General features: G+C 37.7%; 44 protein-coding genes (1 of these 44 only partly in view). 17 read left to right on the forward strand and 27 right to left on the reverse strand.

Annotated elements, in window-relative coordinates; translation table 11 throughout:
- Window positions 1-1,462, forward strand: the 3' portion of a protein-coding gene (locus tag DPX34_RS09080) for a SpoIIE family protein phosphatase (RefSeq protein ID WP_111978096.1). Its footprint begins 92 nt before the window's first position; 1,462 of the gene's 1,554 nt are visible here — the last part of the coding sequence; the start codon falls outside the window, past its left edge; it ends in the stop codon at window positions 1,460-1,462.
- A gap of 89 nt (window positions 1,463-1,551) precedes the next feature.
- Window positions 1,552-2,991, forward strand: coding sequence for a sigma-54-dependent transcriptional regulator (locus DPX34_RS09085; RefSeq protein WP_111978097.1), 1,440 nt, complete (start codon window positions 1,552-1,554; stop codon window positions 2,989-2,991).
- Window positions 2,992-3,055: 64 nt separating this feature from the next.
- Here the strand turns inward: DPX34_RS09085 and DPX34_RS09090 are convergent, their stop codons facing one another.
- The gene (locus DPX34_RS09090) at window positions 3,056-4,015 is read right to left on the reverse strand and encodes an NAD-dependent epimerase/dehydratase family protein (protein ID WP_111978098.1); all 960 of its coding nucleotides are present in this window, start codon (window positions 4,013-4,015) and stop codon (window positions 3,056-3,058) included.
- 300 nt (window positions 4,016-4,315) lie between these two features.
- On the opposite strand from DPX34_RS09090, the gene DPX34_RS09095 reads away from it, so the two are divergent.
- The 5 genes from DPX34_RS09095 to DPX34_RS09115 all read left to right on the forward strand — a co-directional run bounded on the left by DPX34_RS09095 (window position 4,316) and on the right by DPX34_RS09115 (window position 10,711).
- Window positions 4,316-5,338, forward strand: coding sequence for a glycosyltransferase family 4 protein (locus tag DPX34_RS09095; RefSeq protein WP_111978099.1), 1,023 nt, complete (start codon window positions 4,316-4,318; stop codon window positions 5,336-5,338).
- A gap of 141 nt (window positions 5,339-5,479) precedes the next feature.
- On the forward strand, window positions 5,480-6,733 hold the full coding sequence (locus DPX34_RS09100; RefSeq protein WP_157964674.1) for a glycosyltransferase family 4 protein: 1,254 nt from the start codon (window positions 5,480-5,482) through the stop codon (window positions 6,731-6,733).
- A 4-nt stretch (window positions 6,734-6,737) separates the two neighbouring features.
- Window positions 6,738-7,913, forward strand: coding sequence for a glycosyltransferase (locus tag DPX34_RS09105; RefSeq protein WP_111978102.1), 1,176 nt, complete (start codon window positions 6,738-6,740; stop codon window positions 7,911-7,913).
- Window positions 7,900-9,333: a lipopolysaccharide biosynthesis protein gene (locus DPX34_RS09110; protein ID WP_111978104.1), complete on the forward strand. Its 1,434-nt coding sequence runs from the start codon at window positions 7,900-7,902 to the stop codon at window positions 9,331-9,333. The genes DPX34_RS09105 and DPX34_RS09110 overlap by 14 nt, the downstream gene beginning before the upstream one ends.
- Entirely contained in the window at window positions 9,323-10,711 is a 1,389-nt protein-coding gene (locus DPX34_RS09115; RefSeq protein ID WP_111978106.1) for an O-antigen ligase family protein, read from the forward strand. The genes DPX34_RS09110 and DPX34_RS09115 overlap by 11 nt, the downstream gene beginning before the upstream one ends.
- 152 nt (window positions 10,712-10,863) lie before the next feature.
- On the opposite strand, the gene purB is transcribed toward DPX34_RS09115, so the two are convergent.
- The 4 genes from purB to DPX34_RS09135 form a co-directional block, all read right to left on the reverse strand.
- Window positions 10,864-12,237 (reverse strand): adenylosuccinate lyase, encoded by a 1,374-nt coding sequence (gene purB, locus DPX34_RS09120; protein ID WP_111978108.1) that lies wholly within the window; start codon window positions 12,235-12,237, stop codon window positions 10,864-10,866.
- Window positions 12,238-12,263: 26 nt separating this feature from the next.
- Window positions 12,264-12,896, reverse strand: coding sequence for a high frequency lysogenization protein HflD (gene hflD, locus DPX34_RS09125; RefSeq protein WP_111978110.1), 633 nt, complete (start codon window positions 12,894-12,896; stop codon window positions 12,264-12,266).
- A gap of 12 nt (window positions 12,897-12,908) precedes the next feature.
- A complete protein-coding gene (gene mnmA / locus DPX34_RS09130; protein ID WP_111978111.1) occupies window positions 12,909-14,009 on the reverse strand; it encodes a tRNA 2-thiouridine(34) synthase MnmA in 1,101 nt (366 codons plus the stop codon).
- A gap of 161 nt (window positions 14,010-14,170) precedes the next feature.
- Entirely contained in the window at window positions 14,171-15,046 is an 876-nt protein-coding gene (locus DPX34_RS09135; protein WP_111978113.1) for a flagellar protein MotY, read from the reverse strand.
- Window positions 15,047-15,204: 158 nt separating this feature from the next.
- On the opposite strand from DPX34_RS09135, the gene rnt reads away from it, so the two are divergent.
- The gene (rnt, locus tag DPX34_RS09140) at window positions 15,205-15,846 is read left to right on the forward strand and encodes a ribonuclease T (RefSeq protein ID WP_111978115.1); all 642 of its coding nucleotides are present in this window, start codon (window positions 15,205-15,207) and stop codon (window positions 15,844-15,846) included.
- A gap of 82 nt (window positions 15,847-15,928) precedes the next feature.
- Here the strand turns inward: rnt and DPX34_RS09145 are convergent, their stop codons facing one another.
- From DPX34_RS09145 to DPX34_RS09185, 9 genes are all read right to left on the reverse strand, one after another.
- Window positions 15,929-16,534 carry a peroxiredoxin gene (locus DPX34_RS09145; RefSeq protein ID WP_111978117.1) on the reverse strand — a complete coding sequence of 202 codons (606 nt, stop codon included), beginning with the start codon at window positions 16,532-16,534 and terminating at the stop codon, window positions 15,929-15,931.
- Between the two features lie 235 nt (window positions 16,535-16,769).
- Window positions 16,770-17,243, reverse strand: a complete 474-nt coding sequence (locus DPX34_RS09150) for an FKBP-type peptidyl-prolyl cis-trans isomerase (RefSeq protein ID WP_111978119.1) — start codon at window positions 17,241-17,243, stop codon at window positions 16,770-16,772.
- A gap of 12 nt (window positions 17,244-17,255) precedes the next feature.
- Entirely contained in the window at window positions 17,256-18,119 is an 864-nt protein-coding gene (locus DPX34_RS09155; protein ID WP_111978193.1) for a chemotaxis protein, read from the reverse strand.
- Window positions 18,120-18,257: 138 nt separating this feature from the next.
- The gene (gene chrA / locus DPX34_RS09160) at window positions 18,258-19,433 is read right to left on the reverse strand and encodes a chromate efflux transporter (RefSeq protein ID WP_198673665.1); all 1,176 of its coding nucleotides are present in this window, start codon (window positions 19,431-19,433) and stop codon (window positions 18,258-18,260) included.
- A 642-nt stretch (window positions 19,434-20,075) separates the two neighbouring features.
- Window positions 20,076-20,285, reverse strand: a complete 210-nt coding sequence (locus tag DPX34_RS09165) for a cold-shock protein (protein ID WP_111978121.1) — start codon at window positions 20,283-20,285, stop codon at window positions 20,076-20,078.
- A 362-nt stretch (window positions 20,286-20,647) separates the two neighbouring features.
- The gene (locus DPX34_RS09170; RefSeq protein WP_111978123.1) at window positions 20,648-21,025 is read right to left on the reverse strand and encodes a YacL family protein; all 378 of its coding nucleotides are present in this window, start codon (window positions 21,023-21,025) and stop codon (window positions 20,648-20,650) included.
- A gap of 359 nt (window positions 21,026-21,384) precedes the next feature.
- Window positions 21,385-24,255 carry an alpha-L-rhamnosidase-related protein gene (locus DPX34_RS09175; protein ID WP_157964675.1) on the reverse strand — a complete coding sequence of 957 codons (2,871 nt, stop codon included), beginning with the start codon at window positions 24,253-24,255 and terminating at the stop codon, window positions 21,385-21,387.
- A gap of 142 nt (window positions 24,256-24,397) precedes the next feature.
- Window positions 24,398-25,894 carry a tryptophan halogenase family protein gene (locus DPX34_RS09180; RefSeq protein ID WP_111978126.1) on the reverse strand — a complete coding sequence of 499 codons (1,497 nt, stop codon included), beginning with the start codon at window positions 25,892-25,894 and terminating at the stop codon, window positions 24,398-24,400.
- Between the two features lie 264 nt (window positions 25,895-26,158).
- Complete coding sequence (locus tag DPX34_RS09185; RefSeq protein WP_111978128.1) at window positions 26,159-29,197, reverse strand: TonB-dependent receptor; 3,039 nt, start codon at window positions 29,195-29,197, stop codon at window positions 26,159-26,161.
- Window positions 29,198-29,736: 539 nt separating this feature from the next.
- Here DPX34_RS09185 and DPX34_RS09190 point away from each other — a divergent pair.
- Both DPX34_RS09190 and DPX34_RS09195 read left to right on the forward strand, forming a co-directional pair.
- Complete coding sequence (locus DPX34_RS09190; protein WP_111978129.1) at window positions 29,737-32,376, forward strand: pullulanase-associated domain-containing protein; 2,640 nt, start codon at window positions 29,737-29,739, stop codon at window positions 32,374-32,376.
- Window positions 32,377-32,489: 113 nt separating this feature from the next.
- Complete coding sequence (locus tag DPX34_RS09195) at window positions 32,490-34,610, forward strand: hypothetical protein (protein WP_111978131.1); 2,121 nt, start codon at window positions 32,490-32,492, stop codon at window positions 34,608-34,610.
- Window positions 34,611-34,799: 189 nt separating this feature from the next.
- Here DPX34_RS09195 and pyrF read toward each other — a convergent pair whose 3' ends face one another.
- The 8 genes from pyrF to gyrA form a co-directional block, all read right to left on the reverse strand.
- Window positions 34,800-35,510 carry an orotidine-5'-phosphate decarboxylase gene (gene pyrF, locus DPX34_RS09200; protein ID WP_111978133.1) on the reverse strand — a complete coding sequence of 237 codons (711 nt, stop codon included), beginning with the start codon at window positions 35,508-35,510 and terminating at the stop codon, window positions 34,800-34,802.
- Window positions 35,511-35,516: 6 nt separating this feature from the next.
- Entirely contained in the window at window positions 35,517-36,665 is a 1,149-nt protein-coding gene (locus DPX34_RS09205) for a hypothetical protein (RefSeq protein WP_111978135.1), read from the reverse strand.
- 4 nt (window positions 36,666-36,669) lie between these two features.
- Entirely contained in the window at window positions 36,670-36,966 is a 297-nt protein-coding gene (locus DPX34_RS09210; RefSeq protein WP_157964676.1) for a lipopolysaccharide assembly protein LapA domain-containing protein, read from the reverse strand.
- 20 nt (window positions 36,967-36,986) lie between these two features.
- The gene (ihfB, locus tag DPX34_RS09215; protein WP_111978138.1) at window positions 36,987-37,268 is read right to left on the reverse strand and encodes an integration host factor subunit beta; all 282 of its coding nucleotides are present in this window, start codon (window positions 37,266-37,268) and stop codon (window positions 36,987-36,989) included.
- Window positions 37,269-37,353: 85 nt separating this feature from the next.
- The gene (rpsA, locus tag DPX34_RS09220) at window positions 37,354-39,030 is read right to left on the reverse strand and encodes a 30S ribosomal protein S1 (protein WP_111978140.1); all 1,677 of its coding nucleotides are present in this window, start codon (window positions 39,028-39,030) and stop codon (window positions 37,354-37,356) included.
- A gap of 109 nt (window positions 39,031-39,139) precedes the next feature.
- Window positions 39,140-39,841, reverse strand: a complete 702-nt coding sequence (cmk, locus tag DPX34_RS09225; RefSeq protein WP_111978141.1) for a (d)CMP kinase — start codon at window positions 39,839-39,841, stop codon at window positions 39,140-39,142.
- A 37-nt stretch (window positions 39,842-39,878) separates the two neighbouring features.
- Window positions 39,879-40,964, reverse strand: a complete 1,086-nt coding sequence (gene serC, locus DPX34_RS09230; RefSeq protein WP_111978143.1) for a 3-phosphoserine/phosphohydroxythreonine transaminase — start codon at window positions 40,962-40,964, stop codon at window positions 39,879-39,881.
- Window positions 40,954-43,593 carry a DNA topoisomerase (ATP-hydrolyzing) subunit A gene (gyrA, locus tag DPX34_RS09235; protein WP_111978144.1) on the reverse strand — a complete coding sequence of 880 codons (2,640 nt, stop codon included), beginning with the start codon at window positions 43,591-43,593 and terminating at the stop codon, window positions 40,954-40,956. The genes serC and gyrA overlap by 11 nt, the downstream gene beginning before the upstream one ends.
- Window positions 43,594-43,865: 272 nt before the next feature.
- Between gyrA and ubiG the strand changes: the two genes are divergently transcribed.
- From ubiG to yfaE, 5 genes are all read left to right on the forward strand, one after another.
- Window positions 43,866-44,582, forward strand: coding sequence for a bifunctional 2-polyprenyl-6-hydroxyphenol methylase/3-demethylubiquinol 3-O-methyltransferase UbiG (ubiG, locus tag DPX34_RS09240; RefSeq protein WP_111978145.1), 717 nt, complete (start codon window positions 43,866-43,868; stop codon window positions 44,580-44,582).
- The gene (locus DPX34_RS09245; protein ID WP_111978146.1) at window positions 44,566-45,264 is read left to right on the forward strand and encodes an HAD-IA family hydrolase; all 699 of its coding nucleotides are present in this window, start codon (window positions 44,566-44,568) and stop codon (window positions 45,262-45,264) included. The genes ubiG and DPX34_RS09245 overlap by 17 nt, the downstream gene beginning before the upstream one ends.
- A 347-nt stretch (window positions 45,265-45,611) precedes the next feature.
- Window positions 45,612-47,885: a class 1a ribonucleoside-diphosphate reductase subunit alpha gene (nrdA, locus tag DPX34_RS09250; protein ID WP_111978147.1), complete on the forward strand. Its 2,274-nt coding sequence runs from the start codon at window positions 45,612-45,614 to the stop codon at window positions 47,883-47,885.
- Window positions 47,886-47,965: 80 nt separating this feature from the next.
- Window positions 47,966-49,096, forward strand: a complete 1,131-nt coding sequence (nrdB, locus tag DPX34_RS09255; protein ID WP_111978148.1) for a class Ia ribonucleoside-diphosphate reductase subunit beta — start codon at window positions 47,966-47,968, stop codon at window positions 49,094-49,096.
- A gap of 17 nt (window positions 49,097-49,113) precedes the next feature.
- Window positions 49,114-49,383: a class I ribonucleotide reductase maintenance protein YfaE gene (gene yfaE, locus DPX34_RS09260; RefSeq protein ID WP_111978149.1), complete on the forward strand. Its 270-nt coding sequence runs from the start codon at window positions 49,114-49,116 to the stop codon at window positions 49,381-49,383.
- Window positions 49,384-49,839: 456 nt separating this feature from the next.
- On the opposite strand, the gene DPX34_RS09270 is transcribed toward yfaE, so the two are convergent.
- Window positions 49,840-50,631 (reverse strand): DUF2189 domain-containing protein, encoded by a 792-nt coding sequence (locus DPX34_RS09270; protein ID WP_111978150.1) that lies wholly within the window; start codon window positions 50,629-50,631, stop codon window positions 49,840-49,842.
- Window positions 50,632-51,139: 508 nt separating this feature from the next.
- On the opposite strand from DPX34_RS09270, the gene DPX34_RS09275 reads away from it, so the two are divergent.
- Together DPX34_RS09275 and yfbR are read left to right on the forward strand one after the other, a co-directional pair.
- A complete protein-coding gene (locus DPX34_RS09275) occupies window positions 51,140-52,354 on the forward strand; it encodes a pyridoxal phosphate-dependent aminotransferase (RefSeq protein ID WP_111978151.1) in 1,215 nt (404 codons plus the stop codon).
- A gap of 4 nt (window positions 52,355-52,358) precedes the next feature.
- On the forward strand, window positions 52,359-52,961 hold the full coding sequence (yfbR, locus tag DPX34_RS09280; RefSeq protein ID WP_111978153.1) for a 5'-deoxynucleotidase: 603 nt from the start codon (window positions 52,359-52,361) through the stop codon (window positions 52,959-52,961).
- A 10-nt stretch (window positions 52,962-52,971) separates the two neighbouring features.
- On the opposite strand, the gene DPX34_RS09285 is transcribed toward yfbR, so the two are convergent.
- The 4 genes from DPX34_RS09285 to pomA form a co-directional block, all read right to left on the reverse strand.
- Window positions 52,972-53,544 (reverse strand): phosphoribosyltransferase, encoded by a 573-nt coding sequence (locus DPX34_RS09285; protein WP_111978154.1) that lies wholly within the window; start codon window positions 53,542-53,544, stop codon window positions 52,972-52,974.
- Between the two features lie 165 nt (window positions 53,545-53,709).
- Window positions 53,710-55,653, reverse strand: a complete 1,944-nt coding sequence (gene acs, locus DPX34_RS09290; protein ID WP_111978155.1) for an acetate--CoA ligase — start codon at window positions 55,651-55,653, stop codon at window positions 53,710-53,712.
- A 276-nt stretch (window positions 55,654-55,929) separates the two neighbouring features.
- Window positions 55,930-56,850, reverse strand: a complete 921-nt coding sequence (locus DPX34_RS09295) for a flagellar motor protein MotB (RefSeq protein WP_111978156.1) — start codon at window positions 56,848-56,850, stop codon at window positions 55,930-55,932.
- An 8-nt stretch (window positions 56,851-56,858) separates the two neighbouring features.
- Window positions 56,859-57,620, reverse strand: coding sequence for a flagellar motor protein PomA (gene pomA / locus DPX34_RS09300; RefSeq protein WP_111978157.1), 762 nt, complete (start codon window positions 57,618-57,620; stop codon window positions 56,859-56,861).
- Window positions 57,621-57,671 lie beyond the last annotated feature (51 nt).

The following is a 57,671-nucleotide window of genomic DNA, read 5'->3' on the forward strand; positions in this document are numbered from 1 at the left end:
GATGCTAAAAATTGATAATCGTTTGAAAAATAAAATGCTCTTAGCTTTCACAGAAGCCGCAAATAATGTAGTTGAGCATGGTAAACCCGCCGCAACCTATATTCAATTACAGCTATTTCGTTTACCCGAGTATTGGCAATTATCGATAAATGATGACAGTGACTTTTTTGACAATAAAAAACAGACCAAAGACATGACACACATAGAAGCGAACGCGGAAGGTGGTCGAGGTTTGGCACTTATTCAATCGCTTTGTTATGAGCAACAATATGATAAAAAACTTAATCATAACCAACTTAATTTATTTTGGTTAAAACAAAATATTTCAAAACCTTGCGTACTCATCGTTGAAGACGAGATTATTCAACGTAAATTAATTTTAGCTTTTTTAGGTGATGAATATACGATCTTAGAAGCCAACAACGGCCAAGAAGCATTAAAAATAATACAACAACAAAAAATAGATTTAGTGATTGCAGACATACAAATGCCGGTGATGAATGGCGTCTCGTTATTAGAACATTTAAATGAAGATGAAGAACAATCATTAGTCCCTTTTATTTTTTTAACCGGTTCCGAAGATCAGGATATATTGGACCGAATAAATTATTTAGGCATCGACTCTCTTTTACATAAACCGATTAGCAAACTGCAATTACAACGTTGTGTTAAACAAGTACAAGCCAGACACCAACAATTAACAATGAAATTAAATGCTCAAGTTGATAAAAACTTAGCCGCATTATTAAAACCCAATGTACCTTCAACAATAAATCAATACCAACTTGTTCATAAGCAATTTAACGCTAAAGGCGGTGGAGGTGATTTTTTACTTTGTCAGCTTTTACCTAATAACCAGGGGGCGATAATTGTGATAGGTGATTTAATGGGACATGACAGTACCTCTAAATTTTTTGCACATACTTATGTTAGTTATATTAGAGGCCTATTAATCAGTAGCCTAGAAGGATTATCAAACCATAACCAATACGATATAAGTGAGTTAATGACGCGTATAAATCGGTTTTCTATTATTGATAACCTCGCGTCTCAAACGTTAATGACTTGCCAAATCATCAAATTATCAGCCGACACCTCCGCAGATAATATAGAAATAGTCAGTGCGGGGCACCCTGCCCCTTTCATCGTAAACGCGCAGAATTCATTGGTACAAATAAACAGTCAAGGTATGGCTTTAGGCATTGTAGATGACGTGACTTATCCTAAAGAGACCATTAATTTACAGGAAGGAGAAAGGCTAATTCTATATACCGATGGATTATTTGAATCAGTCAATGATATAAAAAACATACCTACGTTGGTAACTAATGTGCAAAAAGCCATGATCAAAAGCTATAAAAAACCACTTACAACAGCAATTGATCAAATAATTCAATCATTTAGTTCAATTGCGGGCTTGCCAGTAAAGGATGACACGCTATTATTAATAATAGGTCGATAAAACCAAGCGGTGATAATTTATATTATCTAAGCTAAATCGCATTCTTAACACACCCTATTTTATCTAACGCATATAGAGCAATAAACGTAATGCAAAAAAGACCTTTTGTTCTGCTAGTTGAAGATACAACAACATTAGCAGCCATCTATAAAGAATATTTAAAAAAAGAACCCATCGAGCTTAAGCATGTAGCAACCGGTCAAGCCGCAATTGATGCGATAAAAGCGCATACGCCACAAGTCGTTTTACTCGACCTGAAGCTGCCCGATATGACCGGGCAAGCAGTACTTAATTGGATAAAAACTGAAGGTTACCCTTGTTCTGTCATTGTCATTACAGCCCATAGTACCTTAGATATTGCAATTAATGTGATGCGTGATGGGGCCATTGATTTTATAGAAAAACCATTTGATGCAAGCCGGTTAATAACAACATTACGGAATACAATAGAACGTTATAGATTAGAAAATATTGTCGAAGAATTTAAATCTAATTTTTCAAGAGATAAGTACCATGGTTTTATCGGTAGTAGCCTGCCAATGATAGCAGTTTACCGTATTATAGATGCAGCTGCGCCAAGTAAAGCATCAATATTTATCACGGGTGAAAGTGGGACAGGTAAAGAAGTTTGCGCAGAAGCCATCCATAAACAAGGTCCTCGTAAAGCCGCGGCTTTTATCCCGTTAAACTGTGCTGCGATCCCCAAAGATTTAATGGAAAGTGAAATTTTTGGTCATGTAAAAGGCGCATTTACCGGTGCAGCGGCCGAAAGAAAAGGCGCTGCCGAATTAGCCGATGGCGGCACATTATTTTTAGATGAAATAGGCGAAATGGATTTAGACTTACAATCAAAGTTATTGCGCTTTATTCAAACCGGTACATTTCAAAAGGTCGGCTCAAGCAAATTACAAAAAGTAGACGTTAGGTTTGTAAGTGCGACAAATCGCGACCCTTTAATTGAAGTCACAGAAGGTAGATTTAGAGAAGATCTTTATTATCGCTTACATGTCGTACCGATTCATTTACCACCATTACGAGAACGAGATAAAGATATTATCAAAATCGCGTCTCAATTTTTAAAGCTGTATTCAAAAGAAGAAAATAAACCGTTCAAACAGTTCTCTCCCGAGGTAGAAGTTATTTTAAATAGCTTTGATTGGCCGGGCAATATACGTCAATTACAAAATGTAATACGCAATATCGTGGTACTGCACAATGACACTAAAGTTCAAACTCAGCATTTACCGCCACCACTCGATAATAACTTAGCTAAAATTCAGGTAAAACAAAATCCACCAACACCATCAAATGAAATAGTGGCGGAGCATCTCAACCCTGTTATACCTGAAATAACATCTCAAACTGTTCAGCATGAAGGTATTAGGCCCTTAGCAATTGTCGAAAAAGAAATAATCGAAAATGCTATTGAATATTGCTCGGGTAATATACCTAAAGCAGCCGCATTGCTTGAAGTTAGCCCGTCAACGATATACAGAAAAAAACAATCTTGGGAAGATGCAGGTCTTTAATAAACCACTCTTTACAGGCCGCCTTGGAAAACCTATTGTTCAAAGGCGGCAATACACTATGCCCTTAAGATGATTGAATATAACTCAATTTTTTCAAATTATTATTCATTGGTGATAGTGTTGAAAAAATCGTAAATAGCCCTTCAAGTAGCGTAATAGAGGGTTTAAAATTTAACAGTTGTCGGCTCAAACCATTGTCTCCCACACTCAGGTATTGCGCTTTATTTTCAATATTGTGCAAATCAACCCCGTTTTTAATACTCAGTACATTAAAAATACTTTTAACTAATTGAGACGTTGTGATCGGTTGACCTGAACACAAATTAATCACGTAAGGAAAGACCCCCCTATTTTTCATCGCTGAAACAAAACCTAATACAACATCATTAATATGAACAAAATCATGAACTGAATCAGCACAACTTTTAATTAATATTTTATCATTTTCATAAATAGGTTTATTTAACTGACTCACGATTTGAGAAATCAGTGCATTTTGCATGGTTTGCTGACCATATACTTCGAATAACCTTAAACCCACAATAGACGTTTTGTGCCGTAAAGTCGCAATGCGTGCAAAATTCTCGATTGATAACATAGTCGCGCCTAACTCAGATATAGGTTGTGTTATAGATTTTTCAGTAAAAGGGTAATCAGCATTATGTCCGTAAACTTCTGATGATGATGCATAAACAACAGGAACATTTTGCTCGCTTGCTGCATTAAAAACAGTCATTGCCGCCGATAAGTTATGTAAATTAATTTGTGTTATATGATGTTTATTGTGGGTAGATAGCGGCTTTGCGGCTAAATGAAAACAGCCATCTATACCGAGCATGGCATCTGAAACTGATTTTAGTTCGGCTGCATCTGCAAGAATAAATTTACAACTCGCAGGCAGATGTTTATGTCTACCTGATGATAAGTCATCCAATACGCTCACTTCATGACCTAATATCAATAAATGTTTAACTAAATTAAGTCCGATGTACCCACACCCCCCAGTAACCAAATATTTTGCCATTTTAAAATCCTCATTTGAATATATTTTGGTTATTGCAACCCATACGCCAATAATTAAAAAAACATATAAAACAATAAGTTAAAACAAGAAAGACAATTTAAAATGCAAAAAAGGAATTATAACTATTATTTCAATCTCAAATTTGCAATTAACATTGCATTTCGCAATTACTGAAACAGATAAATAATAGTCAACAAAGAATATAAAATAAAAAACTTATAAAACAATAAGATACATTTAAATTAAATATCGGCCTTTATTTTGCAACTTAGCATTTATGATCAAATAGAGGTTTTTAACATGCATAATGATAATGAAATTTGGCAAGTCGTTGATAGTCGTAACTTTGGTGGTATAGAAAGTCATATTTTACAGTTAAGTGATGGTTTACTTAAACAAGGTTATAAAACACGCGTGGTCTTTTTAAAAGATTATGGCTCTCATCCCATTTTACCGTCGTTAGATAAATGCAATATCCCTTATTTATTTTGTCGCGATGGCCAATCAACATTAAGACAACTCGTTGCAACTCATGCCCCTGCTTTGCTGCACACTCATGGATACAAGGCTGGAATTATTAGCCGTTTGATTGGGAAGATGACAAAAACCCCAGTTGTCAGCACATATCATGCAGGTGAATCGCCTAAAGGAAAAGTGAGAATTTATGATTGGTTTGATCGATATACGGCTTTTATTGCTGACCAACGTTTAGTAGTCAGTGAGCAAATTCAACACAAACTCCCCGTTAAAAGCGAAATAGTTAAGAACTTTATTGATGTGAATGGTTTAACGCAAAGTAAGGGTAATGAAATCGCTTTTGTAGGGCGTTTAAGCCATGAAAAAGGCATTCACCATTTACTCAACTTATGTGAATGTTTACCGCATATAACGATTCATTGTTACGGCGATGGCCCTGAAATGCCTAAATTGCAGGCTGATTCACCAAGTAATCTAAAAATTCATGGACAACAAAATGATATGGCAACGGTATGGCCGAAGATAGGTTTACTGCTGATACCATCTTTATATGAAGGTATGCCAATGGTTGCACTTGAAGCAATGGGAAGAGGGATCCCCGTTGTAGCGAGTAAAGTTGGCGGTTTGCCCAGTTTAATTAATCATGGCATTAACGGTTGGTTAAAAGAGGCTGGAGATATAGAAGGCTTTGCAAATTGCATAAAAGTTTGGTTATCAATATCAGATGAAATAAAAAATGAGCTAAGTGCCGATGCTAAGGAAACAATCCATTGTCATTACTCTATTGAAGCATCCATACCACACCTTATTAATCGATATTCACAAATAGTCAAAGGAGCGTCATAAAAATTATTGATTCCCATAATCATTCGCAATTTGCTAAAAGTAGAAACACTCATAAATAAAACATTAAAAATCAACAAGATAAAGTTAGGCACACTTGTTGCTCTATTAGTAATTAATACATTTATAAAGGGTAACGAAATTATGAAACAGACAAAAAAAATTAATATTTTGTTCGTACACTACGGTGATGAGGCCATAAGAGGAAGTGAATTGTGTTTGATTAATCTGCTTTCAAAACTTGACCGAGATCGGTTTAACCCAATTGTATGGTGTAACAGCGAGGAATTAACCTCAACGATCAACTCACTTTTGATACCGGTTGTGTATTCTAGTTTTTCTATATTATTTGGTTGGAATACACCCAAACTGAATATGACTCAATTTTTTAAACAAATAAAAAAAGCGAAAGAATTGATTAACGAACATCAAATTGATGTAGTTCATTGCAATAGTGCTGCGCCAAATCAGTGGATCTCATACGCTTGTAAATCAACAAAAGTAAAAGTACTAGCACATTTACATGCCCCCTACCCTTTAAGAGACAGGTTAACACTTAGACTACATAATTTAGATAAAGTCATTTGTGTTAACACCGAGATCAAACAACAGTTACTCAATGATGGCATGTTTAACAAACACGTAGAGGTTATTCACAACGGAATTGATTTTGAGAAAATGGAACGGATTTTCCCTGTCGATACAAAAGCTCAACTCAAATTAAAACGTGACGATATTTTATTAGCGACTGTCGGCTACTTAAGTTATGAAAAAGGCATCGATAATTGCATAAAAGCAATTCGTTTTTTAGAGACAAAATATGCGCTCAACGTCCATCTAATGGTGATAGGTGACGGTAAAGAAAGATATAAATTAGAAAGATTAGCGATTGAACTCAACATTAGCAATAGAATTCATTTTGTCGGTGAAAGTGATGTCGCGCAAAGTTTGCTTGCCGATAATGTTGATCTTTATATATCAGGTTCAAGAGCCGAATCATTCGGTTTAGCGATTGCTGAAGCCGCAATCGCTAAATTACCCATTGTTGCGCCAAACGTCGGTGGGATCCCCTTAATAATAAAACATGAAAGTACCGGTCTTTTATATGAAAAAGAGAATATCGCTGATTTTACAGACTGTATTTTTAAGCTTTTATCTGCACCAGATAAAGCACAAAAACTAGCGTTAACGGCTTATACACATGTAAAAAATTCATTTCCGATAGAAAAAAATGTGTATGCTTTTGAAGCCCTTTACACCACATTATACCATTCGACTTCAACCCCCCCTGCTTTATGCCTTAAAGCTTATAAAAATTTACTCAAACGTGTAATAAACCTGTTGATCAAAAAAACACACGACAAATGGCTAAACTTTTCAATGACCAAGTGGGGTTAATCTCATGAACAAAAAAACAAAACAACCACATGTATTAGTTTTAGATCCAATCGCATTCAGTGGTGGGTCTAAAAAAGCAACAAGCTGTATTCTTAACTTATTGGCCAGTAACACACATATAACCGTGGTATCTTCGAATATAAACGACTGGAAAAAATTACAGCATGAACACGTTACCTTGATTAAGTTATTTGAGCCCAAAATATTGGCTCATGCTGAAATAGGTTATTTGTATTTCATTCGACATCTATTTATCTTTTTTCAGTTACTGGGTGTTAAATTAAGATCTAAACCCTTTAAAGGTATTTTAGGTACGTCTGGGCCTGGCGTTGATTTAGCGTTATATTTTTTAAAATATTTTACCCATATTCCCTTAATACAATTAATTCAAGGTCCCGTAGCGGTGTCTAACACGATAGCAAAATGTCTGCATACTGCTGATCTAGTTTATTATTTACCTTCTTGCACAAATACAATCCAACAATGCTTAAAGCATTACGCTGAACGCGCTCATAAACCCTATTTTTTTATTCATGAAGCTGAAAATTTTAAACCGATGAACAATGGATTACCCAAACAAGAGTGGCCAGAACCTAAAGTGGTTTATAACCAGGCTCCTAAATTATTATGGGCAGCGTCTTTATTAAAATGGAAAGGTTTAAATACGCTCACCGAATCACTGTATTTGTTTGATGATGCAACACGCCCAACGACTTCAATTTGTTATATAAAACCAGTTGATACGATAGAGTCCATCTCTAACTATAACCAAAATATACAGCATGTGACTTGGCATTCAGAACTTACTGATTTAGCCAGTTTTAGAATTAAACACGATATTTACATTTCAACGAGTCATCAAGAGCCTTTTGGTCTTGCCATTTTAGAAGCCATGGCAAGCGGTTTATGTGTTGTCATCCCGAGTGATGGTGCCTATTGGGATCAAAAATTAACGGATGGGATATCTTGTATAAAATACGAACCACATAATGCTGAACAATTAAAAGAAAAATTAAAATCCCTTTGTACGACACCTCATTTAGTTAAAAGAATAGGTGAAGAATCTCTATTAATTGCTACAAATTATCAAGCAGAAAAAACATATAAACCGATTGTCGACTCGTTAAATAGCGTTATCCAACTCGAAATAGCAAACGAGAAAAATTATGAAAATGCTTAATTTTTATCCGCTCTCTCCCCAACTAACCTACGCTTTGTGTTATGGCTTAAGTATTGTATTTATGAAAGGCTTATCGCTTATTTTATTGCCTTTTTTAACACATAATTTAAGCCAAAACGATTATGGTCAATTAGAAATAATCACGACTATCGCGACTGTTGGCAGTATTGTCGCAGGTTTAGGCTTAGCGGATACCTTATTTCGATTTTGCGGGTTGGCACAAAATAATGAAGAGCGGCTATCTCATGCAAGCCAGCTTCTAAAATTTAGTTTAATTCTGGGGTTGATATTAGCTTGTTTAAGCTTATTTTTTGCAGGTAATTTAGCCAATATCATTCAATATGGTATTACTGAAAATATGATGCGCTTAATTCTAATCATGGTGGCCTTTGAAGCGATGAATGCCGTACCTTTAGGCTGGTTACGCATGCAAAATAAAGTCGCGATATTTTGCTTCCTTCTTTGTAGCCGAGCACTCATTCAATTAATTTTTACGATTTCCTTTATCAAATTAAACTATGGCGTAACCGGCATATTACTCGCGGGTGTGATCGCAGCTTTATTTCAAATTCTACTACTCATTTATTTTGTAAAAGATGAAATATTTATTCAAAAGTCACGCCCAAACTTTAAACCCTATTTACGCTATAGTGCGCCTATAATGTATAGCGGACTAGTTGCTTTTTGTTTATTTGGTGCAGATAAATGGATTTTATCTTTATTTGCCAGTTTAGATTCAATCGCATTATTAGGAGTCGCGTCTAAAATTGCTTTAACGTGTGTAATTTTATTACAACCGTTTACGATGTGGTGGTCGCCTAAACGTTTTGAGATCTATAAGAAAGGCGGAATAGAAAAGCTAACTTATTATACAACGATAGGTATAGCATTTGCATTTATAGCGGGCTGTACTATTTCAATGCTAAGCCCTTTAATTTTTAAATTTTTACTGCCTAATAACTATCTAGAGGCTAAAACACTAATACCCCCGTTGATTTTAGCGATGATTTGTAAAGAATTAACCGAGCTATTAAATATTGGCTGCTTTGTGGGGAAATCAAGTCATACACAAGCAATATTAAACACTATATCCGCAGTTTTGACATTGATCATACTTTATGTGGCGACTTGGCTCTATCAGGTTAATGGGTTAGTTTGGGGGTTATTCTTTGGTCAATTCACTCGGTTAATTATGTTTTATATTGCAAGTAATAGAGTTGTTAAATTACCTTACAAGATCAAGAATATTTTAATAATTGCCATATTCAGCTTATGTGAAATCGTGTTGTTGCCTTTAACCCTTTCACCTATTAACCAAGTGATTGTTTCCACTATTATGGTGTGTATTATTACCATTTACACGTTTTATTACTTAGTTAGAAAAAATCAGCAACTTTTGAAACACGCCTATGCCTGTTAAATGGATTAAAGAAAAATTTAATGCACTTTCATTACCGAGTGTATCGATTTTAATTACGCTTATTTTAATTGGCATTATCACGCTAGGTTGGCGATTTATGCCAAATCCAGCGGTTGCGGTAGCAATCGGATTATTACCATTAGGTATATTATTTGTACTTCGTTATCCTTTTCAAATGGTGATGTTATTTGTCGTTTTTTCATTTTTCAGATTACATGAAGTGTTTCAACCGCTCTACTCACTTAAAATACCCTTGTTATTATCACTTGCTAGTTTAGGTGCATTGGTGTGGCATATCGGTTTAACAAAGAAGATAAAACCTTATTGGGAAAAAGAGCTAACCTGGTTATTAGTTTTTTTTGCTTTAGTTGTTTTAGGTGTGATCATGGCGAGTAATCGTGCTATTGCAATCGCTTATTTCAAAGGTATTTATTGGAAAATAGCGGTCATGACTTTCGCGATTGCTTGGTTAACACGTGAAGAAAATCATTTTGCTTTTTCTGCAAAATTGATCACGTTTAGCGGTATTTGTACAGGTTTAACCGCATTGTATAATCAAGCAAACGGACTCGAAATGGTGGAAGAAACCCGAGTGACAATAGGCCGTTCTATAGGTTCAGTATTAGGCGACCCAAATGATTTAGCACTCGTTTTAATGTTCCCCGCTGCATTTGCTATTGCGTTAGCACTCAATAAAAGTATAGGAAAAACAGCTCAATTTTTAGGTTTAATCGGGATCCCAATATTATTTATGGCCATTTTAGCTACGCAAAGTCGTGGGGGGTTACTGGGTATATTAACGGTTTTTGGTATTTTTGGTTATCGGCGCATCAAATCAAAAGCTCTATTTATGTTAATTGGTATAGTCGCTGCTGCTATTTTATATGTGGTTGCAGGCATATCCGATCGATCTTCTGGAGGCGCTGCTGAGGAAGGGATAGATGCTTCAGCGATGGGCAGGCTTTACGCTTGGGAAGCAGCGTTTAAAATGGCCCTACACAACCCGTTGACAGGCGTCGGTATCGACAATTTTTATTCTAATTATTATTATTATAGCCCACATTGGGATGGCTTAAATCATGCAGTTCATAGTACTTGGTTTGGCGTTTTAGCTGAGACAGGCTTTTTAGGATTAATTATCTTTATTATTTTAATTTCATTAATGATCAAGACCGCTTATACCGCATTAATCAAAATAGAATCAGCTAAAGAAGCAGTACCTGTTGCCGTAAAAGCAGTCGCTCAGGCTGTATTTGCCGGTATGCTAGGTACTATAGTATCAGCAACATTTTTAACCCAAGGATTTACTTGGCCTATTTATATTCTTGCCGCACTTGTAGTGGCTTTATCTCATTGGGTTAGAACTCATATCAAATAAACGATAAAAATATTTACGTCGTGCGATGCCCCACAGCCTATCATTTAAAGAATAAATAAGTAGGAAGCGGATCGAAGGGTATAAAGTGTTGGTGATATGAAAAGAGCAAGTACTAGTACTAGCACTTGCTCTTTAGCGCTTCAGTTTAAAAATTAAACTAAACGATTAACAAACTCGACTGCTTCACCAATGTAGCTTGCTGGCGTAAGCTGTTTTAAGCGAACTTTCTCAGCATCTGGTAATGCTAAACCATCAATGAAATCAGCCATGATTTCTTGATTAACACGTTTACCACGTGTTAACTCTTTTAATTTTTCATACGGCTTCTCAATCGCATAACGACGCATTACTGTTTGGATTGGTTCCGCTAATAACTCCCAGTTAGCGTCTAATTCATCAAGTAAGCTTTGCTCGTTAACTTGTAACTTGCTGATACCTTTAAGCGTTGCTTGATATGCAATGATTGAATAACCTGCACCCACACCTAAATTACGTAAAACAGTTGAGTCGGTTAAATCACGCTGCCAACGTGAAATAGGTAATTTTTGCGCTAAGTGACCAAAAATAGCATTAGCAATACCTAAGTTACCTTCTGAATTTTCAAAATCAATTGGGTTAACTTTATGCGGCATGGTTGATGAACCAATTTCACCCGCAATGGTTTTTTGCTTAAAGTGACCGAGTGCAATGTAACCCCATAAGTCACGATCGAAATCGATTAAGATAGTATTTGCACGCGCAATCGCGTCAAATAGTTCAGCGATATAATCATGTGGTTCAATTTGCGTTGTGTAAGCATTCCACGTTAAACCTAAGCTTTGTGTAATGAACTCTTCAGCAAATTCGTGCCAATTAAATTCAGGATAGGCAGAAAGGTGTGCATTATAGTTACCGACTGCACCGTTTACTTTGGCTAAAATTTCAACGTTAGCGATTTGGTCACGTTGCCTTTTTAAACGCATATAAACATTAGCCATCTCTTTACCCATTGTAGTAGGAGATGCAGGTTGCCCATGTGTACGCGCCATCATCGGAATGTCACGATACTCAACGGCTAAACGTTTAAGTTCACTTAATATTTTGTCAATATAAGGTAAAATAACGGTTTCACGCGCTTCCGTAAGCATTAAGCCATGAGAGGTATTATTGATATCTTCTGAAGTACAAGCAAAATGAATAAACTCATTTACCGCGTGTAATTCTGCATTATCAGCTACTTTTTCTTTTAGAAAATACTCAACCGCTTTAACATCGTGATTAGTCGTACTTTCGATATCTTTAACTCGTTGTGCGTCCGCTTCTGAGAAATCAGATACAATTGCATCTAAAATAGCATTCGCTTCAGTTGAAAAAGCAGGTACTTCATCAATACCCTGTGCTTGTGCTAATTTTTGTAACCAACGCACTTCTACAGTTACACGAGATTTAATTAAACCGAACTCACTAAAAATAGTGCGTAACTCAGTTGTTTTACTACCATATCGACCGTCTACCGGTGAAATAGCGGATAAAGCTGATAATTCCATTAGGAACTCCTATCGAGGATATCGAATTAAATTTGAGAAAATTTGCTTAACGCTTGAGCTGAAAAACCAACCCATTTCGTACGACGAAAAATTATATTTCTACGTCTACCGCCTAATTGTCGCCATAAAACCGACATTCTCATGCCAGCGAGTAAAATAGCGCGGATTTTATTTTGTACTGATTTTTGTTGTAGTAATGTCGAATTACCAAATATCTGAATTTTAGGCCCTAAAGGGCTAACAACATCACTGTAAATACCGGCAAAATTAGCCACGACTTGCTCATCGGTTAATTCAAAATGATCAAGCTGCCTCTCGATATCATTAATACCTTTACCTAAACGCTGCAAAGCGAGTTTGTTACCAGAGAGCTTTCGTTCTAAAGATAAAAGACTTAAAACATATCGCGTTAATTCTGCATCTTTTTTATGACTTTTATGACCTAATTGGTCATGAATAATTTTAAAACCTTGTTCAACTGACTGTTCCGAACCAAATACATCTAAGGTATTTTGGGGAGACGTGTTCGTCACCCATTTTAATGGCTGAGCTAAATCATCAGCATCAAGTCGGCCGGTGCGTGCAAGTTGCTGTATAAGATAAGCAGCTTGGCATACACCCGCAAGGGCTAAAGTTTGTTCATAAGTAACATCTGACATAGTTTAAAAAGCTTACTTAATTAATTGATCTATAATGCCGCCACCTAAACAAACTTCATCTAGGTAAAAGACAGCTGATTGTCCGGGTGTAACAGACGAGACAGGTTCGTTAAATATGACTTTAATTTGATCATCAGAAATACGCTTCAATTCACATTGAATATCCGGTTGTCGATAGCGTGTTTTAACAGCGCAGGTGATCGTTCCTTTGGGCCCTTTTCCGTCTACCCAATTTAATTGAGTTGCCATTAAGCCTTTAGAAAATAAACGTGGGTGCTTGCTACCTTGTGCCACAATCAAAACATTACGTTCAAGGTCTTTGTCTACCGTATACCAAGGTTCTTCCCCTTTATCCGATAAACCACCAATACGTAAACCTTTGCGTTGGCCTAAAGTGTGATACATCAAACCTTGGTGATCACCAACAATTTCACCATCAACCGTTTCTATTTTACCTGGCTGAGCAGGCAAATATTGTTGAAGAAAGTCAGTAAATTTGCGCTCGCCAATAAAACAGATCCCCGTAGAATCTTTTTTATTAGCCGTCACTAAATCTTGCTCTTCCGCTATTCGGCGAACTTCAGGTTTCTCTAACTCACCAACAGGAAATAAAGTTTGACCGATTTGCTTAGCGCCGACAGCATAAAGAAAATAACTTTGATCTTTATTTGTATCTAATCCACGCAGAAGTTGGAAGCCATTATCAGACTCTCTTCGCCTTACATAATGACCAGTGGCAATGTAATCCGCATTTAAAGCTTCTGCCGCAAATTCTAAAAAGGCTTTAAATTTGATTTCTTTATTGCACATGATATCGGGATTTGGCGTCCGCCCAGCTTTATATTCGGCTAAAAAGTATTCGAATACATTATCCCAATATTCTGCGGCGAAATTGATCGTATGTAGATGGATACCTAATTTATCTGAAACAGCTTGCGCATCAGCAAGATCTTGAGCAGCAGAACAATACTCATCAGTATCGTCTTCTTCCCAGTTTTTCATAAATAAGCCTTCAACTTGATAACCTTGTTGAAGTAATAAATACGCTGATACAGAGGAGTCTACACCACCAGACATACCTACAATGACTTTCTTACTACTATTGTCAGACATCGAACCACCCGAGGAAAAATTAGGGCGCGAATTTTAACAGATTTTGGCCTCTAGCAAAATACATCCGTGCGCTAATTAACGCGCAAATTATATTTTTTGGCTATACACCATAGCCAAGTAAGCGCATTAGGCAAAACGAAGCGCCCCGATGACTCTTTTAATTACAGAGTTCGTTCTAACTGAATAACAACTCGGCGGTTTTTAGCTCGGCCTAATACGTTTTGATTCGTGTCTATGTGACGTTTTTCGCCATAACCTTGCGTACTCACGCGATCAGCTTCTACACCTTGTTCGGTGAAAAATGTTTTAATACGCTCTGCACGTTTAATCGAGAGTTGTTCATTATGGTAACGACCACCATAACTATCGGTAAATGCAGTGATTAAAACTAAATCCAATTCAGGTTCCGCTTTTAAATATTCGCCTATCATAGCCAAACGTTTACTTGATTCTTTAGTCAAACGTGATGAGTTTTTCTTATAATTCAAAATCGTAAATGCAATATCATCAAAACTATAGGGTAATAAGTCATCCACGCAGCGCAAAAAGCTTTCGTATTGCTTATGAAAATTAATTGAATTTAAACTCACTGACACTTTGTCGTTAGGATTACTCCAGTCGGTATAATATAAAGTCGGTTGCATCCCCTTTTCGAGTTCCGTTAACATTTCCCATGCGGTCTCTTGTGGTAATTCACCATGAAACTGTTTCAAAATTTTCATGTTGCTCAACATGCGTGATTTAACGCCCGCTCGCCAAGGCGGAGCTACAGAGAAAACTTCAGCGACATCGTAATGAGAAGGTAAACGCAGCATATCAAGTTCGAATTCAAGGTTTAATTCTCGACTTGCATAAGTAGTAAATAAAGCGTCACCATAGCGAGGAATGGCATGAGACAAGGTGCATTGTAATTTTGACGCAGTAGGTATAGACCAAGCGGAATTCTCTAGCCGGGCATTATATTGCCGTAAATCAGCCATCGCATTTTGCCAAAATAAAATAAACATTAGTGTAAATAAGGAAATAAGGCGCGTCATCGATTGTAACCTGTCAAAAAGCTGGCTTAAAATAGCTTAAACCAGACAAATACGTATTAAATTTATACTGTTTAAAAATATTTAGCAAAATACGCGCCGACTTTACCGTGTTTTCTGACATAATAGGGACAGATGATAAATAAATATTTATATATACTATGAAGAATCAACTTTTTAAACAAAGATTTAGAGGTTATTACCCTGTTGTTATCGATGTTGAAACAGCCGGTTTTAATGCAAAAACAGATGCCTTGCTCGAGATAGCCGCCACACTCACTGAAATGGATGACGACGGCGTTATTAGCACCGGTGAAACACTGCAGTTTAATGTTAATCCGTTCGAAGGCGCTAATTTAGAAAAATCTGCGCTGGAATTCAATGGTATTGACCCATTTAACCCTTTGCGTGCAGCTGTTGACGAAGCTGAAGCATTAAAAGAAATATTCAAAGCGGTTAGAAAAAAACAAAAAGAGTATGATTGCCAACGTGCGATCATGGTTGCGCATAACGCTGCTTTTGATATGTCTTTTTTCAATGCGGCACTTGCAAGAAGCAGCGTTAAGCGCTCCCCATTTCATCCATTTGTTTCATTTGATACAACCAGCTTAGCCGGTTTGGTTTTAGGCCAAACAGTGCTAATTAAAGCCTGTCAAGCAGCGGGAATAGAGTTCGATAATAAAGAAGCCCATGCAGCACAATATGATACGCAAAAAACAGCTGAGTTATTCTGCTATATGGTTAATAAGTGGAAAGCATTAGGTGGTTGGCCCGCAGACGACTTACACCCTGTAGAAGAGTAACGAGTATTAGTTTCCATTTTTTATTGCGCTAGATAACAAAAAGCCCGATATAAATCGGGCTTTTTTTAGTTATAAATAAATCTTATAACTTGTCAGCATTTTCTGCTAAGTAAGAAGCAACGCCATCAGCGTCTGGCTTCATACCTTTATCACCGTCTTGCCAACCAGCAGGACAAACTTCACCGTGCTCTTGTGTGAATGATAAAGCATCAACCATACGTAACATTTCGTCTACGTTACGGCCTAATGGTAAATCATTAACAACTTGGTGACGTACTAAACCATCTTCATCAATTAAGAAAGAACCACGGAAAGCAACACCGGCTTCTGGATGCTCAACATCATATGCTTGACAGATTTCATGCTTAACATCAGCAACTAAAGCATATTTAACTGCACCAATTCCGCCTTCATTTACAGGCGTATTGCGCCATGCTGCGTGAGTGAACTGTGAGTCAATTGAAACACCGATAACTTCAACACCACGTTTTGCAAATTCTTCAAAACGCTTATCAAAAGCGATTAACTCTGAAGGACATACAAAAGTGAAATCTAATGGGTAAAAGAAGATAACGGCTTTTTTACCTTTAGTCACTTCACTTAAAGTAAAGCTATCAACAATCTCGCCACTGCCTAAAACAGCTGCTGCAGTAAAGTCTGGGGCTTGACGGCCAACTAATACAGACATGGTTGTACTCCATTTATTTGTCATTATGAATGAGGAATATTCTTACACTTTTGTATAAGAACAAGTATTACTAGAAAAAGAGTATATAGGCAGTATGTGAAAAACCAAGTGCTGTACTCAAGTATTTTTATCTATAAATAATAACGTTTTATTGTGACTAAGTTGATTAATTGAGCAACTGAAAATATATAGGCGGGGTTGCTCAATTAAAGTAACAAAGATATTAAAGTTAAGGTTAGTAAACTTTTATCAGGTCAATAATAAAAACAAGCGTTTCATCTTCTCCGATATTTGGCGGAGCACCTTGACGGCCATAAGCAAGATTTGACGGTATAAAAAGTTGAATACGTCCACCTTCACTGATCTTGGTGAGCCCTTCTGTCCAGCCTTTAATAACCTCACGTAAACCAAATGTGATTGGCTTTTGGTTAAAATTAGTATCGAATATTTGATTTTTCAGGTTTTTACCCTGATAAAAGACTTTAACACGATTGTGACGACTCGGGAAAACGCCTTTGCCTTCTTTTAAAATTTTGTACTGTAATCCACTCGATGTTGTGATAACACCTTCGGCTTTTGCATTATCACGCAAAAATAGTTGACCTATTTCGTAATTGGTGACGATGCGCATTGGATCATTCGCCGGCAAATAATTTGCTTGCGCCGAAGTCCAATACATCATAAAAATAATAAAAATAATTTTTTTCACTGTTCTAATTACCTATCGATTTTGACAATATTCTGCGCCACGTAATATAGCGTCTGTGAGTTCAAAAACATCAAATTTGGTTAATGCTTCGTTTGCGCCTACTTGCTTAGCTTGACCGACACTAATTTCACTCGAAATAGAGGTGTGTAATATAATATAGCAATCATTAAGCTGAGACCGGTCTTTTACTTCAAATGTAAGTTCGTATCCATCTAATCCTGGCATTTCAATATCACTCACTAAAATATCAATGGGTGATTTATTTTCATAACAGGTTTGCATTAAATTTAATGCATCGAGTCCATTAGAACACACTTGATAAGGTATATTTAAGCCATCAAGTGCGTCAGACAACTGTTTACGAGCAACGGTTGAATCATCAACTAATAAAATACTTAATGGTTTCACTAACTCTCGCTGAACATCCGTTAAAATAGCTCTTTTCGGCAGTTTGTTTTCTGGATAAATAAGTGATAATAATAATTCAACATCCAACAGTTGAATCAACTCTCCATTAACCTCAGTGACTCCGGTTACAAATATTTTATCACCTAAGTGACTAGGTGGACTTAAAATATCACGCCAATTACATTCTACAATCCGTTGAATACTGTGCACCAAAAAGCCGATTTTCATACGTTGGCAATCGGTTATAATAACAAAGCAATTTTTATATTCCTCGGGGGGGATTGGCTGACAGCGTATCGCTTTAGCCATATCAATAACAGGAATGGTCAGGCCTCTAAAATTGGCAGCACCTAAAACACAAGGGTGAGATCGCGGTATAGCAGACAAACTCGAGAGTGGAACCAGTTCTTGTACTTTTAATGTACCTAGCGCAAATGTCTGTCTACTATTAACGTTAAATAACAACATTCCTTGTGCATGACTGGCTTTGTTATTTTTATTACTCACTCAATTAACTCCAAAGAAGGGTAATTTAACCATAAATGATTTATTAAATGATCTCAATAAAGGAACCCGCCGAGTTCGATTAAAACCTGACAACGCTTTTTAAAGTAAAATAGCGCCTCCAACAATGCTCAGTAATGCAAAAATGTAAATGGGTAACGAGCTATATCTAAATATAAATAAACTTAAGATTACAATCAAGAATTGGCTTATAGAGTGAACAGCGTTAATCCCAATTGGATTATATAACGCCACGATTAAGATACCGACAACAGCCGCATTGATATACTTAACCGCTTGCATTAATTTTGGCTTTGCCATTAACATCTGCCAATTTTTTACCATAGCATACATTAATAACAACCCCGGTAAAAAAACAGCCATCGTAGCAAAGATAGCACCTATTACAGGAGAAGATACATACCATTCAGCACCTAAGTAAGTAGCAAGCGTAAACATCGGTCCTGGAATTATTTGTGCTGCAGCATAACCCGTTAAAAATGTATCTTGACTGACAACGTCCCCCATCGATTGCTGCAATAAAGGTAAAACGACATGTCCGCCACCAAAAACCATAGCTCCAGCTTGATAAAAACTATCAAATAATTCGATGATTGGATGCAGGCTCTTTATCAAAGGTAGCCCAATCAATAAGATAAAAAAACCAACAAGCGGAATAAATCTAACCTTATTTATATTTCTACCAGTGTCGCTATGGCTGCTACTTTCATGTTTTAACGCTGCTTTATCTTGTTTAATAGCTCCAACGGTATAGCCTACTAAACCAACCAACAAAATAAGTAACGGAGTCAGCCAAGCATAAGGAAAATAAAAAAGTATAGCACTGGCTATCAAACACACAGCTAATGTCTCTTTTGAGGAACAAAAGCTTTTTCCCATCGTCCAGATGGCATCAATAACAACCATAACCGCAAAGAGTTTTAACCCAGCGTAAATCCCCTCTATTCCCCAATCAACAAATAGAAATTGAAAATACGAAAGCAACAGAAGCAAAATAAATGAGGGTAAAGTAAAGCCAACAAAAGCTAATACACCACCAATTAATCCGTATTTATGCAAACCGATTGCAAAACCTACTTGACTAGAACCCGGCCCAGGCAAAACTTGGCTTAACGCAACAAGCTGCTGATACTCGGCAGCCGTTAACCAATTGAGTTGCTCTACAAATAATTTTTGAAAATACCCAATGTGCGCAGCAGGGCCGCCAAAACTTGTGCAACCGAGTATGAAAAAGTAGCCAAACAACTTAAATATCACTGTAAAATCTCTATAAATAGTCAACGGGGGTCATTATACCTAATAAATTAAATGAGAGTGAAGATGGATGAACTAACAAAATAACTAACGTTAACTTTAAATTAGCGAGTCGCTATCCGAGTAGCAATGCGAGTAGTGATACCATTATCGTTTATGGGGAGACCACCTTAGCGAAGTGAAAAACTTGATAAGGGTGTTTAGAACTTACCTTGTAAAATAACAACTTATACCAATTCATATAAATAAGTGATCTCTCAGAATGCATCCAGCGGTTTTTGAACAAGACGTCTGTGTACAGGAATGGTCACCCTTTCAAATACCGATAACGCAGGTCAAAAGCCGCTAGGGCATTCCTTTCAGGCGAGTTTTAAATGCGCTTACTCTGTGTTACTCGAACTCAAAAGAGCACCACTATTCTTTCATTTAAGTGCATTTAAACGCTCGGTGAGTGGAGTGGGCACTTATTATTACGGATTGGTATTAGATGCGTTTTTTAGCTTTTTTACTGAATCGAACGGGCTAGTAAGCAGGTTTTATTTAGACGTGATAATAAAAATAATATATTTCAGGCAATAAAAAGCCAGCTAATAAGCTGGCTAATGCGGCTTTATTTATATCATGCGAATAAACGCACGTTATAAATTATAAAGCTTGAATATTTTCTGCTTGAGGGCCTTTTTGACCTTGAGTAACAGTAAATGTTACTTTTTGGCCTTCAGCTAAAGTTTTGAAGCCGTCACCAGAGATTGCACTGAAGTGAGCGAAAACGTCAGGACCATTTTCTTGAGAAATAAAACCGAAACCTTTAGATTCGTCAAACCATTTTACTGTGCCAGTGATAGTATCAGACATATATATGTGTATCCAAGTGTAAATAATGTAATAAAGTTGCCATAGGGCGCGTTGCTAAAAGTGGTACGAGTATTTATCAATATAGGGCGATTTATTGCCTGTCACATTGAGACCTTGATAAATCAAGGGTAGAATCAACTTACTATCAATTGCGAAAGGTTTCATGTCTTTAATAAACCTTTCAATCTATTAAGAGACTACTAAAACGACGCTATGGACTGTATAAATATAAGACTGACTTTCAAGCTGTGTTCAGTATATACCCCTTAACCCCACAGTCAAACATTTTATACAAATAAATACTAAATATTATAAAAAAACACTTTCAAACAATTAATTGTAATATAAATCAATAAGTTGAATCACTTACATTCGATTAAAAAAGACTTCCAACTTGCAAAAAACACCACAAAGTCATCAAATCCACAGCCTGCACATTCTAAGTGATCATCAATACTTAATGACTCTTCCAGTAGACGCTCCTCTTCTTCCGCATCTTCAAAAACATTGACCTGAACAATGGCTTCATCATGGTTAAGTGACAACGTAACTTCACTCCCCACACTAACCTGTACATTCATTAAGTTTTGACTGGCTTGTGTAATTAATGCATCAACCTCAGCCATTTTTTGCTTATCATCACCAATCTCATCAATAAGCCAACGGCCAAATATACTATGCTCTGAATTTAATTCGGCTTTAAAACCAGTGTTCGGGTCGCGGTAAAAGATATATTCCAATTTTTTTGCTCAGTTAAGTGTATATAAAGCTAGCTAACAAACAAAAATAATTTGCCATCTGTTTGTTAAAGATTAAGGCATTATATCGTTAAGTCACAAACGGCGCTATTTAAACCACAAGTTTAAAAATATAGTCAAAGCGATCGGGGTTTAGGGGCAGCCGTCAAAGCTACCGCGTCCTGCTATCGCCCCTTACCTGCATCCATGCAAGCAAGCTTCGAGACGCCATGAGCATAGGCTCTACTATGTGATTGGGGCCGCCTAAATAGATTTAGGTGTTAGAACGACGCAGGAGCCAAAGTAGAGAGTAAGCGCTGACAATGAACCATTAAACCTGAGCGAGAAGACTATAACGGCACCTAAAAAGCATGAGATATCTGTAAACCATATAGATCAACTTGGTTAACAGCGCCCGATAAACCTCCGCTGGCAGAGTAAGTTTCATTACTTTGCAGATAACTCATATTAAAGAAATCGGTTAGTTCAACTTGATAAACGCCTTTTACTAATTCAACCTGCAAAGCGGTAGAAAAAGTTAAACGTTCAATAGCATTTGTCGGACTAACATGAGGGAACTGAATAACGCCTTGTGCGACAACATGCCCTACTTCGTTTATTATTTCTAACCATTTTACACCTGCGGTGATCCCTTGGCCGATAACATGCTGTTTATTATCGTAAGCAAATCTAAAGCTGAATTTATTCTGTTGTTCAATGTTGATTTGACTAATCTTTAATTGATCACCTTCTTTACCCCAATCTTTAATCACAGACATCCCATTTGATAATTTATCAAGGCGAACGTTACTTTTAACCTGCTGGCTTTCAACAGAAATAAATTGATTAGACCCAACACAACGGTTTCGGCTCGGATGTGAATAGAGTGAGCTTTGGTTAATAGCTTCAGCAATATAACAATTAGCTTCGTTTGCTTGATAAACAACATCATGCTCACCTGCCTTCACATGTTGTTGCAGCAATTTTCCATTTCGGTATAGATTAAAAGCAATAGACTGCTTGAAAGTTTGTTTGGGATGAGGCTTTAAAACTAACCTAACCACCTGCTTTTTCACTGTTTGATTATTCTGTGATTTAGATAATTTCAGTTCAGGCTCTAAAGGTGCAAATAGATGAGTGGTTAATTCGCCAGGTTTAGCTTTAACAAGGTTAATCGTATTATTAGGAACCTTAATAGTTTTAAGTTGCACCACAATGTGATTATTTGCTGCTAAAGCAGCTAACGGAATCCCTTTTCCTTCTTCAATCATAACGCCATTAAGTTTGATATGATCAGTTGTTAAATAGCTATATTGAGATAATTTACCTAGCGGACGGTTTAACGTAATATTTACTTTTTTGCCTAACAGCGATAAATTTTTTAATGATAATTCAGTTCGATTCTGTAAATGATCATTCAATAAATCAGGTGAAATAAATGGATTAATCGACAAAACACCATCATCTGTCTTGATACCAAAAACATTCTCAACCACCATATTAAGATATGCGGCAACTGACCAAAGTTGATATTTAGAATTAATCACAGGTCCTGACATGCTCGGGGCATCCATTTGTAACCACATTGGCTGCCCAGATAACCACTCTAAATTTTCCATATTAGATAAATTAAGTGCAGCACCTCTAATTAGCGTTTTATAAGCAGCATCAGCCGCTGAGGTATGTTGGCTGGACGTTGCAGCTTTTAAACCATAGGCGGTTACAAACGGCCAAATAGCTCGATTATGGTAAACCGCTATTTCAGGTTGCTGTGGAAATATAACCGGAGCGCCCATCGGCCCGTGCGGATAATGGCTTAAAATAGAAGCCGCTTGTTCATTACTCGCAATGCCAGTAATAATAGCTAATGATTGTCCTAACCAATCATATTTTTTTAACGGTCGGCTGTCGTATTCACCGGCAGTCAAACTACTGTATAAGCCCGTTTCTTCAATCCACAATCGATTATTGATTGCCTTTTTTAACTGGCTGGCCCAATCAGAATATTTAATTTCGACTTCAGTTCGATTTAATTCTTTTGCTATTTTGGCGGCGAGTGTTAGTGCTTTATAATGCGCCGCATTAGTTGATAACGCTTTCGAAGTTGCCATCTGAGATAAATCATTAACAATCCAAGTAGCATACGTTTGCTCTCGCCAATCAAGGAAAGATTGCTCACCTCTATATAAACCATCATGTTTGTCAAAAGCAACGATTCGATCATTCTCAATCGTATTAACCAACGCATCAAAAGCGGTTATTAAAAATGCTTGTCGTTTATGTTGGGGTAAATTATCTAATACTTTGTCTGCACCGAATGCCCACGTGACTCGATCTGTACTGACCGGCCAACTGCCACCACTGCCCGTGTCCTGTATTATTTGTCGCCCTTTTAAGTCACCTGCAATATGTTGTGATAAGTTGAGGTTATCTCTAAAAAAAGACGTTTTAAAAAGCAATGAATTTAGGACTCGTTCAGGATCTAATAACGCCAAGCTTAAATCAGCGGCATAAGCTAAATCACGAGTCCAGACATACGCCCATTTTTCACCTGTTTTAAAACATTGGCAGGCTATATCTTGCCCTTTTTTATAATTACCATCATTTATACTATCAACACTCAAGTAACCCATTTCATTAATGGCTAACGCAAACAAAGCATCAAATTCAACACTTCCCGTTCTAATATAAGGTAAATCGGGTTTTTCAGTGTATTTTGTATATTTTGGACCTGCATCTCTTAATTCAGCAGTTGAAGATTGCGTATAAGCTCGCAAAGGTGACTTAGAATCTGCTATCGAGTACGTAACCGTTTCAAACTTATGATCGTAGGTTTCATATTTTCGTTCAGTTATTTCATCTTGGTTTTCATGCGGATTAATCACAATTTTAGTCGGTTCTATTGCTTGATTGACCATTAAAATGGGCTTGTCAGGTTGCGTTAAATCCAAAGTAAATACAAAACGCCCGGTTTTATTAACAAACAGAGCGTCTTCTGGCGCTTTGGTTTTATGTAAAAAATATCGTGTGCCCAGGGTGATAATTTCTTGTGATTGCACATTAACAACCCATTCAGAAGACCAATCTTCAGTTGCGACTTTAAAACCAAAGTTACCTGGAGTCACTTCAATGGTCGCAGTATAAATGCTTTTTTCTTTCTTCTTAAACGGATGATCAACCCCCCAGCCATTAAAAGCCCCTCTCAAATACAATGACGATACAGAAGAAGGCATGTTGACACTAACTTGATTAACCTCTCTATGAGTTTGGCACGATAATAAAGAGCAAAAAACGATCAACAAAACCAGTCGACAACGACTTAAAAGGTCAACAAAAAACATGGGGGTACTCTATTTAAAATAATTAAAGATAAAATTATGACTTACAGTATTTAGCGATAAAATCGTTATGCCTAGGAGCAGATTGTGATGATTCAATCATTATTTTGCGAAGGCCATTTAACGTGCGGGTATAATCGATATTTTGTTTATGGGTTACCATACCCGGTAACTGATCAGGCTTTAGTCCTTGCCCTGCCATCACAGCAAGCCAATTAGTATGCTTAAATAAATTATCGGCTTCAGGTGTTAAATGGCCAGCATGTTTATATAGAGCAATTTTGTCAGCTAGCGCTTCAGGTATCTGCATATTTTTGCAATAGTGCCAAAACTCACTATCCTCTCGTGCAGTCGCCTTATAATGCAGAATTAAAAAATCTCTCAGTTGCTCATATTCAGAGGCTGTTTCTCGGTTATATTGCTCAGCAAGAAGTGAATAACAATCCGTACTCGGTAAATAAGTAGTAAAACGTAAAATAGCACTTTGAATCAAATGTAAACTCGTTGATTCTAAGGGCTCTAAAAAGCCTGCCGACAAACCTACCGCCAAACAGTTTTTATGCCAAAATTCATTTCGGCGGCCTGTTGTAAATGATAAATGCTTAGGTTCGCTAATCGCTTTTGTCGGTATGTTTTGTAATAACGTTTCTGTCGCCTCATTAGTCTCCATATATTGGCTACTATAAACTAAGCCGTTACCTAAACGGCTTTGCAAAGGAATTTGCCACTGCCACCCCGCTTGGTGAGCGATAGATCGGGTATAAGGTAATATTTGGTTTGGTAATTGACTTGGTACTGCGACAGCTTTGTCACATGGCAACCATTTTTGCCAATTTTGGTAGCCAACCCCCATTGTTTTACCCAACAATAAGCTATTAAACCCAGTACAGTCGATAAAAAAATCGCCCGCAACTTCATCACCATTACTGAGCTTCACATTTGTAATAAAGCCACTTTCAGGGTGAGTAAATACCTCATCTACTTTACCTTCTTGATGTTTAACCCCCAGCTTCAAACTATAATTTTTTAAATAATTAGCATACAAATTAGCGTCAAAATGATAAGCATAATCAAAAGTTGACTGTACAGAACGAGCGTCACGAGAAGGGTGAGCAAATTTGTTATTTTTTGCCATATGCCACGCCATTGAATATTCTTCTACGGGTTTATTCACTCCGTCTGCTTGATTGCGTAACCAAAAAAAATGAAAAGGGGCATAATCAATTTCTAAACCAAAACGACCAAAGGGATGGAAATAGCGATCTCCTTTTTTATGCCAGTTCTCAAAATCAATACCTAGCTTAAAAGTACCTTGTGTACTCTTTAAGAAATCACTTTCTTTAATCCCAAGCAAATTATTAAACTGCTTTATCGGGGGTATTGTGGCTTCACCTACCCCAACCGTTCCAATTTCAGAAGATTCAATGAGTTTTATTTCGCAATCTTTATCCAATTGACGAGCTAAAAATGCCGCTGACATCCAACCTGCTGCGCCCCCCCCTACGATCACTATTTTTTTTAATTTTTGCGTCATTGTCTGTCCAAACTATATATTCAAATAAAAAATAAATTGCTATCTGTATTTGTCTATCACATAGAAAATGAAATAAAACAATTTAGATGAAAGATAGTTATAAGTATTTGTCATAATTGATATTTTTCAACCGCACTTTATAAATACGGTTGAAAAATATAAAAATGAAGCCATAAAAAAGCCCCGCCACATAATATGAGACAGGGCTTGATACTCTAATATTTTATGTACCTTTAATTATTAGAGTATATATACAACTAAGCGTTACATTTTAACATTAACACCAAAGTAGAATTGACGACCAAAATACTGGATCGTACCGGTGTTATATTGCTCACCAAAGTAAGATACATTGGGCTCATCTGTTAAGTTGTTAATTGATAAAACACCTTGAACTTCATCCGTAATTTGATATGAAGCTTGGTAATCTAAAATTAACTCTTCTTTAAAGAATGCCGTTTGTGAATTCCCCACAGCGATTTGGTCACCTAAATAAGAATCACGGTAACGCGCATTAATACGAGTCGAGAAAGTATCTTCGTAATCATAAAATAATGCGCCCGTCCAAACACGCTTAGAAAGCCCCGGAAGTGGCGTAGTTCTTTCAACACCACCAATTGAGAGCGAGTTCTCTAATTCACTTTGTGTGTAAGAGAAGTTACCACTAAAACCTAAGCCAGATAACGCACCCGGTAAAAAGCTAAAGGTTTGTGTATAGGCAAATTCTAAACCGCGGATATAACCGCCCTGTCCATTATTGAATTTAGCTTTATAGTCACCAGGTACTAAGTTCTGTAAATCGCCATCTGGATCAATGTACGTTTCAGGCATATCAATGCCCGCAGCAACAAAGTCATAATTCTCAGCAGTGAACTCTTGAACAATTGATTCAATATCTTTATAGAAAACAGCGGCTACAAATGCACCTTCAGTTTCGGTGAAGTAATGTTCATAAGATACATCTATCTGGTTTGCATAAAACGGTTGGAGTAATGGGCTAGACGTCGAGGTTAAATCGGCTTGGTGAAGCTCATCTCCGTTTGCATCGAACTCATCATTTATTTTTTTGTATGTCCAGCTACCCGATACAGCCATCTCATTCATGTCTGGACGGGCTAATACTTTAGCCGCGGCAAAACGAATTTGATCATTCTCTGCTACTTGGAAATTCAAGTTAAGTGAAGGAAGCACGTCAGTATAAGTATCACCTTGAGTAACCTGAGCAAACGTACAAGCAATTTCAGGCATCGTTGTTGGATCATTTTCATCAAATCGACCATCACGAATACAAACCGCATCTTCTTCCGAAGCTGCTAACTGTAAACCGTTGGCTTTTTGTTCTGAACGAACAACTCGCACACCAAAGTTACCGGTTACCGGCATATCCATAAATTCAGCGTTAATATTTGCTTGAACATAGGCGGCGAAGGTTTCTTCTTGTACCGAGTTAGACTCTTGTACAAGCGTCCAGCTATGGCGCCAATCAAAAATAGCCGTTGTGTCTTCACCTTGTAACCAAGTTTTCTCGATATAAGCGTTATCAATGGCTAAGAAAGATGGGTATCGAGAAAATTCGCCACCTAAATTAACCACCTCATATTCGCCGTCAGACAGTTTATAAGGCTTATACATTTCAACTGGAACAGGGTTTTCAGGATCAGTTAAGTCCCATTCAGCGACATAGCGACCATTACGCTGCAGTTTTTCATCTTGTTGACCATAACGATAAACATTTTTGTATTTGTCGTAACTGCGCTCAGCCCAACGAACACCGGTTTCAATCGCTGAAATGTATTCATTGTCTATATCAAATTTAACATCAACTTTGACGTTATTCGCTTCATTTGATTCATACGTTGGGTATTTTTCTAAGTTCCCCACCATTGAACGATTTGGATCTGACAATGCTTTAGCCATATTAGGGTTTAGGCTAATTGAAGGCAGCTCTAAACCATTTAGCTCATAGTTAATAACAAAATCATCGGTGGCAATCGGTAAATCAGCATTTGCATCATCAAATACAACCAAGCGAACAACTTCATCTTTTAATAATGATTCACCAGATGAATGTGACGCATCAAATTTAACCACATAACTGTCTTGCGTCCATTCAGCATTAAAACCAAGTGATAAAATTTCACTGTCTAATGTTGCATCATCTGACTGAGTTTGTATGGTTAATGGCGTTCTTGAGCCTTCATACGGCGCATTAATGGCGGTTCCTGATTGGTCGCGGTAGTAACTACCACCCACAATAGCGTTATTTACAATAACAGGGTTTTCAAAGGCAATATTACCATTAAGCATCGCATTTAAACCATTAACGCGGAAACCACGGTCATATGACTCTGAATCAAATTTTGAATAAAAAGCATCCGCTTTTAATTTTAGATTATCTGATGGTAACCAGGTAACCGTACCTAAGTAACCGTTACGGACTTCTTCACCGCCACGCGCCATCAGCTCAAAGCCCGTTGGCACGTATAAATAATCACAATGTTCAACAGTTTCATCAATTTCGTCAGGTCTACATTCACCCGCAACCCCATCATAAGGAACACGTTCAAAATCAGGGTTGTAGTTTACAAACTGAGTCGAAATTTTAGGTTGGACTAAGCGTGCATAACCAAGCCCAACACCTAGCGTTTCATCTAGAAATTTACCTTGGTAAGAGATACTAAAACGATTACCAAATGCATTTGCATCAGGATGGTCTTCCGCTGAATCGTTAAAACTTAAACGCCCCTGGAAATTAACAGAATGATCTTTTTCACTATTAAGAGGATTTATCGTATCAAGGTTAATACTACCCGCAACCCCACCTTCAACAAGTGACGCTTTTTGTGATTTGTATACCTGGGCAGAACTAATTAATTCGGCAGGATACTGGTCAAATTGGACTGAACGACCGCCTTGGTCCGTTACAATTTCACGACCATTTAAGGTAGCAAATACGAAATCACCTGATAAACCACGAATATTTAATTCACTTGATTGACCGCCTTGACGTACAGACGTCACACCCGGTAAGCGCGATAATGCATCAGCTATAGAGACATCAGGTAAACCACCAATGTCATCAGCAGATACAGCTTCAACAACCGTATCAGAGAAACGCTTTGTATTGATAGACTCAATCAAACTACGACGGAAACCGCGCACTTCAATTACTTCTGTACTTTCGTCAGCAGTTGCAGTGTTTTCTTCTGCATCAGCAGCGTGAGCTAATAGTGGTAATGCTGAAACCTGCACTCCACCTAGCAATAGCGCTATCGAAAGCGCACTTGGCTTGAACTGTTTCATGTATCTTCCTCAAACAATTTAGTTTGTTTTAGTTTTTTGAACGTACAACAACATAAATGTTCGAAATACAAAATTATGGGTAGTTAATGTTTGGCAACGAGCTAAATATTAGTGCAAGACAAAAATTAAACAAGTCAACGCATACGTATTCATAACAATTCATTTACATTCCATCTAAGCACCTGATTTTACTATTGAGTCTCATCAAAACGATGCATACAGGTATGCATACAGGTATGCATAAAGTTATGAATACGTATTCATGGTAATTTAAGCGTATTAAATGTAGCAAAATTGCAAACATGTTGTTTAAATTAGAGGTGTTAGATAGTGTACACACAGCATTATCAAAATTCGAAATCTAAAATTTGGTAGGTAGTTAGCCTGTTTCTTCATTTGGCAATGGCGCTTCACTCTTAGAGAGTAAGCAAAGAAATAGGGAGTAAATCAAAGGGGAGCATTCACACATACTCTATATAGTAGGTAGTGTTAGTAATGCGACTTATACCAGTCACTAGATTTAATGGAGTTACGAACCCATGAATTTTAAATTAAAGCCGCTTTCGCTTGTTGCGTTAGCTACCACTGCAACCTTAGCGGGCTGTGGTTCTGAAACTTTACCGCCAAAACAAACTAGCGATGAACTAGGTTTGTGGTGTCCTAACCCACAAACAGTTGAAATCGTTAATCAAGATTTTTATGCATTAACTGCGACCGAGAATAATGCCTTACAAACAGCTTATGCTACTTATCAATCAGGTGGCGGCAATAACGACTTTGAAACATGGTTAGAATCAACTGACATGTTCCCCATTCTTGGTTTAACCTTAGCCGAGAAAGCAATTCAGGCAGATAAGAAAAGAGAAGCAAAAGCAGATCTAATAAGCCGCGGCCAAGACGCAATTTTTGGTGAAAATTTCTCAAGCTGGTTTGATAGCTGGTTTGATAACTTAACGATTGCTAGCTATATGGGGACCTCAGAACGCTTGAATAAAGCAGGCCTAGCAACGCCAGCAATGGACAATCAAGAAATTTGTTACACACCACCCACAACCTGTTCAAATTATCAAATCGAAGATGAGACAGGTAATTTTGCGTGTGTGATCCCTGAAATAAATCCATTAGCAGAAGAGCAACCTGATCCCGTATATATTGGTAATGATTCAGAAGCGGTTATTTATTACCGTAATAAAGATCATGTTACCGGCGGCGATAATGTCGACCTTTATAAAGATTGGACTATCCATGCTTGGAATGAGGGTAACTGTAAGCCTTCTTATCAAAGCGAAACAGCATGGGGCACAGGCCAAGTAGCTGCGGGTATAGATGATAATTATGGTGCTTACTGGGTCATGCCTTTAATACCAGACCATGATAAATGCGGAAACTTAATTGTTTATAACAAAACAATTGGCGATCCGTCTAAATTTACAGGCAGTGTTGATGGGGCTATCCCACTTGGCGATTCTGGCAACTTGGTTTATCACAATGTAAATAAAACGGCTTTCTGGCAAGATGGTTTCGCATCAAACAACTTTGATGGCGAACTTTTAGCTAACCAACATCCATACTTGGGTGCGGCCGCAGGCGGTTCTATATTATGTGCTTGGGGCACCGAACCTAACGAGGCGGGCGATGCATGTATAGGCGTTGATTTACAAGACTCTTGCCCTGCTGGCACAATAGCGGTTGGTGAAGGTACAATTGATGTGAGCTCAAAATGTGTAACTCTATACACACCTTCTGCTGATACTCCACTGCATTTACGTGGTGGATATAATGATGTATTCAATTTAGACAATTCTACGACCGCCTTTGAATATAAACAAATGGGTGATACATCAATCTATCGCTTAAATTTTGCTTATGGTGCTCACCCAGCCGGTGCTGAAATTGACACAGCAACGAATACAGTAAATCATGAATTCCAAATTGCTGATACAGAAATGACTGAAGCAACTACATTTGGTGGTATAGCCGATCAAGACCCACTTGCATTAGTGACACCATTCTCACTTACTGTAGGTGCAGATGTTGCTACTCACATGGCGCTTGCCATGACCGAAAATACCATTTACCAATTTGTGATGGACGCATCAGATCCAGCAGCTAATTCACTTGTGGTAAACACAGTACCTGTTGCGGCGTTCCCTGTGTTAACTGTTGGTGATGCAGATGTTGAGTTTGAATATATCGGTAATGACCGTTATAAAGCACAATTAACATTAACGACCAGTACGGTTAATGTTGCGATTGCAGATGTTAAGGCACAATATACTTTAGCTACTGCAACCGACACTGATTTAGTAGCAGGCGTAGCTGTTGATACGGTTGTTGGTGGTTCAGGTAATATATCATTCACACCAGCTGTTGAAGGTGTTTATGACTTTATTATTGATTATTCAGAACCAGCAACTGAAGTAAGTTCAGCCGCTGTAACTAACCCAACATTAAAAGTTGTACAGGCTGCACCGCTAGGCGTTGATCCTGTATTCATCCGAGGCACGATGACTGGTTGGGGTGATCCAGCTCCTGACGAAGACGAAATTGTTTGGGATGCAGAAACGCGTACTTATTCTGTTATATATGGTTTAGAAGCGAACGGCACTCATAACTTTAAGTTTGCAAATCAAGCTTGGGGTGGCCCAGTAGATAAAGGTGGCGACGCGTTTACGGCTGGTGCAGAATCAATTCCATTAACTAATGTTGGTCCAGATGCAGCCGGTAACATCAGCGTTACACCTACAACATCAACTGCATATCAATTCTCAATTGATTATAACGGCAGTGAGGGCGTGTTATCAGTTAAAGAAGTGCCTATCTATATTCGTGGTGGTATTTACGGTACAGGCGATTGGGCAGCGGATGAAACAATGCGCTTGAACTTTGTGGCGACTGATGACCAAAATCCAACTGAAGCGGGTCATACATTCACAAGTACGCTTACAACAACAGGGCCAGGCTTCTTCAAGATAGCTGATGCTGATTGGGGTGGTGCATTTGGAGTGAACTATGGTATTGCAGCTGATTCAGATAATAACTTGATTACATTAGGCGAGCCTAAACAGTTATCAGGTGGCAGTGACAGTACTGATATTAGCTTCCAAGAACCAGCTGGTGATTACATATTCTCGTTTAATGATGTAACGAAAGTATTAACGGTTACTACAGCCCAGTAAGTAAAATAATAGCTTAATTGAGATAAGAACTATAAACCTCGCATTAATTATGCGAGGTTTTTTTGTAAAAAAATAAACCCCTTATTATAAAGGAAAAATAAAAAGGAATAATCATGAAATTAACAATACTGCTCTATTTTACAATACTCTCTATACTTACAACATTTAGCTTATCAGCTAAAGAATTAAATACATCTCATAAGAAGCTCGCAATATCTAATTTACAGCATCAAGAAATTTTTAAGGATGATGATGACCCTTACATAAATCATGGGACTTATAGTTCAAATAATGCAAATATTGCAAGCTCAAATAATAAAGTTGTCGTTATATTAGACTCTTTGCAGGGTGTATTAGACGCTAACTTACCATTCGAACTCGAAAGTGAAATTTTAGAGCAGCAAGGTTATAGTAATTGGAACCTTACTGATGAACAGTTAGAAGAAAAATTTGATAGGATGGTCATTGACATAGAAGCGATGAATAGTGCATTTGGCCTATCAGGGGAAGTAAGAGCTGCGAGTTTTTGTTCAAAAAAAGTAGTTAACAGAACAAAAACTACAAATACAAATATCAACATCACTAAAAATAAAAGTAAAGATTTAAACTCTAATAATACTTCAGGAACTTTATCCACATCAATTAAGGTTGAGGGTGGCTTAAATATAACCGTTAATTACCGACGAAGGAGTCGTTGCGGCTTTGTATACAATGTAAGTGTCAAAAGCTTAAAAGCGGAACTTTCAGCAGAGTTACAAGCTAAGCTAAGTGCTTTTGGCGAAGCAAACTATACTGTATCGTCAAAGTTATTCAATGATACTATTAATATTTTTGATACTGACGTGGTTAGTGGATGGATATATTTTGTTTACTACGACATCGATGCAAAATTCGATATTGAATATGGCGTAAACTTGGATTTTACAGCAGCAGCAAGCTTTAACTCAAATTATACAGCAGAGGGAAATATAAATATAGAATGGACATGTGACAGGAAATCTTGTCAAAAAAATTCAAATGAATTCAACTTTGAATATACGAGAGTTACAGATGACTCTTATGAAGTGCAAGTGGAAGCTATTTTAACACCATATGTAGAACCCCAAGCAACTATTGACTTAGACATTTATGAATATTTTGATATAGCGAATGCTCAAGCAGGTATAAAGCTAGCCCTCCCAATAAGATATTATTACTATAATGGCACAATGTGTTCAGATGGAAATAATGATGGCAAAAATGACCATATTACCGCGTCATTATTCGATGTCAGCGCTGAAATAGAGGCTTATGTAGGCCTTGGGATATTAGGAAAAACGATAACTAAAAGCATTGATCTGAATTTGAGTAACTGGGCTGAAATAAAACGAGGTAAAAGAAAATTTTATAGAAAAAATATTTACTTTAAAGATTTAAATGGAAATTCAAATATTTTCACCCCAAAACTATCTTTACCGCCCAATCAAAATTATGAAGAAGGCTTTCTAATAACTGGGACAAGGAAATGTTACCCATTTGAGGCGGATGTTACATTAGTTGTAAATTGGGGAAATGGGCAACAACAAAACTTAACATTACCAGTACAGCAAACTGAAACAGTAATGCACCAATGGGGATTAGGGTCTTTTGATGTATCAGTCAAAATTGTAAGTGATGCTGCTGGAAGATACTTTAATAGTGATTCATCTTCATCAAGAGTCAATACCTCTGTAGATGGCAGCTCTGCTTTTATATACTCCTATGAAGCGCCTAAATATAACAACCTAATACTAGGCTCTAGTAGCTGGTACCCTGCATTTAAAACCGTCAAGCAGTATTGTATTGAGCATGGCCATGAAGATGCATACAATTATTACTCTAAAACTTCCTATGGTGCAGGCCATTATTTTTATTCTTCAGGGATTTGGCGAACTTACGGAGGGCAAAAATTTGATATTATAACAAAGATCTATTGCGAATCCTTTTCTCAAAACGCTATTAAAGGAGAAAAAGTTTACTATAACATTAAAAAAGGAAGCAATATAGGATACAAGTATAATGATAATATGCTAAAAACATCGGTTTTAAAGTGGTGTCAATCTGAAGGTTATAGGAGTTATAAAGATTTAAAAACTAAATATGTAAACTATAAATATTACGGCACTCCTTATACATATTTTAAAGATTACAAATGGAATACTAGTAGCAATACTGGAGCATATATAGTTGAAAAAGTAACATGTTTAGGAAGTTGAATAAGTTTAAGATAGAAAATCAGCTCCCCCTTAACACGTTTTGTGTAACATACTGGATAAATTAACTTTTTTATACGGCCTTAGAATAAAACCATAAACTTATTCAAGGCCGTTGTTAATCTATTATCAAGTATCACAAGTGTATTGAAGGTTTATGTGGAACTTCATAATTTTTTGAAGATGAGTATATTAATTATTTTTTAATGATTCGTTTATTTGCTCTAATACGCTATAAGGATCGGCAGCTTGTGTTATAGGTCGCCCAATAACTAAATAGTCAGCACCATCTTTTACCGCCATTTCGGGCGTCATGATCCGTTTTTGATCACCTACATCAGCCCCAACAGGTCTGATACCAGGGGTGACTAACTTAAAATGCTCGCCTATTTCAGTTTTCAACATTTTTGCTTCTTGAGCTGAGCATACAACCCCATCTAAGCCACTTTGATTAGCTAATGTGGCTAATGCTAAAACTTGCTCTTGAGGTGTCTTAAGAATGCCTAAGCCATTTAAATCTGACTGATCCATACTCGTTAATACGGTTACACCAATTAACAATGGTTTTCGCCCATTAACCTTCTGTAACGCTTCTTGTGCAGTGCGCATCATAACTTCGCCGCCACTCGTATGAACATTAACCATCCATACACCCAAGTTAGCAGCGGCAACACAGGCTTTAGCCGTAGTGGCGGGGATATCATGAAACTTTAAATCAAGAAATACATCAAAGCCTTTATCAACTAACTTACCCACTAAAGAGGGACCAAAATAAGTAAACATTTCTTTACCTATTTTTAAGCGGCATTGCTCAGGCTTTATTTTATTAACTAAATTAAGTGCATCTTGTTCGTTGTTATAATCAAGGGCAACAACAATACGTGAACTATTTTCAATCATCAGAACTATTTAATCTCCGGTTAAACCTTTAATTGGCTTTACGCTTCCCCAGTGTTTACACCGAGGACATTGCCAAAATAAAAAACTACCTTGGTAGCCACATTGCCCACATTCATAATCAGGCAATTGTTCAATTTTTTTAACCACCATGCTTTGCAAACTTTGCATCATTGAACGAGCAGGCTCAACATCAATTTGCTTAGCATTTACTGCCATTAAACTCGCAAAACCACGTATAGTCGCATGTTCTTCTAACATGGCTACAAGTGTTTTTCTCGCAGCAGAAGGCGTTTGCAGCTGTAATTGCAATTGTGCAATTTTATCAACGATGGCAGTACTCGAGCCGAGTTTGTCGGTATATTGTAAAAAGTGAAGTTGGTCAGTTTTATCAATAAAAATGTCATCAATAAGTGGAATGAGTACAGGTACAAAATCAATACTGTTATCGACTAATGCATAAGCATAATCTTGCGCCTGTTTAACCTGACTTTCAGACAATGCAAAATCAATCAATGCAAGATAAGCCCTTGCACAGGTGACATCATACTCAACCGCACGAACTAACTGAGCTTTTCGAGAGTTACCTTCTAATTTTTCAGCTAACTCACATAATAAATATGCGCGTGTATTATCGAGGTTATCGCCATCTTGAGATTCAACATTAACTAAAATATCGTAAGCGGGTTGCCAATCGCGATAGGTTTGATAGATACGAGAAAGTAAGGTCTTAGCTTCATATTCAAGCTCAGCATCATCGACCAATGGTTTTAATAACGCTTCTGCTCGATCGTATAAAGCGCAATCGATAAAATCTTTGGCAAGTTGTAATATCGACATTCGGCGTTGACAGGGACTAAGTGCATCTTGCTTGGCTAAAAATTGGTGAATTTTGATCGCACGATCATTCTCTCCTTTAGCTCTAAATAATTTACCAAGCGCGACATGTGTCGTAAACGTTTCATTATTAACTTCCAAATTCTCAATGAGAACATCTATCGCTTTATCACGTTGATTATTTAAAAATAAATTTAAGCCAGATAAAAAATTTTGATTTATCTTTTCATGTTGGCGTAATTGAGCTTGTTTAAAACTATTGCGCCCCATTACATAGCCGTATAAGGCGGCAACGGGCAATAGTAAAAATAATAATTCAGGCATTTAATTAATGATCTTTAAGTTGGATCCGCAATTGTTCGTTTTCATTTTGCAGCTTAGTCAATTTACGTTTATTTTGAAAAAGCTTAAAATTAGCTTTAGTGAGTAATATCCACCACCCTACTGAGGCAGCAACAAAGCCTATAAAGAAAAACAGACTTAATACCTGAGATAAAACTAAATTTTGCTTAGCAAGAATATAGTTTAGAGAAACAAGTTGTGCATTTTGACTAGATATAATCAAAACGCACACTGATACCAAGATAGCAGCAGCTAACGTAAAAAACGTAACTAATTTTTTCACAGATAATACCTGAATAATCGTTAAGTAATATTAACGCGATCTCTGAGTTCTTTACCGGGCTTGAAATGAGGAACATATTTACCCTCTAATTCAACGCTGTCACCCGTTTTAGGGTTTCGACCTAGCCTAGGCGCACGATAATGCAATGAAAAACTGCCAAAACCACGTATTTCAATGCGTTCATTTTTCGCTAAGGATTGTGCCATATATTCCAAAAGCTCTTTAACACTCGTTTCAAGATCTTTAAAAGGGATATGTGGATATTGCTCTGCTAATTGCTCGATCAGTTCAGATTTGGTCATATAACCTCCAGTTCAATAACAAATAGGATTTTGTTTACTGAAGGATGGGAAGTAAGGTGGAAGTTAAACTTCCACCTTAACAGCATTATTCGCCTTTTTGAGCGTTTTTAAATGCTTCTGCCATCGCATTAGTGAAAGTACCAGAATCCTGTTGTTGATTAACAGTTTCTAATGCAGCTTTCTCTTCTGCTTCGTCCTTAGCTTTAATTGATAAGCTAACAACGCGGTTCTTACGGTCAACACCTGTGAATTTAGCTTCTACTGAATCGCCTACGCTGTATTCAGTTGATGCATCTTCAACACGTTCACGTGAAATATCACCAGCACGTAAGTAACCTTCAACACCTTCAGCTAACTCAATTGTTACGCCTTTAGCATCTACTTCAGTAACTTTACCATTAACGATAGCACCTTTTTTGTTATCCGTCAGGTACTTAGTAAATGGATCTTCATCAATTTGCTTAATACCTAATGAAATGCGCTCACGTTCTGCGTCAACTTGTAAAACAACAGCGGTAAGTTCTTCACCTTTCTTGTATGTGCGTACAGCGTCTTCGCCAGATGCATTCCAAGAAATGTCAGATAAGTGAACTAAACCATCAATGTTGCCTTCAAGACCGATGAAGATACCGAAGTCAGTGATTGACTTGATCTTACCAGAAACTTTATCGCCTTTAGCGAAGTTCTTAGCGAACTCTTCCCAAGGGTTAGGTTTACATTGCTTAAGACCTAATGAAATACGACGACGTTCTTCGTCAATTTCAAGAACCATAACTTCAACAGTGTCACCCAAGTTAACAACTTTAGATGGGTGGATGTTTTTGTTAGTCCAATCCATTTCAGAAACGTGAACTAAACCTTCAACGCCTTCTTGGATCTCAACAAAACAACCGTAATCAGTTAAGTTAGTCACACGACCACTTAGCTTAGCACCTTCAGGGAAGCGAGCTGCAATTTCAGCCCATGGATCGCTACCTAATTGCTTAAGACCTAATGATACACGTGATTTTTCTTTATCAAACTTAAGAACTTTAACGTCAATCTCGTCACCAACATTAACAATTTCACTTGGGTGCTTAACGCGTTTCCAAGCCATATCAGTAATGTGTAGTAAACCGTCTAAGCCGCCTAAGTCAACGAATGCACCGTAATCAGTAAGGTTCTTAACGATACCTTTAACTTCAATGCCTTCTTCTAATTTGCTTAATAGCTCTTCGCGATCTGCACTAGACTCTTGCTCAATAACAGCACGACGTGAAACAACAACGTTGTTACGTTTTTGGTCTAATTTAATTACGCGGAAATCTAATTCTGCACCTTCGATGTGACTTGTATCACGAACTGGGCGAACGTCAACTAGTGAGCCAGGTAAGAATGCGCGGATGCCTTCAACTTCAACAGTGAAACCACCTTTAACTTTACCAGATACATAACCTTTAACGATTTCTGAATCTTCACAAGCTTTCTCTAAACGTAACCAAGCTTCATGACGCTTCGCTTTTTCACGCGATAATAACGTTTCACCGAAACCATCTTCAACAGCGTCTAATGCAACGTCTACTACATCGCCAACGTTTACTTCAACTTCACCAGTATGGTTAGTGAATTGTTCAACAGGAATAGCACTTTCCGACTTAAGGCCAGCGTCAACTAAGACAACATCTTTAAGAATTGCTACGATAGTGCCTTTAACGATTGCACCAGGACGAGTTTCGATAGTTAATAAGCTTTCTTCAAAAAGCTGAGCAAAATTTTCAGTCATTATATACAGTTTTAATGATTAACTGGATTGCATCCAAACGCACCAGGGTTATTTAGGTAAGCAGATCATCCTAATCCACTAAAATTTTCAGCTTAATCTATTATGAGTATTAAGCTGAAAGGTCATCTTGATTGAGCTTATTCATGGCAAAATCCAGAACAATTTCAATCACTTCGTCAATATTCATTTGAGTAGAATCAACAATAAACGCATCATCTGCAGGCACCAAAGGCGCTACAGACCGATTAGAGTCTCGTTCATCCCTCGCTTGAATATCGCTTAAAAGACGTTCAAGTGTAACCTCTGGGTGCTTATTTTTCAACTGAAGGTAGCGTCTTTTCGCTCTCTCTTCGGCAGAAGCAGTTAAGAAAATCTTAACTTCCGCTTGTTTAAAGACAACCGTTCCCATATCGCGACCATCAGCAACCAAACCAGGTGCTTCACGAAATGCACGCTGACGTCGTAATAATGCTTCGCGAACTCGAGGTAATGAAGCCACTTTTGAAGCGACGGCACCAACTTCTTCAGTGCGAATAGCGGATGAGACATCTTCACCTTCTAAGATAACGCGTGTCTCATCAGTGTCTTCATCATTAGCAAAGCTAACATCTAAATGGGCAGCAAGTGAGACTAAAGAACCTTCATCCGTCGGATCCATATCATGATGAACAACCGCAAGAGCAAGCACCCGATAAATAGCGCCGCTATCTAAAAAATGCCAACCTAACTGTTGTGCTATACGTTTACTTACTGTTCCTTTACCAGCCCCGCTTGGGCCATCGACTGTAATAACGGGAAATATGTCAGTCATTACTACCTCATTTATTCTTTATTTTCGTCAATCCACACTAACCATGCTTTTTAGCAAAATCGAGCATGAAATCCGTGAGCGCTTTTACACCTTCATAAGGCATTGCATTATAAATACTTGCGCGCATACCGCCGACTGAACGATGACCTTTTAAAGCCACTAAACCCGCTTGCTTAGCCTCTTTTAAAAACAAATCGTTGAGTGATTCATTTTTAAGGTAAAATGGGACATTCATTCTTGAGCGGTGTGCTTTTACAACCCGACTTTCATAAAATTCACCGTTATCGATGACATCATATAAAAGTTCGGCTTTTGCTATATTTTGTTTCTCTATAGCCGCCACTCCACCTTGCGCTTTTAACCACTTGAAAACAAGCCCGGCTAAATACCAGGCGTAAGTAGGCGGCGTGTTAAGCATAGAATCAAAAGACTCTTGCTGTTGATAATCAAAAATTGAAGGGGTATAACCTCGGGCTTTGCCTAACAAGCTTTTACGAACGATTACAATCGCTAAGCCACTTGGGCCAATATTTTTTTGTGCACCCGCATAGATCAAATCATAATCATTGACATTAATTTCGCGTGACAAAATACAAGAAGACATATCGGCGACTAATGGCGCATCCGTTTTAGGCACAAAATCAAACTCTACCCCGTCTACCGTTTCATTAGGGCAATAATGCACATAACTAGCATCTGAACTAAATTGCCACTCAGATTGCGGTGCGATCGTTTTTTTACCATCAACGTATGTCACATTTGAAATAATGTTTGCTTGACCGTATTTTTTACATTCTGCTACGGCGCCTTCTGACCAAGCTCCCGTTATAACATGATCAGCAACGCCACCTTCAGGTAACAAATTCATCGGTATAGAACAAAACTGTCCACGTCCGCCTGCATGCATAAATAAAACAGCATAATCATCCGAAATATTCAATAAATCACGTAAATCCGCTTCAGCTTCAGCAGCCATTGCAATATATTCTGGACTGCGGTGACTGACTTCCATCACCGAGCAACCTAGACCTTGCCAATTTAAAAACTCTTCTTGAGCTTGCTGCATCACAGCGGCCGGCAGCATAGCTGGACCGGCACAAAAGTTATATATTTTATTCGTCATTACTATCGGTTGAGTCATTAGTTGAAATTTGTTCTTCAGTGTCGGTAACAACTGTTGTGTCTGCTGATTCAATGTCAGTATCAGCGTCTGTGGCTACAAGTTCATCAAGCTCTTCTATGCGCTCTAAACCAACAACACGTTCATCATCAGCGGTGCGAATTAAACGAACACCTTGTGTATTACGGCCAACAGTAGAAACTTCACTGACACGGGTTCTAACTAAGGTGCCCTTGTTGCTAATGAGCATTATTTCATCGTTATCTTCAACTTGAACCGCGCCTACTACTGCGCCATTACGTTCACTGACTTTAATAGAAACAACACCTTTAGTCGCACGGCTCTTAGCTGGATAATCAACTAATGGCGTACGTTTACCAAAACCATTTTCAGTTACGGTTAAGATCTCGCCTTCATTGTGAGGGATAATTAGAGAGACAATAGACTGCCCTTCTTCTAATTTCATACCGCGAACACCTGTCGCAGTACGGCCCATACCACGAACTTGAGTTTCGTTGAAACGAACAACTTTGCCCTCATTTGAGAACAACATAACATCACTTTCGCCGTGCGTAATATCCACGCCAATTAATTCATCACCTTCATTAAGATTTAGCGCGATGATACCGTTTGCTCTAGGACGAGAATATTCAGTTAACGCTGTCTTTTTAATTGTTCCTTTAGCCGTAGCCATGACGATGTACTTGTCAGCATCATATTCACGCACAGGTAGAATTGCCGTTATACGCTCATTTTCGTCTAAAGGTAGAAGGTTGATAATCGGCTTACCACGAGCTTGTCTTGAAGCAAGAGGTAACTGATAAACTTTCATCCAATATAATTGACCACGAGTCGAGAAACATAAAATCGTATCATGGGTATTAGCAACAAGTAGTTTTTCGATGAAGTCTTCTTCTTTCATCTTCGTTGCCGCTTTACCTTTACCACCACGGCGTTGAGCTTCATACTCACTTAATGGTTGATATTTTGCATAGCCTTCGTGTGATAAGGTAACAACAACATCTTCTTCGGTGATTAAATCTTCAAGGCTTATGTCATGAGAAGCAGCCGATATTTCGGTGCGTCTCTCATCACCAAACTCTTCTTTAACCGCGACTAACTCATCACGGATAATTTCCATTAACCGTACAGCACTAGCAAGAATATGAAGTAATTCAGCAATTTGATCTAATAGCGCTTTGTATTCTTCTAATATTTTCTCATGTTCAAGACCGGTTAATTTGTGTAAACGCAAATCAAGAATAGCCTGAGCTTGTTGCTCAGTTAAGAAATATTGGCCATCACGTATACCAAATTCAGGTTCTAACCACTCTGGACGAGCAGCATCGGTACCTGCACGTTCGAGCATATCTGAAACATCACCTAATTGCCAAGAGTTAGCAACTAAACCTTTTTTAGCTTCTGCAGGGCTTGGAGACGCTTTAATTAATTCGATTATCGGATCAATATTAGCGAGGGCAATCGCTAAACCTTCGAGTAAATGAGCACGTTCACGTGCTTTACGAAGTTCAAAAATCGTGCGTCGAGTGACAACTTCACGACGATGATTAATAAATGCATGAATCATGTCACGTAAGTTAAACAACTTAGGTTCACAGTTATCTAATGCAACCATATTCATACCAAATACAACTTGCATTTGAGTAAGAGAATAAAGTTGATTAAGTAGTACTTCACCCGATTCGCCGCGCTTAACTTCAATAACAATACGCATACCATCTTTATCAGATTCGTCACGTAAAGCACTAATGCTTTCAATGCGTTTTTCTTTAACAAGTTCGGCCATTTTTTCAATTAGGCGTGCTTTGTTAACTTGGTACGGAATTTCAGAAACGATGATTGTTTCACGACCATTGTCACTAACGACAACCTCAGCTGAAGCTCTTAAATAAATTTTACCCCGACCCGTTCGATACGCTTCTTCAATACCTTTTCGGCCACTAATGATTGCAGCAGTCGGAAAATCAGGACCTGGAATATACTCAATTAGTTCTTCAATCGTGATGTCTGGGTTTTCGATCATGGCTAAGCAACCATTAACCACTTCATTCAAATTATGAGGCGGAATGTTTGTTGCCATACCAACAGCAATACCTGACGAACCATTTACTAATAAATTCGGAATTCGAGTCGGTAGCACTTCTGGAATATGTTCTTGACCATCATAATTAGGTACAAAGTTGACGGTTTGTTTTTCAAGGTCAGCCAATAAAGAATGAGCAATTTTAGACATTCTTATTTCGGTATAACGCATGGCAGCAGCTGAATCGCCATCAACAGAACCGAAGTTACCCTGACCATCAACTAACATATAGCGTAACGAAAACGGCTGAGCCATACGAACAATCGTATCATATACCGCGCTATCGCCATGTGGATGGTATTTACCAATTACATCGCCAACAACACGAGCTGACTTTTTATATGGTTTGTTCCAGTCATTTTTTAGCTCGTTCATCGCAAATAGTACACGGCGATGTACAGGCTTAAGACCGTCTCTCACATCAGGTAAAGCTCGTCCTACGATCACGCTCATTGCGTAATCTAGGTAAGAAGTTTTCAGTTCGTCTTCGATATTGACGGGAAGTATTTCTTTGGCCAAATCACTCATAAACCAGATTAATCCCTAAATAATTGTTTTATTTGATTTTTCTTCTAATGCGCGAATATAACGATCGCGCGAAAAATTTTGCGCGCAGATTCTAACACAATAATCACTGCAAACCATGTAAAATATTTGTAAAGATAGCTATATTTTTTACAAAAAAGCGGACTTTTTAAGTCCATGTTATACAAAACAAGCTGAATTAACCTTAATTACCTGATTGCACCGGCTCGCCGCGCACGTATAATAAAGTTCAAGCTAAGGTGGAATATAAAATAATGAACGATAACATTGACTTGCAAGAAGTCGCTAAATTTGACGAAATAGCACACAATTGGTGGGATAAAGATCAAGAGTTTGCCCCTTTACACCGTATAAATCCTTGTCGTCTACATTACATACAAACGCATACTAACGGGTTATTTAACAAAAACGTCGTTGATATTGGTTGTGGCGGCGGAATTTTAGCGAGTTCAATGGCTCAACAAGGTGCCGTTGTAACGGGAATTGATGCAGCGGAACAAGCCATTAAGGTGGCAAAGCTCCATGCTAAATCAGAAAATTTATCTATTAATTATCAATATACAACAGCCGAGCCATTTGCAATTGAACACTCTGAGATGTTTGATGTGGTCACTTGTATGGAAATGCTAGAACATGTACCAGATCCGGCATCTGTCGTTGCAGCGGCTTGTAAACTTGTTAAACCAGGCGGATATTTATTTTGTTCAACTTTAAATAAGACACTTAGATCATACTTATTGGGTATTGTAGCAGCTGAACAGATACTCAATTTAGTCCCTAAAGGGACACATGAACATGATAAATTTATTCGACCATCCGCCTTAATTAAGATGATTGAACAAAATGGGTTAAAGGTACAAGACGCAAAAGGGTTGCATTATAATCCAATCACAAAAAGTGCAAGTTTAAATAATGATTTAGCCGTTAACTACCTATTATTTGCGAGAAAACCGAATGAAAACAATCTTTAAACCCGACGCGGTTCTTTTTGATTTAGATGGCACTTTACTTGATACTGCTCACGATTTAGGTAATGCCCTCAATAAGTTATTAAAGACATTAAATTTACCATCAAAAGCATATGACGAGTACCGCGATTCAGCATCCCATGGTTCGTATGGCATGCTTAAAATTGGATTAGGTGAGTTATATGATAGCTTGATCACTGAAGATCTTAGACAACAGTTTTTAGACCATTACGAAGCTGAAATAAATAAATCAACCGTATTTTTTAATGGCATCGAACAGCTTATCGACTTGCTTGATATAAATAAAATACCGTGGGGAATCGTGACGAACAAACCGGGATATTTAACTGACCAATTAGCAGTGCAATATTCAGCGCTTAAAAACTGCAAAGTGATAATTTCTGGCGATACGCTACCCGAGAGAAAGCCCCACCCTGCTCCAGTACTTTACGCTGCCAATAAAATGAATATACAACCTGAAAAATGTTGGTATGTCGGCGATGCTGTTCGCGATATTCAAGCAGGTAATGCCGCAAAAATGTATACCGTACTGGCTGAATGGGGTTATACAAAAGATCTATTACCTGTAAAAGATTGGCAGGCTGATGTTTTAACAAAAACCCCTCATGATTTAACAAAGCTAATACAAAGAAAATTAAACGAACAAGCAAAAGCAGGCAAATAAATCAAATAAATTCTTATTACTTTTAACTCTAAACTAACACCCGATTTGCTAACCTTTTTTTTCAAAAAAAACTTTTTTTTATAAGTGTTTGCAAAGTCGCTGAGCTTATAAAAACTAGCGTCTAAAAGTGAGTGTGCACTAACAAATTATTTTTGTGTTTTTATACGCTCATTTAACAAGCAAGTTGGATCTTGCTTTACAATCAAAACCTCATTATCTTGTGGTCAAATTAGTAATTAACCCTACATCTTGTGTATGACATTTTAATGAGAATTAATTTTCATGAGGTTCAGGGGACGTTATTTAACCAATTAAAATTATAATATTTACCAACATTAGGCGTAATCATGAGTGAGCAGCTTTTCGTTAAAAAACGAAACGGATTAAAAGAAAAACTGGATCTAGAAAAAATACATCAAGTGATAACATGGGCAGCCAAAAATCTTGATAATGTTTCGGTTTCTCAAGTAGAAATGAAATCGCAAATCCAATTTTTTGACGATATTAATACGGCCACGATCCATGAAACGTTGATCAAATCAGCAGCAGATTTAATCTCGGAAGAAACGCCTAATTATCAATATTTAGCCGCTCGGTTAGCTATTTTCCATTTACGTAAGCGTGCGTTTGGTCAATTTGAACCTCCTCATTTATATGATCACGTTGTCGCATTAACTGAAGCTGAACGTTATGATCGTCATCTGTTAGAAGATTACACAAAAGAAGAGTTCGAACATATGAACTCGGTAATGGATCATACTCGTGATTTAAACTTTTCATACGCAGCCGTTAAGCAATTAGAAGGTAAATATCTAGTTCAAAACCGAGTCACAGGTGAAATTTTTGAAAGCCCGCAGTTCTTATATATGTTGGTTGCCGCTTGTTTATTTAGTAAATACCCGCAAGAAACTCGCATGGATTACATCACTCGTTTTTATGATGCGATTTCTACTTTTAAAATTTCATTACCAACCCCAATCATGGCGGGTGTGCGCACACCAACTCGACAATTTAGTTCATGTGTTTTAATTGAATGTGGTGATAGCTTAGATTCAATTAATGCCACCGCGAGTTCGATTGTAAAATATGTAAGTCAACGCGCCGGTATTGGTATCAACGCGGGTCGAATTAGAGCCGAAGGTAGTACAATTAGAAGTGGCGAAGCTTACCACACCGGTTGTATTCCTTTTTACAAGTACTTTCAAACAGCCGTTAAAAGTTGTTCACAAGGTGGTGTTCGAGGCGGTGCAGCAACGCTTTTTTACCCACTTTGGCACCTTGAAGTTGAATCATTATTAGTGCTTAAAAATAACCGCGGTGTTGAAGAAAATCGTGTTAGACATTTAGATTATGGCGTGCAATTTAATAAATTAATGTATACACGTTTAATCAAAGATGAGCATATAACCTTATTTAGCCCTTCAGATGTTCCGGGTTTATATGAAGCCTTCTTTGCTGATCAAACTGAGTTTGAAACACTCTATGTAAAATATGAACAAGATACATCTATTCGCCAACGCAAAATTAAAGCATCTGAACTCTTTGGTTTATTTGCTCAAGAGCGTGCATCAACCGGCCGTATATACTTACAAAATGTAGATCACTGTAATACACACAGTCCATTTGATCCAAAAGTCGCACCGGTCAGACAAAGTAACTTATGCCTTGAAATCGCACTTCCAACTAAGCCACTTGATCACGTACATGATGAAGAAGGTGAAATTGCCTTGTGTACACTTTCTGCCTTCAATTTAGGTGCTATTAGTGATTTATCAGAACTAGAAGAGCTAGCACATTTAACCGTGCGTGCGCTTGATAATTTATTGAGTTATCAAGACTATCCTATTCCTGCAGCTGAAAACGCGAGTATTAGTCGCAGAACACTGGGTGTAGGGGTAATCAACTTTGCTTACTATTTAGCGAAGAATGGCGTTCGATACTCAGATGGTTCAGCTAATAATTTAACGCATAAGACATTTGAAGCCATTCAATATTATTTATTAAAAGCGTCAAATATATTGGCTCAAGAACAAGGTGCCTGCCCTAAATTCAATGAAACGACTTATGCAAAAGGCATTTTGCCAATAGATACATACAAAAAAGACCTCGATAGCATCGTATCTGAACCCTTACACTTGGATTGGGAAACATTAAGAAAATCAATAGTTGAACACGGCTTACGTAACTCAACCTTATCAGCCTTAATGCCATCTGAAACATCATCTCAAATTTCCAATGCAACTAATGGCATTGAACCACCACGTGGTTTCATCAGTGTAAAAGCCAGTAAAGACGGTATTTTAAAACAAGTTGTGCCTGAGTTTGAAAGCTTACGCTTTAACTATGAACTGTTATGGAACATTCCATCAAACAGAGGCTACTTACAATTAGTTGGGATCATGCAAAAATTTGTTGACCAAGCTATATCGGCCAACACCAATTACGATCCAACTAAATTTGAAAGCAATAAAGTGCCAATGAAGCAATTACTATCCGATCTATTATTAGCCTATAAACTGGGTGTTAAAACATTGTATTATCATAATACACGTGATGGTGCAGAAGATGCCCAACAAGATCTAAAAGAAGAAGATTGCGCTGGCGGCGCTTGTAAGATATAACGTGACTTAAAAAAGCAAATAGCACAAAAGTGCTATTTGCTTACCCTCTTAAACCTATCGAAGTGTAAACTGATTAAACCATGAGCTATACAACCTTTAACCAAAAAAATACTGATTATATGCGCGAGCCAATGTTTTTTGGCAACTTAGTTAATGTCGCGCGTTATGACAAGCAGAAGCACCCGATTTTTGAAAGACTTATCGAAAAACAGCTTAGTTTTTTTTGGCGTCCAGAAGAGGTCGATGTCAGTAAAGATCGCATTGATTATCAGCGTTTATCAGAGCACGAAAAGCATATTTTTATCAGTAATTTAAAATATCAAACGCTGCTAGATAGTATTCAAGGCCGTTCACCTAATGTGGCTTTATTACCGATAGTATCATTACCCGAATTAGAAACTTGGATCGAGACATGGGCTTTTAGTGAAACGATACACAGTCGTTCATACACCCATATTATTCGAAATATTGTTAATGATCCGGGACTTGTATTTGATGATATCGTTGTTAATGAACATATAATTAAACGAGCGGATGATATATCTCACTACTATGATCAACTCATCCAAATGTGCCAACTGTATTACACTCAAGGTGAAGGTACTTTCAATGTTGAAGGTAAAGACATTGTTGTTAGCAAGCGTGAAATGAAACGTCTAACTTATTTGTGTGTTGTCGCGGTTAATGTACTTGAAGCCATTCGATTTTATGTCAGCTTTGCCTGTAGTTTTGCTTTTGCAGAACGTGAATTAATGGAAGGTAACGCCAAAATAATTAAGCTTATCGCACGTGATGAAGCTCTTCATTTAACCGGTACTCAGCATATGATAAATATCATGGCACAAGGTGAAGATGATCCAGAAATGGCTGAAATTGCTAAAGAATGCAGAGAAGATGCAATCGCAATTTTTAAAAATGCAGCTGAACAAGAAAAAGAGTGGGCTTCATACTTATTTAAAGACGGATCGATGATTGGTTTAAATAAAGATATATTAAGCCAATATGTTGAATATATCACCAATAGCCGAATGTCAAGTGTTGGGTTACCTAGCATATTCAATACAAATCAAAACCCTATCCCTTGGATAAATTCTTGGTTAGTTAGTGATAATGTTCAAGTTGCGCCTCAAGAAGCCGAAATTAGTTCGTATTTAGTTGGGCAAATTGATAGTGAGTTTGATGTAAACGAATTTGACGATTTTGAGCTTTAATCCAGCTTTAACGACCCATGTCGGATGAAATAGAATTTACGTTAGTCATGGACGACTTCAACGACAGTAAAAAAACGAACATTTTAGAATATCTTGAACAACAAGAATTAAATGTTCACTATCATTGCCGAGATGGATTTTGCGGAGCCTGCCGCACACCACTCGTCAGTGGTGATATCCACTACCATAAAGAACCACTTGCATTTATTCGTTCTGGGGAGTTCTTGCCTTGTTGCAGTACACCTAAAACCAATTTAAAAATAACAGCGAAGCAAAATAGTAAATAGCGTTCTATCTTACATTAGCAGTGATATCTAGATCACTTAACTACGTCAAATACATTACCTACTAACTAACGATATTATTCAGCCGCTTTAGAGCCAAAAAAAAGAGGTTTTTACACCTCTTTTTAGATTCGTATTTTATACCAATCCATATAAATAAATGATCTCTCAGAATGCATCCAGCGGTTTTTGAACAAGGCGTCGGTGTACAGGAATGGTTGTTCCCTTTCAAATACCGATAACGCAGGTCAAAAGCCGCTGGGGCATTCCTTTCAGGCGAGTTTTAAATGCGCTTACTCTGTGTTGCTCGAACTCAAAAGAGCACCACTATTCTTTCATTTAAGCGCATTTAAACGCTCGCTGAGTGGGCTCTTATTATTACGGATTGGTATTACCCAATATCTTCAACATGGTCATTCAGCACCTTGAAGTCACTTGGGTATATCATGTTTATCCTTGTTACATATATTTACGCTCTCGCTTAGTAGCAACGGTATCAATATAAGCATGCCAACTGGCAAAACCAAGTAAAGGCATTATCACTAAAAAGGCTAAAAAATAGGTCGCAAAACCAATCGCAACGCCAATCGCAATAATACTAGCCCAAAACAGCATAACGCCTTTATTAGACCAAACAGCATTGATACTAGTTAATACAGCCGTCATTAAATCAACTTTTCGTTCAACTAGTGTCGGTTGAGTAAAGGCACTGATCGTAAATACAAATGCAGCCAGTAATGCGCCTACACCGGTACCGACTAATAAAAAGGGAATTAACTCAACAAAGTCGTCTCCGATATAGGGTGGATATAACGCATGTATAATAGAGGCGACACGTAACCAAAAAATCATAGAAACAAGCAGTAAAATAGCAAATGCCCATTCATGCACGCTATTACGATGGATCGCACAAATTGAATGCCATAATGACGGCGTGTGGCCTTTTTCAAATTCCCAGCTGACATCGTATAAACCAGCGGCTAAAAAAGGTCCAAGCATCATAAATGCAACTACCGCAGGTCCTGCAACTAAATAATTATCGGTTAATGATACAAGGTAAGTAATTAAAATAGGTATGACACAGAACACCATGCCATAAAAAAGCGTGATAAGCGGTGCTTTAAACATATCATTTAGGCCAAGCTTAAGCCATTTAATAGGATCACCCCAATCAAGTTCGTTACAAGGTATTACACGGCCGAGCTCATTATCATGCAGCGCGTTTTTTTCCTTTCTCATAGCATGCGACATAATTGCTTCCTCTTTTGATCCCAAATGGTTTTTAGTGCTTCTTATTTAGGCGAGTCATAAAATCTGACTTTTTTCGCTTAAAGAGCATTTACGATAATATTCAAAACAGATTTACGAATTAAAAATTTGTTTCTTATTACTAAGTATTGATTAAAAATTATATTTTTGTAGTTTTTGTAACCAATTTTTTACAATTTAATTAGATCAGAATACCTAAAAACACTTTAAACACTTAAAATCAGCAACTTAGAAAACAGAAGCGATTAAATTAATATGTAATAAAAATGTAACTACATAAATAAAAATCCAAGAATAGAAAAATAAAGTCATTGCCGTCAGGTTAAATAGAAAATAACGTTAAATTGTTCTAAATACACAGATAAAAAATCAGGTACGGGGGAAGGAAATAAAAATAATATTTTTTATATATTTAGCTTCACATCAGCTTAGACTTAAGTTAGTTTTGCACATTGAACCCTCTATTTAATTTTTAACATTAGGAACAAAAGTGAGCGAAATAAAGCAATCCGATAAATTAAGACATGTTTGTTATGAGATTCGTGGTCCCGTGGCCAAAGAAGCGAAGCGCCTAGAAGAAGAAGGCCATAAAATTCTTAAACTTAATATCGGTAACCCAGCTCCTTTTGGTTTTGATGCCCCTGACGACATCTTAAAAGATGTGATCCGTAATTTACCTCAATCACAAGGTTATTGTGATTCAAAAGGTATTTATTCAGCACGGGTTGCAGTGATGCAATATTATCAGCAAAAAAATATCCATAACCTCAACATTGAAAATATTTTTATTGGTAATGGCGTTTCTGAATTAATTGTTATGGCCATGCAAGCTTTACTTAACACCGAAGATGAAGTTCTCATACCCGCTCCAGATTACCCATTATGGACAGCGGCTGTTGCCTTATCTGGTGGTAAACCGGTTCATTATATTTGCGATGAACAAGCTGATTGGTACCCCGATATTAAAGATATCGAAAGTCGTATAACCGAAAAAACAAAAGCGATTGTCTTAATTAATCCGAATAACCCCACCGGTGCGGTTTATGATAAAAACATGGTACTGGAGTTACTCGAAGTCGCGCGTAAACATAATTTGATTGTATTTAGTGATGAAATATATGACAAAGTGCTTTACGGAGATGTAGTACATCACCCAACGGCCAGTTTAGCTGATGATTTATTTGTTGTTACGTTTGGTGGTTTATCTAAAAATTATCGTATAGCGGGCTTTAGAGCGGGCTGGATGGTATTAAGTGGAGCGACTTATCGCGCGATTGATTATATTGAAGGGTTAAACATGCTCGCTTCAATGCGTTTGTGTGCCAATGTACCCTGTCAACATGCGATACAAACCGCATTAGGAGGTTACCAAAGTATAAACGAACTCATCGTACCGGGTGGTCGTTTATACGAGCAAAGTCAATTCGCCTATGAGCGAGTCAATCAAATTGAGGGTCTAAGTTGTGTTAAACCACTAGGTGCAATGTATATTTTCCCTAAATTAGACCAAAAGAAATTTAAAATCAAAGATGATCAAAAAATGATCATTGATTTTTTACGCCAAGAAAAAGTCCTGATGGTACATGGTACCGGTTTTAACTGGCCAACTCCCGATCACTTCCGGCTTGTCACGCTACCACATGTAGAAGTATTGTCTGAAGCATTTGATAAACTAGAACGTTTTTTACATAGCTATCGTCAATAAAATTATGCAAACAACATCAAGTCACTTTTTTGCACATATGGCCCGGTTAAAACTCATTAACCGTTGGCCTTTAATGCGCAATACACAAATTGAAAATGTGCAAGAGCACAGCCTACAAGTTGCGATGATCGCTCATGCTTTAGCGGTCATACGTAATGAATATTTTGACGGAAATATTGATGCAAATGCAATCGCAACACTCGCTTTATTTCATGATGCCTCAGAAGTCTTGACGGGGGACTTACCCAGCCCTGTAAAATATTTTAATAGCACGATAGCAAGTGAATATAAGAAAATAGAGAGTATTGCCGAGCAAAAACTGGTTGATATGTTACCTGAAAGGCTACAAGCGTATTATAAGCCGCTAGTTTGCTCAGATTTACACAACAAAGATGATTACCGTTTGGTCAAAGCCGCTGATATTATTAGTGCTTATTTAAAAACAGTCGAAGAGATCAGCGCTGGTAATAATGAATTTAAAAAGGCACATAATAAACTTAAAATCCAACTCGACAATATTAAACTGCCAGAAGTCGAGTTATTTAAACAAACCTTTATTAATAGCTTCAAACTCAGCCTAGACGAAATAACAGATAACGAATTATAAAGTCAAAAACTTAAGTAAAGTTAATCTTGTACTTGCTCATTAACCGAGCCAACTGTGGTTTATTCGCTTGTATTTCTTGTAACGATAGCCCATTGATCTCATGCGGAAAAACCAACCATTCGTTTGAAATATTTAAGTAGTAATCCGGAGTTCTGAGGGTTTGATTATTGTCAGGTTTATACCAAGGGGTCGCAATTTTGATCGCCATTGGCATCTCATCTTGACATAAACCGCTTAAGGTATTTATCACCGCATCAATACTTTTACCCGTATCAAATATATCATCAACGATCAATAATTTCGTTTTACGATCCACATGCTGTGCAACATAATCTAAACCATGCACACGTACGGTTTTTCCCTGCTGAGAAGCGCCAATATAAGATGACGTTCTAATACTAATATGATCAGCTTCAATGCCGCATACTTCCAAAACTTCTTGCACCGCAATACCTACAGGCGTTCCCCCCCGCCACAATGCAATAATAAAATCGGGAGCATATTCGCTTTGTACAATCTTCATACCAAGTTCAAATGAGTCACTTAATAATGCATCAGCATCAATAAATATTTTTGTGGGCATGCATTAAACCTTATCTAAAAGAGGACAAACAACTAACACAACATGCTTAGTTGTTTATTGAGTATAGCTAATTATTGATTTGGGTATTGAATTTGAAATGAAAAAACGCGGTAAAAACCGCGTTTAATGTTACGTGAAAAATAGATTTACGAGCCGTTTATTAGATTAACGATTTAACCGATTTTCAATTAATTGCTCAACAACAGTCGGATCGGCCAGTGTTGATGTGTCGCCTAAATGCTCATGTTCATTAGCGGCTATTTTGCGTAAAATGCGACGCATTATTTTGCCTGAACGTGTTTTAGGCAACCCACCTGTCCAGTGGATCAAGTCAGGTGTTGCGATTGGACTTAACTCTTTACGCACCCAATTACGTACTGCTGCAGTGAGTTCATCGCTTATTTCAACACCTTCAATCGGTGAAACATAAACGTATATACCCAGCCCTTTTATATCATGCGGATAACCCACCACTGCAGCCTCAGCTATTGATTCATGTGCAACAAGTGCACTTTCAATTTCTGCGGTGCCTAATCTGTGCCCTGAAACATTGAGTACATCATCAACACGACCCGTTATCCAAAAATAGTCATCTTCATCACGTCTTGCTCCGTCTCCGGTAAAATACATGTTCTCGTATGCACTAAAATAAGTTTGCTCAAAACGAGTATGATCACCATAGATCGAACGAGCTTGACCAGGCCAACTATCTAAAATAACTAAGTTACCTTCAGCTTTGCCTTCAAGTATATTGCCCTCGCTATCAACAAGAGCAGGTTTAATACCAAAAAAGGGTCGAGTAGCAGAACCCGGCTTTAACTCAGTCGCCCCGGGTAAAGGCGTAATTAAAATGCCGCCTGTTTCAGTTTGCCACCAAGTATCCACAATTGGACACTTCTCGTTGCCAATATTTTTGTGATACCAATTCCAAGCTTCTGGATTAATCGGTTCACCAACCGAGCCTAATAAACGTAACGATTGACGATTATTAGTCGCATAGGGTTCAGTGCCTTTCGCCATTAAAGCGCGAATAGCCGTCGGTGCGGTATACAAGATTGATACATTGTGTTTATCAACGATATCGCCAATACGTGCACTTGATGGGTAGGTTGGAACCCCCTCAAATATAACTTGTGTGCAGCCATTTGCTAATGGGCCATAAACAACATATGAATGCCCAGTGATCCAACCAACATCCGCAGCGCACCAATAAATATCATTAGGTTGGATATCAAAAATCAATTCTTGGGTCATAGAAGCATAAACTAAATAACCACCGGTTGTATGCACAACGCCTTTAGGTTGGCCAGTCGAACCTGATGTATAAAGAATAAATAAAGGATCTTCCGCATTCATGGGTTCAGGTTCACAAATAGCGGGTAAATCAGCAGTTAAGGTCTCGACACAAACATCAACACTATCATCCCAACGGATATCTGCCCCTGTATTAGTAAAAACAAGACAAGCTGTAATAGAGGTTACATCTTCACGCGCTAATGCTTCATCTACATTCGCTTTTAAAGCAACCGATTTACCCCCACGACGACTTTCGTCGGCAGTAATAATAACTTTAGCATTTGAGTTATTAATACGATCGGCAATGGCATTAGGAGAAAAACCGCCAAAAATAACAGAGTGCACAGCACCGATGCGGGCACAGGCTTGCATCGCATAAACAGCATCAACCGTCATCGGCATGTATATCGCAACACTGTCGCCTTTAGAAACACCTAATTTTTTTAAACCATTTGCTAATTTGGCCACGTTATCATGTAAAGCTTGGTATGAAACCGTAAAACTTACCTCGGGTGAATCACCTTCAAAAATCAGGGCGGTTTTATTTGCATGCTTAGCTAAATGACGATCAATACAATTATATGAAGCATTAAGCACGCCATCTTCAAACCATTTGATGCTGACATTGTCTTTTGCGTAAGACGTATTTTTAACAACCGTATAAGGTTTGATCCAATCTAGTCTTTGACCCTGCTTTGCCCAAAACGTATCGGGGTCATCGATAGACTGTTGATATAAAGCCAAATATTTTTCATTATCAATAAGGGTGTTTTCAGCAAAGTGTGGCGCTACAGGAAAAGTTTGGTCTAGCATGAATGTCACTCCATTCTTTTTTATTTTTATAAATTGATTACAGATTCTAGATAGCACTTTGAAAAATAACGAGGTTAAAACTAATTAATCAAAGGTGTTTACCGCAAATTTAGGCGCTAGATTAACAGGATATTCAATATTTTTTAAGAATTTTGTTACATCAAGGAATAGAATGAGTAAGAGGGAAAATAATTTAATAGCGAAATTCAAATAATGTAGAAGACAAACCAAACAAGAATACGGCGTTTAGCAACGCCGTAATTAATACCAATCCGTCTATTTTCGAACTTCGATGGGGTCTGATTCTTTGGCTTTACCTTGTAATATCGCGATCTCTACACGGCGATTACGGCGGCGATTAGTGAGTGTGTTGTTTGGCACTAACGGGCGAGTATCTGCATGACCAACCACAACTAAACGACCTTGTTCAAAATTAGGCGTTCGGATCATCTCATGTGCAACCGCAACCGCTCTTTTACTCGATAGCTCCCAATTTGATGCATATAATTCAGACCCTACATTTTGGTTATCGGTGTGCCCGGATACGGTGATTTCACCCGGTACTTCATTTAACAGTAAGGCAATGTCTTTAATAATGGGTTTAAATTGAGGCTGTAAAAATGCTGAACCTGATGGAAAAGCCCCGTTTTCTCGTATACGAATAATAATTTGTTGGCCAAGCGATTCAAGCTCAATAGCGCCATCAACAATTTGATCTTCAAGCTGTTGCGCTATTTTTTTAACTAATTCGCTCATTTGTTCTTGCGACGCTTGGCTTTGTGATTCACTTGCTTGTTGGCTTGCGGTTTCTTGTGAGGAGCCACCCCGTTGATTGCCGCGTTGCTTTTGTCTACCCCCGGCAGAATCCTCATCACCCGCCTGAAACTCTAACATTTGTTGGGTCATTTCAATTGTTTGTTGTTGAATAGTCTCGATAGGCGTTGGATCGGGTCTACCCGGACGAAACTCTTGCGCGATAACAGACGTACCTTTAGGAATATCTTTAACTTCAAGTTTATTTTGCACACCAAATGCAAACTTCATTGACCCCGCAATCTGTTTAAATTTAAGTACATCCATTTCAGAAAACGCAAGTAACAATACAAAGAAACACATCAACAAAGACATGAGATCTGCAAAAGTCCCCATCCAAGCGGGTAGACCTTCGGGAGGACATTTAGGACATTCATCAGCCATATCAGTTCCTACTCTTCTGTTGAAGTGCCACGTTTAGATTCAGCAAGGTAATTTTTTAATATGCCTTCAATAACCCTTGGGTTTTGCCCATCTTGAATACCAAGAATAGCATCCAAAATTAATTGCTGGTTTAACTTTTCTTCGTTGGTTCTAATAACCAGTTTACCCGCTAACGGCAATGCAATAACGTTAGATAAAAACGCCCCATATAATGTAGTTAACAACGCAACAGCCATTGCCGGGCCAATCGCTTTAGGGTCATCCATGTTAGATAACATAGCAACTAAACCAATCAAGGTACCAATCATCCCCATGGCAGGTGCAACGTCACCTAACGCTTTTAACAATGCCACACCTAGCTCATGCCGTTCAGTGGTTAAGGTAATATCTTTTTCAAGAGTCGCTCTAACCACTTCACCGTCGTGGCCATCAACTAACATATCAACGCCTTTTTGCATAAAAGCGTTTTCGATTTCAGCTTCTTCTAACGCTAAAAACCCCCCTTTACGCGCAGCATCAGCCATTTCAACCGACTTATGGATAAGTTCATCAGGCGATTCAATTTTAAACATGAAGGCCTTACCCATAATTTTGCCAATGCCGACAAACTGTCCCATGGTATAATTAGACATAACAACGAAGATAGAACCGACAAATACAATAAGAACAGATTGCACATCAACGAACATCATAATGTCACCGGCAAGAAACATTGCTGCTAATACAAAGCCGATGGACCCAAGTAATCCAATTAACGTTGCTAAATCCACTATTATCTCCTAGTGTTTTTTTAATTCTTATATTGTTACAGCTAACAATTC

Origin of the sequence: Algibacillus agarilyticus (assembly GCF_003286125.1) — a bacterium.
GTDB classification, from domain to species: Bacteria; Pseudomonadota; Gammaproteobacteria; order Enterobacterales; family Alteromonadaceae; genus Algibacillus; species Algibacillus agarilyticus.

Bases quoted from the DNA above. Each gene is read 5' to 3' on its own strand.
- DPX34_RS09205 (WP_111978135.1), bottom strand. From the start codon at position 36,665: ATGCCTGAATTATTATTTTTACTATTGCCCGTTGCCGCCTTATACGGC.
- yfbR (WP_111978153.1), top strand. From the start codon at position 52,359: ATGCAAACAACATCAAGTCACTTTTTTGCACATATGGCCCGGTTAAAA.
- mnmA (WP_111978111.1), bottom strand. From the start codon at position 14,009: ATGTCTGACAATAGTAGTAAGAAAGTCATTGTAGGTATGTCTGGTGGT.
- DPX34_RS09190 (WP_111978129.1), top strand. From the start codon at position 29,737: ATGAATTTTAAATTAAAGCCGCTTTCGCTTGTTGCGTTAGCTACCACT.
- DPX34_RS09085 (WP_111978097.1), top strand. From the start codon at position 1,552: ATGCAAAAAAGACCTTTTGTTCTGCTAGTTGAAGATACAACAACATTA.
- yfaE (WP_111978149.1), top strand. From the start codon at position 49,114: ATGTCGGATGAAATAGAATTTACGTTAGTCATGGACGACTTCAACGAC.
- DPX34_RS09175 (WP_157964675.1), bottom strand. From the start codon at position 24,255: ATGCCTTCTTCTGTATCGTCATTGTATTTGAGAGGGGCTTTTAATGGC.
- DPX34_RS09285 (WP_111978154.1), bottom strand. From the start codon at position 53,544: ATGCCCACAAAAATATTTATTGATGCTGATGCATTATTAAGTGACTCA.
- ubiG (WP_111978145.1), top strand. From the start codon at position 43,866: ATGAACGATAACATTGACTTGCAAGAAGTCGCTAAATTTGACGAAATA.
- DPX34_RS09295 (WP_111978156.1), bottom strand. From the start codon at position 56,850: ATGGCTGATGAATGTCCTAAATGTCCTCCCGAAGGTCTACCCGCTTGG.
- DPX34_RS09100 (WP_157964674.1), top strand. From the start codon at position 5,480: ATGAAACAGACAAAAAAAATTAATATTTTGTTCGTACACTACGGTGAT.
- rpsA (WP_111978140.1), bottom strand. From the start codon at position 39,030: ATGACTGAAAATTTTGCTCAGCTTTTTGAAGAAAGCTTATTAACTATC.
- gyrA (WP_111978144.1), bottom strand. From the start codon at position 43,593: ATGAGTGATTTGGCCAAAGAAATACTTCCCGTCAATATCGAAGACGAA.
- DPX34_RS09155 (WP_111978193.1), bottom strand. From the start codon at position 18,119: ATGTTGTTATTTAACGTTAATAGTAGACAGACATTTGCGCTAGGTACA.
- DPX34_RS09245 (WP_111978146.1), top strand. From the start codon at position 44,566: ATGAAAACAATCTTTAAACCCGACGCGGTTCTTTTTGATTTAGATGGC.
- DPX34_RS09090 (WP_111978098.1), bottom strand. From the start codon at position 4,015: ATGGCAAAATATTTGGTTACTGGGGGGTGTGGGTACATCGGACTTAAT.
- hflD (WP_111978110.1), bottom strand. From the start codon at position 12,896: ATGTCAGATGTTACTTATGAACAAACTTTAGCCCTTGCGGGTGTATGC.
- DPX34_RS09195 (WP_111978131.1), top strand. From the start codon at position 32,490: ATGAAATTAACAATACTGCTCTATTTTACAATACTCTCTATACTTACA.
- DPX34_RS09165 (WP_111978121.1), bottom strand. From the start codon at position 20,285: ATGTCTGATACTATCACTGGCACAGTAAAATGGTTTGACGAATCTAAA.
- DPX34_RS09110 (WP_111978104.1), top strand. From the start codon at position 7,900: ATGAAAATGCTTAATTTTTATCCGCTCTCTCCCCAACTAACCTACGCT.
- serC (WP_111978143.1), bottom strand. From the start codon at position 40,964: ATGACGAATAAAATATATAACTTTTGTGCCGGTCCAGCTATGCTGCCG.
- ihfB (WP_111978138.1), bottom strand. From the start codon at position 37,268: ATGACCAAATCTGAACTGATCGAGCAATTAGCAGAGCAATATCCACAT.
- cmk (WP_111978141.1), bottom strand. From the start codon at position 39,841: ATGACTGACATATTTCCCGTTATTACAGTCGATGGCCCAAGCGGGGCT.
- DPX34_RS09135 (WP_111978113.1), bottom strand. From the start codon at position 15,046: ATGACGCGCCTTATTTCCTTATTTACACTAATGTTTATTTTATTTTGG.
- DPX34_RS09115 (WP_111978106.1), top strand. From the start codon at position 9,323: ATGCCTGTTAAATGGATTAAAGAAAAATTTAATGCACTTTCATTACCG.
- DPX34_RS09105 (WP_111978102.1), top strand. From the start codon at position 6,738: ATGAACAAAAAAACAAAACAACCACATGTATTAGTTTTAGATCCAATC.
- DPX34_RS09180 (WP_111978126.1), bottom strand. From the start codon at position 25,894: ATGACGCAAAAATTAAAAAAAATAGTGATCGTAGGGGGGGGCGCAGCA.
- DPX34_RS09185 (WP_111978128.1), bottom strand. From the start codon at position 29,197: ATGAAACAGTTCAAGCCAAGTGCGCTTTCGATAGCGCTATTGCTAGGT.
- DPX34_RS09270 (WP_111978150.1), bottom strand. From the start codon at position 50,631: ATGTCGCATGCTATGAGAAAGGAAAAAAACGCGCTGCATGATAATGAG.
- purB (WP_111978108.1), bottom strand. From the start codon at position 12,237: ATGGAATTATCAGCTTTATCCGCTATTTCACCGGTAGACGGTCGATAT.
- DPX34_RS09145 (WP_111978117.1), bottom strand. From the start codon at position 16,534: ATGTCTGTATTAGTTGGCCGTCAAGCCCCAGACTTTACTGCAGCAGCT.
- rnt (WP_111978115.1), top strand. From the start codon at position 15,205: ATGAAGAATCAACTTTTTAAACAAAGATTTAGAGGTTATTACCCTGTT.
- nrdA (WP_111978147.1), top strand. From the start codon at position 45,612: ATGAGTGAGCAGCTTTTCGTTAAAAAACGAAACGGATTAAAAGAAAAA.
- nrdB (WP_111978148.1), top strand. From the start codon at position 47,966: ATGAGCTATACAACCTTTAACCAAAAAAATACTGATTATATGCGCGAG.
- DPX34_RS09095 (WP_111978099.1), top strand. From the start codon at position 4,316: ATGCATAATGATAATGAAATTTGGCAAGTCGTTGATAGTCGTAACTTT.
- acs (WP_111978155.1), bottom strand. From the start codon at position 55,653: ATGCTAGACCAAACTTTTCCTGTAGCGCCACACTTTGCTGAAAACACC.